The sequence below is a fragment of the uncultured Pseudomonas sp. genome (assembly GCF_913777995.1).
Taxonomy (GTDB): domain Bacteria; phylum Pseudomonadota; class Gammaproteobacteria; order Pseudomonadales; family Pseudomonadaceae; genus Aquipseudomonas.
The window spans coordinates 1-56189 of sequence record NZ_CAJYVE010000039.1; the positions used below are offsets into that span (position 1 = coordinate 1).

General features: G+C 61.7%; 56 protein-coding genes and 3 tRNA genes (1 of these 59 running past the window's edge). 19 read left to right on the top strand and 40 right to left on the bottom strand.

The features are described from left to right. Positions 1–86: 86 nt before the first annotated feature. From QZ497_RS16820 to QZ497_RS16900, 17 genes are all read right to left on the bottom strand, one after another. Positions 87–162: transfer RNA gene (locus tag QZ497_RS16820), tRNA-Lys, on the bottom strand. A 60-nt stretch (positions 163–222) separates the two neighbouring features. Then, positions 223–897, bottom strand: a complete 675-nt coding sequence (gene queC, locus QZ497_RS16825; protein ID WP_295476991.1) for a 7-cyano-7-deazaguanine synthase QueC — start codon at positions 895–897, stop codon at positions 223–225. 13 nt (positions 898–910) lie between these two features. Further along, on the bottom strand, positions 911–1558 hold the full coding sequence (gene queE / locus QZ497_RS16830) for a 7-carboxy-7-deazaguanine synthase QueE (protein WP_295476993.1): 648 nt from the start codon (positions 1556–1558) through the stop codon (positions 911–913). A 177-nt stretch (positions 1559–1735) separates the two neighbouring features. Continuing rightward, positions 1736–2545: a tol-pal system protein YbgF gene (gene ybgF, locus QZ497_RS16835; RefSeq protein WP_295476995.1), complete on the bottom strand. Its 810-nt coding sequence runs from the start codon at positions 2543–2545 to the stop codon at positions 1736–1738. 6 nt (positions 2546–2551) lie between these two features. Beyond that, positions 2552–3052, bottom strand: coding sequence for a peptidoglycan-associated lipoprotein Pal (pal, locus tag QZ497_RS16840; protein ID WP_295476997.1), 501 nt, complete (start codon positions 3050–3052; stop codon positions 2552–2554). Between the two features lie 55 nt (positions 3053–3107). Then, on the bottom strand, positions 3108–4388 hold the full coding sequence (gene tolB, locus QZ497_RS16845) for a Tol-Pal system beta propeller repeat protein TolB (protein WP_295477207.1): 1281 nt from the start codon (positions 4386–4388) through the stop codon (positions 3108–3110). Between the two features lie 17 nt (positions 4389–4405). Then, complete coding sequence (tolA, locus tag QZ497_RS16850; RefSeq protein ID WP_295476998.1) at positions 4406–5482, bottom strand: cell envelope integrity protein TolA; 1077 nt, start codon at positions 5480–5482, stop codon at positions 4406–4408. Next, positions 5482–5937, bottom strand: a complete 456-nt coding sequence (gene tolR, locus QZ497_RS16855) for a protein TolR (protein WP_295477209.1) — start codon at positions 5935–5937, stop codon at positions 5482–5484. The genes tolA and tolR overlap by 1 nt, the downstream gene beginning before the upstream one ends. A gap of 23 nt (positions 5938–5960) precedes the next feature. Then, positions 5961–6626 (bottom strand): protein TolQ, encoded by a 666-nt coding sequence (gene tolQ, locus QZ497_RS16860; RefSeq protein WP_295477211.1) that lies wholly within the window; start codon positions 6624–6626, stop codon positions 5961–5963. 19 nt (positions 6627–6645) lie between these two features. After that, a complete protein-coding gene (gene ybgC / locus QZ497_RS16865; RefSeq protein WP_295477000.1) occupies positions 6646–7125 on the bottom strand; it encodes a tol-pal system-associated acyl-CoA thioesterase in 480 nt (159 codons plus the stop codon). Between the two features lie 136 nt (positions 7126–7261). Beyond that, positions 7262–8320 (bottom strand): Holliday junction branch migration DNA helicase RuvB, encoded by a 1059-nt coding sequence (gene ruvB / locus QZ497_RS16870; protein ID WP_295477002.1) that lies wholly within the window; start codon positions 8318–8320, stop codon positions 7262–7264. Then, complete coding sequence (gene ruvA, locus QZ497_RS16875; protein ID WP_295477004.1) at positions 8321–8929, bottom strand: Holliday junction branch migration protein RuvA; 609 nt, start codon at positions 8927–8929, stop codon at positions 8321–8323. Positions 8930–9020: 91 nt separating this feature from the next. Next, a complete protein-coding gene (gene ruvC / locus QZ497_RS16880) occupies positions 9021–9545 on the bottom strand; it encodes a crossover junction endodeoxyribonuclease RuvC (protein ID WP_295477006.1) in 525 nt (174 codons plus the stop codon). A gap of 117 nt (positions 9546–9662) precedes the next feature. Further along, complete coding sequence (locus QZ497_RS16885; protein ID WP_295477008.1) at positions 9663–10409, bottom strand: YebC/PmpR family DNA-binding transcriptional regulator; 747 nt, start codon at positions 10407–10409, stop codon at positions 9663–9665. Between the two features lie 175 nt (positions 10410–10584). After that, the gene (gene aspS / locus QZ497_RS16890) at positions 10585–12360 is read right to left on the bottom strand and encodes an aspartate--tRNA ligase (protein WP_295477010.1); all 1776 of its coding nucleotides are present in this window, start codon (positions 12358–12360) and stop codon (positions 10585–10587) included. A 277-nt stretch (positions 12361–12637) separates the two neighbouring features. Continuing rightward, the gene (locus QZ497_RS16895; RefSeq protein WP_295477012.1) at positions 12638–12967 is read right to left on the bottom strand and encodes a ribbon-helix-helix domain-containing protein; all 330 of its coding nucleotides are present in this window, start codon (positions 12965–12967) and stop codon (positions 12638–12640) included. 269 nt (positions 12968–13236) lie between these two features. After that, a complete protein-coding gene (locus QZ497_RS16900; protein ID WP_295477014.1) occupies positions 13237–13710 on the bottom strand; it encodes a Dps family protein in 474 nt (157 codons plus the stop codon). A 383-nt stretch (positions 13711–14093) separates the two neighbouring features. Between QZ497_RS16900 and QZ497_RS16905 the strand changes: the two genes are divergently transcribed. Continuing rightward, positions 14094–14699: a cold-shock protein gene (locus QZ497_RS16905; RefSeq protein WP_295477015.1), complete on the top strand. Its 606-nt coding sequence runs from the start codon at positions 14094–14096 to the stop codon at positions 14697–14699. A gap of 55 nt (positions 14700–14754) precedes the next feature. Here the strand turns inward: QZ497_RS16905 and QZ497_RS16910 are convergent, their stop codons facing one another. Together QZ497_RS16910 and QZ497_RS16915 are read right to left on the bottom strand one after the other, a co-directional pair. Then, entirely contained in the window at positions 14755–14961 is a 207-nt protein-coding gene (locus QZ497_RS16910) for a SlyX family protein (protein WP_295477017.1), read from the bottom strand. Continuing rightward, a complete protein-coding gene (locus QZ497_RS16915; protein WP_295477019.1) occupies positions 14958–15386 on the bottom strand; it encodes an HIT domain-containing protein in 429 nt (142 codons plus the stop codon). Before QZ497_RS16915 ends, QZ497_RS16910 begins: the two co-directional genes overlap by 4 nt. A gap of 711 nt (positions 15387–16097) precedes the next feature. Here QZ497_RS16915 and QZ497_RS16920 point away from each other — a divergent pair. The 3 genes from QZ497_RS16920 (at position 16098) to QZ497_RS16930 (ending at position 20339) form a co-directional block, all read left to right on the top strand. After that, positions 16098–17423, top strand: coding sequence for an OprD family porin (locus tag QZ497_RS16920; RefSeq protein ID WP_295477021.1), 1326 nt, complete (start codon positions 16098–16100; stop codon positions 17421–17423). A gap of 172 nt (positions 17424–17595) precedes the next feature. Beyond that, complete coding sequence (locus tag QZ497_RS16925) at positions 17596–19311, top strand: proline--tRNA ligase (RefSeq protein WP_295477023.1); 1716 nt, start codon at positions 17596–17598, stop codon at positions 19309–19311. Between the two features lie 71 nt (positions 19312–19382). Further along, entirely contained in the window at positions 19383–20339 is a 957-nt protein-coding gene (locus QZ497_RS16930; protein ID WP_295477025.1) for a hypothetical protein, read from the top strand. Positions 20340–20341: 2 nt separating this feature from the next. On the opposite strand, the gene dinB is transcribed toward QZ497_RS16930, so the two are convergent. After that, positions 20342–21400, bottom strand: coding sequence for a DNA polymerase IV (gene dinB / locus QZ497_RS16935; protein WP_295477027.1), 1059 nt, complete (start codon positions 21398–21400; stop codon positions 20342–20344). 236 nt (positions 21401–21636) lie between these two features. Here dinB and QZ497_RS16940 point away from each other — a divergent pair. The 4 genes from QZ497_RS16940 to QZ497_RS16955 all read left to right on the top strand — a co-directional run bounded on the left by QZ497_RS16940 (position 21637) and on the right by QZ497_RS16955 (position 26329). Next, positions 21637–21713, top strand: a tRNA-Met gene (locus QZ497_RS16940). Between the two features lie 131 nt (positions 21714–21844). Beyond that, positions 21845–21921, top strand: a tRNA-Met gene (locus QZ497_RS16945). 443 nt (positions 21922–22364) lie between these two features. After that, entirely contained in the window at positions 22365–25007 is a 2643-nt protein-coding gene (mprF, locus tag QZ497_RS16950) for a bifunctional lysylphosphatidylglycerol flippase/synthetase MprF (RefSeq protein WP_295477029.1), read from the top strand. Next, complete coding sequence (locus QZ497_RS16955) at positions 25007–26329, top strand: AcvB/VirJ family lysyl-phosphatidylglycerol hydrolase (protein ID WP_295477031.1); 1323 nt, start codon at positions 25007–25009, stop codon at positions 26327–26329. The genes mprF and QZ497_RS16955 overlap by 1 nt, the downstream gene beginning before the upstream one ends. A 59-nt stretch (positions 26330–26388) precedes the next feature. Here the strand turns inward: QZ497_RS16955 and QZ497_RS16960 are convergent, their stop codons facing one another. Then, a complete protein-coding gene (locus QZ497_RS16960; RefSeq protein WP_295477033.1) occupies positions 26389–28284 on the bottom strand; it encodes a potassium transporter Kup in 1896 nt (631 codons plus the stop codon). A gap of 260 nt (positions 28285–28544) precedes the next feature. Between QZ497_RS16960 and rimO the strand changes: the two genes are divergently transcribed. The 5 genes from rimO (at position 28545) to tsaA (ending at position 32376) form a co-directional block, all read left to right on the top strand. Then, complete coding sequence (gene rimO / locus QZ497_RS16965; RefSeq protein ID WP_295477035.1) at positions 28545–29885, top strand: 30S ribosomal protein S12 methylthiotransferase RimO; 1341 nt, start codon at positions 28545–28547, stop codon at positions 29883–29885. Positions 29886–29959: 74 nt separating this feature from the next. Further along, the gene (locus QZ497_RS16970; RefSeq protein ID WP_295477037.1) at positions 29960–30400 is read left to right on the top strand and encodes a GNAT family N-acetyltransferase; all 441 of its coding nucleotides are present in this window, start codon (positions 29960–29962) and stop codon (positions 30398–30400) included. A gap of 72 nt (positions 30401–30472) precedes the next feature. Further along, on the top strand, positions 30473–31183 hold the full coding sequence (locus QZ497_RS16975) for an rRNA pseudouridine synthase (protein ID WP_295477039.1): 711 nt from the start codon (positions 30473–30475) through the stop codon (positions 31181–31183). Positions 31184–31207: 24 nt separating this feature from the next. Then, complete coding sequence (locus QZ497_RS16980; protein ID WP_295477041.1) at positions 31208–31678, top strand: DUF1456 family protein; 471 nt, start codon at positions 31208–31210, stop codon at positions 31676–31678. Further along, positions 31675–32376 carry a tRNA (N6-threonylcarbamoyladenosine(37)-N6)-methyltransferase TrmO gene (tsaA, locus tag QZ497_RS16985; protein ID WP_295477043.1) on the top strand — a complete coding sequence of 234 codons (702 nt, stop codon included), beginning with the start codon at positions 31675–31677 and terminating at the stop codon, positions 32374–32376. The genes QZ497_RS16980 and tsaA overlap by 4 nt, the downstream gene beginning before the upstream one ends. A 47-nt stretch (positions 32377–32423) precedes the next feature. Here the strand turns inward: tsaA and fpr are convergent, their stop codons facing one another. After that, positions 32424–33203 carry a ferredoxin-NADP reductase gene (fpr, locus tag QZ497_RS16990; RefSeq protein WP_295477045.1) on the bottom strand — a complete coding sequence of 260 codons (780 nt, stop codon included), beginning with the start codon at positions 33201–33203 and terminating at the stop codon, positions 32424–32426. Between the two features lie 124 nt (positions 33204–33327). Here fpr and QZ497_RS16995 point away from each other — a divergent pair, with 124 nt between their 5' ends. Continuing rightward, complete coding sequence (locus QZ497_RS16995; protein WP_295477047.1) at positions 33328–34254, top strand: LysR family transcriptional regulator; 927 nt, start codon at positions 33328–33330, stop codon at positions 34252–34254. A gap of 254 nt (positions 34255–34508) precedes the next feature. Here the strand turns inward: QZ497_RS16995 and QZ497_RS17000 are convergent, their stop codons facing one another. The 3 genes from QZ497_RS17000 to QZ497_RS17010 all read right to left on the bottom strand — a co-directional run bounded on the left by QZ497_RS17000 (position 34509) and on the right by QZ497_RS17010 (position 36514). Then, positions 34509–34877 (bottom strand): diacylglycerol kinase, encoded by a 369-nt coding sequence (locus QZ497_RS17000; RefSeq protein ID WP_295477049.1) that lies wholly within the window; start codon positions 34875–34877, stop codon positions 34509–34511. A 74-nt stretch (positions 34878–34951) separates the two neighbouring features. Beyond that, complete coding sequence (gene erdR, locus QZ497_RS17005) at positions 34952–35599, bottom strand: response regulator transcription factor ErdR (protein WP_295477051.1); 648 nt, start codon at positions 35597–35599, stop codon at positions 34952–34954. Positions 35600–35803: 204 nt separating this feature from the next. After that, positions 35804–36514: a tRNA-uridine aminocarboxypropyltransferase gene (locus QZ497_RS17010; protein ID WP_295477052.1), complete on the bottom strand. Its 711-nt coding sequence runs from the start codon at positions 36512–36514 to the stop codon at positions 35804–35806. A gap of 194 nt (positions 36515–36708) precedes the next feature. Here QZ497_RS17010 and QZ497_RS17015 point away from each other — a divergent pair, with 194 nt between their 5' ends. Together QZ497_RS17015 and QZ497_RS17020 are read left to right on the top strand one after the other, a co-directional pair. Then, positions 36709–37131: a quorum-sensing-regulated virulence factor family protein gene (locus QZ497_RS17015; RefSeq protein WP_295477054.1), complete on the top strand. Its 423-nt coding sequence runs from the start codon at positions 36709–36711 to the stop codon at positions 37129–37131. Positions 37132–37474: 343 nt separating this feature from the next. Further along, positions 37475–38587, top strand: a complete 1113-nt coding sequence (locus QZ497_RS17020; protein WP_295477056.1) for a TIGR00730 family Rossman fold protein — start codon at positions 37475–37477, stop codon at positions 38585–38587. A gap of 7 nt (positions 38588–38594) precedes the next feature. Here QZ497_RS17020 and recX read toward each other — a convergent pair whose 3' ends face one another. The 3 genes from recX to QZ497_RS17035 form a co-directional block, all read right to left on the bottom strand. Next, on the bottom strand, positions 38595–39062 hold the full coding sequence (recX, locus tag QZ497_RS17025) for a recombination regulator RecX (RefSeq protein ID WP_295477058.1): 468 nt from the start codon (positions 39060–39062) through the stop codon (positions 38595–38597). Between the two features lie 8 nt (positions 39063–39070). Beyond that, a complete protein-coding gene (recA, locus tag QZ497_RS17030; RefSeq protein ID WP_295477060.1) occupies positions 39071–40138 on the bottom strand; it encodes a recombinase RecA in 1068 nt (355 codons plus the stop codon). 90 nt (positions 40139–40228) lie between these two features. Then, positions 40229–40729: a CinA family protein gene (locus tag QZ497_RS17035; protein WP_295477062.1), complete on the bottom strand. Its 501-nt coding sequence runs from the start codon at positions 40727–40729 to the stop codon at positions 40229–40231. Between the two features lie 219 nt (positions 40730–40948). Here QZ497_RS17035 and mutS point away from each other — a divergent pair, with 219 nt between their 5' ends. After that, positions 40949–43516, top strand: coding sequence for a DNA mismatch repair protein MutS (gene mutS / locus QZ497_RS17040; protein WP_295477213.1), 2568 nt, complete (start codon positions 40949–40951; stop codon positions 43514–43516). 303 nt (positions 43517–43819) lie between these two features. Next, entirely contained in the window at positions 43820–44143 is a 324-nt protein-coding gene (gene fdxA / locus QZ497_RS17045) for a ferredoxin FdxA (protein ID WP_295477064.1), read from the top strand. A gap of 525 nt (positions 44144–44668) precedes the next feature. Here fdxA and rpoS read toward each other — a convergent pair. From rpoS to QZ497_RS17085, 8 genes are all read right to left on the bottom strand, one after another. Then, positions 44669–45679, bottom strand: a complete 1011-nt coding sequence (gene rpoS / locus QZ497_RS17050) for an RNA polymerase sigma factor RpoS (RefSeq protein WP_295477066.1) — start codon at positions 45677–45679, stop codon at positions 44669–44671. A 105-nt stretch (positions 45680–45784) separates the two neighbouring features. Next, positions 45785–46657 carry a peptidoglycan DD-metalloendopeptidase family protein gene (locus tag QZ497_RS17055; protein WP_295477068.1) on the bottom strand — a complete coding sequence of 291 codons (873 nt, stop codon included), beginning with the start codon at positions 46655–46657 and terminating at the stop codon, positions 45785–45787. Between the two features lie 183 nt (positions 46658–46840). Then, on the bottom strand, positions 46841–47476 hold the full coding sequence (locus QZ497_RS17060) for a protein-L-isoaspartate(D-aspartate) O-methyltransferase (protein ID WP_295477215.1): 636 nt from the start codon (positions 47474–47476) through the stop codon (positions 46841–46843). A 41-nt stretch (positions 47477–47517) separates the two neighbouring features. Further along, positions 47518–48267 (bottom strand): 5'/3'-nucleotidase SurE, encoded by a 750-nt coding sequence (gene surE, locus QZ497_RS17065; RefSeq protein WP_295477070.1) that lies wholly within the window; start codon positions 48265–48267, stop codon positions 47518–47520. Further along, a complete protein-coding gene (gene truD, locus QZ497_RS17070; protein WP_295477072.1) occupies positions 48255–49313 on the bottom strand; it encodes a tRNA pseudouridine(13) synthase TruD in 1059 nt (352 codons plus the stop codon). Before truD ends, surE begins: the two co-directional genes overlap by 13 nt. Beyond that, a complete protein-coding gene (gene ispF / locus QZ497_RS17075) occupies positions 49310–49783 on the bottom strand; it encodes a 2-C-methyl-D-erythritol 2,4-cyclodiphosphate synthase (protein WP_295477074.1) in 474 nt (157 codons plus the stop codon). Before ispF ends, truD begins: the two co-directional genes overlap by 4 nt. A 67-nt stretch (positions 49784–49850) precedes the next feature. Next, positions 49851–50699, bottom strand: a complete 849-nt coding sequence (fghA, locus tag QZ497_RS17080; RefSeq protein WP_295477076.1) for an S-formylglutathione hydrolase — start codon at positions 50697–50699, stop codon at positions 49851–49853. Between the two features lie 105 nt (positions 50700–50804). After that, complete coding sequence (locus QZ497_RS17085; protein ID WP_295477078.1) at positions 50805–51917, bottom strand: S-(hydroxymethyl)glutathione dehydrogenase/class III alcohol dehydrogenase; 1113 nt, start codon at positions 51915–51917, stop codon at positions 50805–50807. Positions 51918–52029: 112 nt separating this feature from the next. Between QZ497_RS17085 and QZ497_RS17090 the strand changes: the two genes are divergently transcribed. Beyond that, positions 52030–52926 carry a LysR substrate-binding domain-containing protein gene (locus QZ497_RS17090; protein ID WP_295477217.1) on the top strand — a complete coding sequence of 299 codons (897 nt, stop codon included), beginning with the start codon at positions 52030–52032 and terminating at the stop codon, positions 52924–52926. Here the strand turns inward: QZ497_RS17090 and ispD are convergent. The 4 genes from ispD to kdsA form a co-directional block, all read right to left on the bottom strand. Continuing rightward, positions 52923–53627: a 2-C-methyl-D-erythritol 4-phosphate cytidylyltransferase gene (ispD, locus tag QZ497_RS17095; RefSeq protein WP_295477080.1), complete on the bottom strand. Its 705-nt coding sequence runs from the start codon at positions 53625–53627 to the stop codon at positions 52923–52925. The genes QZ497_RS17090 and ispD overlap by 4 nt on opposite strands. Before the next feature lie 18 nt (positions 53628–53645). Next, positions 53646–53930: a cell division protein FtsB gene (gene ftsB / locus QZ497_RS17100; protein WP_295477219.1), complete on the bottom strand. Its 285-nt coding sequence runs from the start codon at positions 53928–53930 to the stop codon at positions 53646–53648. A gap of 118 nt (positions 53931–54048) precedes the next feature. Then, positions 54049–55338, bottom strand: coding sequence for a phosphopyruvate hydratase (gene eno, locus QZ497_RS17105; RefSeq protein ID WP_295477082.1), 1290 nt, complete (start codon positions 55336–55338; stop codon positions 54049–54051). Between the two features lie 129 nt (positions 55339–55467). Next, positions 55468–56189 carry the 3' portion of a 3-deoxy-8-phosphooctulonate synthase gene (gene kdsA / locus QZ497_RS17110; protein WP_295477084.1) on the bottom strand. 124 nt of this gene lie beyond the right edge of the window, so 722 of the gene's 846 nt are visible here — the last part of the coding sequence; the start codon falls outside the window, past its right edge; it ends in the stop codon at positions 55468–55470.

The window sequence follows — 56189 nt, forward strand, 5'->3', positions numbered from 1 at the left end:
AGCGCCCTTAAGGTTCGCTCCAGACGGCTGTATGACCTGACCTTCTGCTACGAAAGCCCCGACCATGTCTTTTCCGCCTTAAAAGGTGGTGGGTCGTGTAGGATTCGAACCTACGACCAATTGGTTAAAAGCCAACTGCTCTACCAACTGAGCTAACGACCCGTTGGATGGCCCGTATATTACTGATTTTTCTCAGTAATTCAACACCTTCCTGAAAAAAAATTAAAAATATCGCGTCGGGTCGGCGACACCAGCGGCGGCAAAGCCTTCTGCGCGCAGGCGGCAGCTGTCGCATTTGCCGCAGGCACGGCCTTGATCGTCGGCTTGGTAGCACGATACTGTCAGCGAGTAATCCACGCCCAGCTGTACACCGGCCTTGATGATGTCGGCCTTGCTGAGGTTCTGCAGCGGCGCACGGATCTTGAAGCCCTGCCCTTCCACGCCAGCCTTGGTGGCCAGGTTGGCCAGACGCTCGAAGGCCTCGACGAACTCGGGACGGCAGTCTGGGTAGCCGGAGTAGTCCACGGCGTTGACGCCGATGAAGATGTCCTGGGCCTGCAGGACTTCGGCCCAACCCAGGGCCAGGGACAGGAACACGGTGTTGCGCGCCGGCACGTAGGTCACCGGAATGCCCTCGGTGGGCGCCTCGGGTACGTCGATGGTGCTGTCGGTAAGAGCCGAGCCGCCCATGCCGTCGAGGTTCAAGCCGATGACCTTGTGGTCGGCAGCACCCAGGTTGCGTGCCACCTGTGCGGCAGCGTTGAGCTCCGCGCGGTGACGCTGGCCGTAGTCGAAGCTCATGGTGTAGCAGGTATAGCCTTCGGCCTGGGCCATGGCCACGACCGTGGCGGAATCCAGGCCACCGGACAGCAGGATGACGGCTTTCTTGTCGCTCATGATTTCTCTCCTCTCAGCGCCCTGGTTCGTCGTTCCAGAGCAGCTTGTGCAATTGCATCTGGAACCGCACCGGCAGGTTGTCTGCCACGATCCAGTCGGACAGGTCGCTGGCTTTCAGTTCATGATGGCTCGCCGAAAACAGCACTTCACCGGCGCGCTGATCCAGCTGGTACTGGATCAGCTTGGACACGGCCCAGTCGTAGTCATCACGGGAGCAGATCACGAACTTCACCTGATCGTTGCGGGTCAGCAGCTCAATGTTCTCGTAGCGGTTGCGCGCCACTTCCTTGGAGCCCGGCGTCTTGAGGTCCACGACCCGACTGACCCGCGTGTCGACCGCCGAGATGTCCAGCGCCCCACTGGTTTCCAGCGAAACCTCATAGCCAGCGTCACACAGGCGCTGCAGCAAGGGAATGGCGTTGGGCTGGGCCAGCGGCTCGCCACCGGTGACGCATACATAACGAGGCCGCCAGCTGGCGACTTTCTCGACGATGGCGTCCAGGGTCATGAGCGTGCCGCCACTGAACGCATAGGCGCTGTCGCAGTATTGGCACCTGAGAGGGCAGCCAGTGAGCCGCACGAATACCGTGGGCAGGCCGGCCGTTCGGGTTTCACCCTGCAGCGAGTGAAAGATTTCGGTGATGCGTAATGTGTCTTGCATGGGGGCCACGGGCGTAACAGCTAAACAGGCCGTCCGCCTCCGTCAGGCACTTCAAGGCACCCGCGAGCGCGCGATGCAATGAAGCGAAATCAATGTTGACCGATATTTCGGGTGGGCGATTCTAACGAAAAAAGCCGCGACAGGCGCGGCTTTCTCGAACAGGCAACGGTCGCGACTTCAGAGACGCTGAAGATCGCGCTGGGCCAACTGGGCAGCAGAGGTGTTCGGGTACTGCGACACGACCTGCTGGAGGATACCTTTGACCTTGTCGGTATGACCCAGACGGCGCTCCACATCGGCCAGCTTGTACAGCGAATCCGGCACCTTGGCGTGCTTCGGATACAGCTGGCTGACCTTGGCGAAGGCCTGGCCGGCGCCCTGGAGGTCGCCTTTGGCCAGGTTCACTTCACCCAGCCAGTACTGGGCATTGCCCGCATAACTGCTGTTGGGATACTTGCGCAGGAAAGCGGCAAAGGCCTGACTGGCCTTGTCGAAATCCTTGGCTTTCACCAGGTCGAAGGCTGCTTCGTAATAAAGCTTTTCCTTCGCCGGATCGGCAGGTTCGGTACCGGCTGCTGGAGCCTGGCTGGTCGAAGCCGAGGGTGCACTGCCGGCATCGCTTGGAGCGTTGCCAGCAGGAGCGGAATTGTTGTTCGCAGCGGCTGCACCACTGACGATACGTTGGTCGAGGTCCTGATAACGCTCCAGAGCTTCCTGCTTCATGCGCTGGATATCGTTCTGCTGGACTTCGAGCATGCCACGCAGACGGGAGATTTCTTCCTGCATCTGCTGCAGCTGCATGAACAGCTGACCCTGTGCCGAGGGCTGGGCCGTAGCCCCTCCCCCGGCATAGGCGCCGGACGTGCCATAACCCGATGGCGGATAACTGCTACCAGAGCCGGTATTGTCACCGACCACAGGAACCGCACCCCACGCAGTGAGCGGCAGGGCGAGGGCCAAAACGGTTAGAGCACGGCGGCACGTCATATCGAATTACTTACGCAGTTCGACGCGACGGTTCTGAGCCCAGGACTGCTCGTCGTTGCCGGTAGCAACTGGACGCTCTTCGCCGTAGGAAACGACTTCCAGCTGAGCTGGGGAAACGCCCTGCAGAACCAGGTAACGCTGAACGGCTTTCGCACGACGCTCGCCCAGAGCCAGGTTGTATTCACGAGTACCGCGCTCGTCGGTGTTGCCTTCCAGAACGACGCGAGCGCCGTTGGCTTTCAGGTCCTTGGCGTGAACGTCCAGAGCGCGCATGGCTTCTGGCTTCAGGTCCGAGCTGTCGTATTCGAAGTAGAAGGTGGTGATTGCGCGCAGAGCAGCTTCTTCGCTCAGGCTGCCGTCAACAGCACCAGTGTTGGCGCCGTAGCCAGCGTTAGGGTCGACTGCACCACCAGCACCGGCGTTGTCGCCGCCTTTGGAGGAGCAACCTACTGCTACAGCCATGGCCAGAGCCAGCGCAGCAAACTTACCAAACTTCAGCATTTCCATCTTGAAACTCCTAATGAACCCCAGTGTGTTAAGCAAAAACTTGTGTTGCGCCGCGTCAGTTCAGGTAAGGGGACCAGGACGGTTCTCTGACTTCGCCTTGAGCGGTAGGAAGCGGGAGCCTCACGCGTCCGTTAATGGACACGAGCATCAAGACTCCCCGGCCCTGCTGGCGGGTGGCGTAGATTACCATGGTGCCGTTGGGCGCAACAGTAGGTGACTCATCAAGGTTGCTATCCGTGAGAATTTTTACACTTCCACGGGCCAGATCCTGCGCAGCGACCTTGAAGTTGGTGAAACCATCCTGACGGTGAATCATGACCAGGGTCTTTTCATCGGCCGACAGTTTCGGGTTGGCATTATAGTTACCCACGAAGGTTACGCGCTGTGCGCCGCCGCCACCGATGCTGGTCTTGTAGATCTGTGGCTTGCCGCCACGGTCGGAGGTGAAGTAGATGGTCGAACCATCACGACCGAAGAACGGCTCGGTGTCGATCGACGGATCGTTGGTCACGCGAGTCAACTGACGGCTGGCCATGTCGATCACGTAGATCTCCGGGTTGCCATCCTTGGAGAGCACGAACGCCAGTTTGTTGCCATCGGGCGACCAGGCCGGCGCACCGTTGAGGCCTTCGAAGTTGGTGATCTGCTCACGACGACCGGTATCAATGTGCTGAACGAAGATACGCGGACGTTTCTGCTCGAACGAGACATAGGCGATGCGCTTGCCATCCGGCGCGAAGCGCGGCGACAGGATCGGCTCACGCGACTGCAGCAGGGTCACCGCACGGGCACCGTCGTAGTCCGAACGCTGCAGGGTGTAGCGAGTGTTGTTTTCCGAGAAACGCTCGGCAGTTACATAAAGGATACGGGTAGAGAACGCGCCCTTGATGCCGGTGAGCTTTTCGAACGACTGGTCGGAAATATAGTGCGCCATGTCACGCAGCTGGTCGGTGGTACCCGACACGTTCCCGGTCAGCACCTGCTGCTCGGTGGCTACGTTGAACAATGCGTAGGACACCTGCAGACGACCACCGGACGGCACGATGTTGCCGACCATGACGTACTGTGCACCCAGCGCTTTCCAGTCACGGAAGATGACTTCGCTGGCCTGGGCAGGCTGGCTGATCATGTTCTGCCGTGGAATCGGCGAGTAGTAGCCCGAGTTGCGCAGGTCATTGCCGATGATCTCGGCCATGTCGTCCGGCAGGACGTTACCGCCCTGCCAGCCGAATGGAACCACAGCGATCGGCGTGGCACGGTCACTGCCGCTGGTGACCAGAATGTTCTTTTCTTCCGCTACGGCCAGTCCTGCCGCGCAGCAAAGAACCAAAAGCAGTCCTCGAAGAAGGTTAATCACAAGGCTAGATCCTCTGGTGTGAATGTCATCTTGAATGAACGATAGGGTGCGAACTCAGCCGGCTTCAGACCCTGCATTTCTGTCAAACGCCCAATATTCTTGACCGCTGCGACTGCAGAGCTGTCGAACGGACCGTCTCCGCTGGACTTGGCGACGGTTACCGAAGTCACCGTACCGTCCGGCAGCATGCCGATCTGCAGAACCACAGCCATGCCTTTGCGAGCCGATGGCGGACGCGCCCAGCCTTCCGAAGCACGCATGCGAATCAGGTCGTCGAAGCTGCCCGCCACCTGGTCCCCCACCTCGTCGGCCAGGGTCTGCTGACGCTCGGTCTTGTCCGAAAGCAAGTCGGCCAATGCCTGCGCCTTCTTGTCCTCGGCGGCCTTGCGCGCCGCTTCCTGAGCCTTCTTCGCCGCAGCGTCCGCAGCCGCCTTCTTCTTGGCGTCTTCGGCGGCTTTTTTCTTGGCGTCCTCGGCGGCCTTTTTCTTGGCCTCGTCGGCTGCCTTTTTCTTGGCTTCCTCGGCGGCGGCCTTCTTGGCGTCTTCCTCGGCTTTTTTCTTGGCTTCTTCTTCGGCCTTCTTCTTGGCTATATCAGCCAATTGTTTCTCTTCGGCCTTTTTCGCCTCAGCCGCCTTTTTGGCTTCATCGGCCGCCTTGCGGGCCTCTTCGGCTTTCTGTTCGGCAGCTTTCTGCTCGGCAGCCTTCTTGGCCTCTTCGGCAGCCTTCTGTTCCTGGGCCTTTTGAGCTTCTTCGGCTTTCTTTTGTTCCGCCGCCTTTACAGCTTCCTGCTTCTGCTGCTCGATCTTTTTCTGTTCCAGCTGCTCGGTCTCGGTCTGCCGTGCAGCGTTCTTCTTCGCCTCGCCAGCGATCTTCTGGTTGGTCTGGGTAGTGGCCTGGCTCTTGGACTTGAGCTGGTACAGCGTAGCCTGAACGACAGGCTTCGCCTCCGGCAGCTCAGGTGTCATGGCGAAACTGACAAAGAGCATGCCGAAGATCAGGATGTGCAGGGCAACTGCCCAGACACTGGGCCAGAAGTAGCTTTCCGAGGCGGATGGCTCTCGAATTGGCTGCATCAGGGTGCCTCGGTAATCAGGCCGACGTTGGCGATACCCGCTTTCTGCAGGCCGCCCATGGTGACCATGACCGATCCATAGTCGACAGCCTTGTCACCGCGGATGAACACCTGGGTCTGCTTGCCAGCATCACGCCCGGCCGCGACGATCTTGGTCACGGCACTGGTCAGTTGCGGCAAGGTCATCGCCTTGTCCATCTGCTTGTCGGTATCGACTTCGCTGCCAAGGTTCCAGTAATAGGTCTTGTCGGCCTTGATCGAAATGGTCAGGACCTGGTTGTTGTTGTCCTGCGGCAGGGCCTCACTGGAGACCTTGGGCAGATCGACCTTCACACCCTGGTTGATCATGGGAGCCGTGACCATGAAGATGACCAGCAGTACCAACATCACGTCGATGTAGGGCACCACGTTCATTTCGGCGACCGGCCGGCGTTTGTTGCGACGATCTCGAGCGATCAAAGCCATGGGGAATTACCTGCTCAGTCTTCGCTGGTGTGCACTTTACGGTGCAGGATGGCCTGGAACTCGTCGGCGAAGGTGTAGTAGCGGCCGATCAGAGTCTCGGTGCGCGCAGCGAAACGGTTGTAGGCCATTACGGCCGGGATCGCGGCGAACAGGCCGATGGCCGTGGCGATCAGAGCCTCGGCGATACCCGGTGCAACGGTGGCCAGGGTGGCCTGTTGCGCGGTGGCCAGGCCACGGAAGGAGTTCATGATGCCCCATACGGTACCGAACAGGCCGACGTAGGGACTGGTGGAGCCGACGGTTGCCAGGAATGGCAGGCCGGTTTCCAGCTTCTCTTCCTCGCGGGAGATGGCCACGCGCATGGCACGCGCCACACCTTCCATGACCGCGTCAGGGTCGACCCCGGGCTGCTGGCGCAGGCGGGAGAATTCCTTGAAGCCGGCACGGAAGATCTGCTCCACGCCCGAATCCGGGTCCGGATTGCTGCCGGCCTGGCGGTAGAGCTTGGAGAGATCGATACCCGACCAGAAACGCTCCTCGAAGCTGTCCAGGGCACGACGGCCCGCGCGAATCATGTTGCTACGCTGGAAAATCATGACCCACGAGGCGATCGAGGCCGCCACCAGGCTCAGCATCACCAACTGCACGACGATGCTGGCATTGCTGACCAAACTCCACATGGAGGTATGGTCGACGACGTTAGCAGCTTCCACGTTCTATCTCCTGCTCTGAATCTGAATGTTGGCCCGTGCCACACGACTGCTCGGCGAACGCGGTTCGCAGCGCTTCGGGTATGGCGCGGGGTCTGAAACTGTCGGCGCTGACACACGCCACCAGGAACTGCCCTTCGCAGAGCAGCGTCGCATCGGCGACCCGGGTCACCTGCTGACGAAAGCGCAGGCTGGCACGGTTCAATTCGATGACTTGCGCACTGATCGACAGTTCGTCGTCCAGGCGCGCGGGTTTGTGGTAACGCGCTTCACTGGAATGCACGACGAACAACAGGTTCTCATCGGCCAGCGTGGACTGGTTGAACCCCAGTTGCCGCAGCTGTTCGGTGCGAGCCCGCTCCATGAATTTCAGGTAATTGACGTAATAGACGACGCCGCCGGCATCGGTGTCTTCGTAATAGACGCGACAGCGATGGGCGAACGCCTGAACCCCGTTTTGCGCGCGCATACTCTAGTGCTTACTCCTCGGGTTGCCAATCGGGTGAGGCAACTGTTTTTCAAGGTTTTTCCTGTCGCCCCCGGCCTTTTCGACGCCAGGGCCATTCCGGCCCACCCTTGCAGGGGCGGCGCCGGCCAGGCACTCATTAGTCGGCGCGATCATCAACAGGTTCCTCGACCGCTGGCAAATCGCCCATACGCCCGGGAAGATTCAGCCCGAAATGCAGGTAGGCATGCCGGGTGACCACTCGTCCACGCGGGGTGCGCATGATGTACCCCTGCTGGATCAGGTAGGGTTCGAGCACGTCCTCGATGGTGTGGCGCTCCTCGCTAATTGCGGCAGCCAGGCTGTCGACACCCACGGGCCCGCCATCGAACTTTTCAATCATGGTCAGCAGCAGGCGCCGGTCCTGATGGTCGAAGCCATGCTCGTCGACATCCAGCAGGTTGAGCGCCTTGTCCGCCGCCTGACGCGTGATGTGCCCGTTACCACGCACCTGCGCGAAGTCACGTACCCGACGCAGCAACCGGTTGGCGATCCGCGGCGTACCGCGGGCGCGCCGGGCGATCTCGAAGGCGCCCTCCGGGTCGATGGCCAGGCCCAGGATGCCAGCCGAGCGCGACACGATGGTCGACAGGTCGGCGGTGCTGTAGAACTCCAGGCGCTGCACGATGCCGAAGCGGTCACGCAGCGGATTGGTCAGCATCCCGGCGCGCGTGGTAGCGCCCACCAGGGTAAAGGGAGGCAGGTCGAGCTTGATCGAACGAGCCGCCGGCCCTTCGCCGATCATGATGTCCAACTGGAAATCCTCCATCGCCGGATACAGCACCTCTTCGACGATGGGTGAAAGACGGTGGATTTCGTCGATGAACAGGACGTCGTTGGGCTCCAGGTTGGTGAGGATGGCCGCCAGGTCACCTGGCCGCTCCAGCACCGGGCCGGAGGTACTCTTGATCGAGACGTTCATTTCCTGGGCGATGATGTTCGCCAGGGTGGTCTTGCCCAGCCCGGGCGGGCCGAAGATCAGGGTGTGGTCCAAAGATTCACTGCGCCCACGCGCCGCCTGGATGAACAGCTCCATCTGCTCGCGCACGGCCGGCTGGCCAATATAGTCGGCCAGGCTGAGCGGCCTGATGGCGCGGTCGAACTGCTCTTCTCGATCACGCCCGCTGCCGGCACTGATGAGACGGTCGGCTTCTATCACTTAGGCCATCCCCTTCAGGGCGCGGCGGATCAGCTCTGCACTGCTCAAGTCTTTTTCCTTGATGGCGGAGACGGCCTTGCTCGCCTCCTGAGGTTTGTAGCCCAGCGTGACCAGTGCACTGATCGCGTCGCTTTCGGCGCTGGCGACCGGCTCGATCGGGCTGGGCCCATTGGAAACCAGGGTGAAGACGCCCGGCAAGGCCTCCCAGGCCTTGAAGCGGTCCTTGAGCTCGACCAGCAGACGCTCGGCAGTTTTCTTGCCCACACCGGGAACGCGGGTCAGCGCCGAGGTGTCTTGGGCCTGCACGCAACGCACCAGCTCGTCGACCTCCAGGCCCGACATCAGCGCCAGGGCCAGCTTGGGGCCCACGCCGTTGAGACGGATCAGCTCGCGAAACATTTCCCGATCACGTTTTTCGAAGAACCCATAGAGCAGGTGCGCATCCTCGCGCACCACCAGGTGGGTGTGCAAAGTGACCACCTCACCGACATGTGGCAACCGGTACAGCGTGGTCATGGGCACTTCCAGCTCGTAGCCGACGCCATTGACATCCAGCACCAGGTTAGGCGGCTGCTTCTCAACCAGAGCACCACGTAAACGTCCAATCACCTAATCAGATCCTATATCGTCCCGCGCCCAGGCGAAAAATGGACACATTCCCAACCGCAGGCAAGTGAAAAAATGCGAGCGGATGATGCAATCAGAGCCGCAACCGACCCCGACGACTGCGCGCTGCACCCAGGCCGTGAGGCACCAGACTGGAACGCGTATGCGCATGACAAAGCGCAATGGCCAGGGCGTCCGAGGCGTCGACCTGGGGCTTGGTGGTGAGCTTGAGCAGATGCATGACCATCAGCATCACCTGTTCCTTGTTCGCCCCGCCGGTGCCGGCCACGGCCTGCTTGACCTGCGTAGCCGTATATTCGGCGATCTCCAGACTCTCCTCGGCACCCGCGACGATGGCGGCACCCCGCGCCTGCCCCAGCTTCAGCGCCGAATCAGCATTGCGCGCCATGAACACTTTCTCGATGCCCATGGTCACCGGCCCGTAGGTCTGGATCACCTCGCGTACGCCACGAAAAACGATCTGCAAACGCTCATGCAGCTCGCCGTCACCGGTACGGATACAACCGGAGGCCACGTATACGCAGCCTCGCCCCGTATCGCGAACGACGCCATAGCCGGTAATTCGCGACCCGGGGTCGATGCCTAGAATGAGAGTCATAACGCCTGCCGCCCGGCCCCGCTGTCTATACCACCTGAAAACAGACACCGAAGGCGCGCCGCGAAGTCGAGACTCCTGCGGCGCACCTTCGGTGCCCTGGCCCCGCCCAGACGTGGATCAGCTCAGCTGTTCCATGACGTCTTCGGGAATTTCCGCGTTCGAATAGACGTTCTGCACGTCATCGAGGTCTTCTAGCATGTCGATAAGCTTGAGCACCTTCTGCGCACCGTCGAGGTCCAGCACCGCACTGGTGCTGGGCAATAGCACGATCTCGGCGTCGTGGCCCTGGAACCCAGCCGCCTCCAGCGCGTTGCGCACGGCATAGAAACTGGCGAAGGACGTGAACACGTCGATGGAACCGTCCGGGTTGGTCACCACATCGTCGGCGTCGGCCTCCATGGCCGCTTCCATCAGGGCATCTTCGTCGGTGCCTGCCGCGAAGCTGATCTGCCCCTTGCGATCGAACAGGTAGGCCACCGAACCGTCGGTGCCCAGGTTACCGCCACATTTGCTGAACGCATGGCGCACCGCAGCGGCGGTGCGGTTGCGGTTGTCGGTCATGGCCTCGACCATCACCGCCACGCCGCCCGGGCCGTAGCCTTCGTAGCTCAGCTCAACGACATCGTCACCGTCGGTCGCGCCCACGCCCCGGGCAATCGCGCGGTCAATGGTGTCGCGAGTCATGTTGGCGCCCAGCGCCTTGTCCAGCGCCAGACGCAGGCGCGGGTTGGATCCGGGGTCGCCGCCGCCCTGGCGGGCTGCGACGGTCAGCTCACGAATCCACTTGGTAAAGATCTTGCCCTTCTTGGCATCCTGACGCTCTTTGCGGTGCTTGATGTTCGCCCACTTGGAATGACCTGCCATTTCTTGCTCCAGATTCTTTCGCAAATACATAAGGGGCTGTTGACCTTGCAACGCGACACACGCGCTGCAACGTCAACAGCCCCTGGTTTCTCGCCCGCGAAACGGGCGAGAAGATCGACTGCCTGATACAGGGGCGGCCTGCAGGGCGTGTGCGTGGCACACGCCCCACCGCGCCTTACTCGGCCTTCTGCTGCTCGCGCAAGCGAATGTGCAGCTCGCGCAAGGCCTTGGCATCCACCACACCCGGTGCCTGGGTCATGACGTCCGCAGCACTCTGGGTTTTCGGGAAGGCGATGACCTCACGGATCGACTGGGCGCCGGTCATCAGCATTACCAGGCGATCCAGACCGAAGGCCAGGCCACCGTGTGGTGGTGCGCCGTATTTCAGCGCATCGAGCAGGAAGCCGAACTTCTCCTGCTGCTCGTCTTCGGAGATGCCCAGGATACGGAATACCGCCTGCTGCATTTCCTTGCGGTGGATACGGATCGAACCACCACCCAGCTCGGTACCGTTGAGCACCATGTCGTAGGCACGCGACAGCGCCTGGCCAGGGTTGGCCTCAAGCTCCTCGGGAGAGCACTTAGGCGCGGTGAAGGGGTGGTGCAGGGCCGACAGAGAACCGTCGTCGTTTTCCTCGAACATCGGGAAGTCCACGACCCACATTGGGGCCCACTCACAGGTGTGCAGCTTGAGGTCATTGCCCAGGCGGATACGCAGGGCACCCAGCGCTTCGCTGACGATCTTGAACTTGTCGGCACCGAAGAACACGATGTCGCCATCGACCGCACCCACGCGATCCAGGATCACATTGAGGTTGTCCTCAGGGATGAACTTGACGATCGGCGACTGCAGGCCCTCGACGCCCTTGGCGCGCTCGTTGACCTTGATGTAGGCCAGGCCCTTGGCACCGTAGATGCCAACGAACTTGGTGTAGTCGTCGATCTGGCTGCGTGCCATGCCGGCAGCACCGGGTACACGCAGGGCGGCAACGCGGCCTTTAGGATCGTTGGCCGGGCCACTGAACACCTTGAAGTCCACAGCGGTGAGCTGGTCGGCGACGTCGACCAACTCCAGCGGAATACGCAGGTCTGGCTTGTCCGAACCGTAGCGGCGCATGGCCTCTTCGAACGGCATGTGCGGGAATTCGCCGAACTCGACGTCCAGCACTTCCTTGAACAGCTGACGAACCATCTTTTCGGTCAGACCGATGATGTCTGCCTCTTCCAGGAAGCTGGTTTCGATGTCGATCTGGGTGAATTCCGGCTGGCGGTCGGCACGCAGGTCTTCGTCACGGAAGCACTTGGCGATCTGGTAGTAGCGATCGAAGCCCGCGACCATCAGCAGTTGCTTGAACAGCTGGGGCGACTGCGGCAGTGCGAAGAAGCTGCCGGGGTGGGTACGGCTGGGTACCAGGTAATCGCGGGCGCCCTCAGGCGTGGCGCGAGTCAGGATCGGCGTCTCGACGTCCAGGAAACCGTTCTCGTCGAGGTAGCGGCGAATGCTGCTGGTGATCCGCGAACGCAGGCGCAGTTTCTCGGCCATTTCCGGACGACGCAGGTCGATGAAGCGGTAGCGCAGGCGGGTTTCCTCGCCGACGTCGGAGTATTCGTTGAGCGGGAACGGCGGCGTCTCGGCCTCGTTCAGGACCTGCAGCTCGTAGCCGAGGATCTCGATGGCACCGGAGGCGATGTTGGTGTTTACCGCACCGGCCGGGCGGGCACGCACCTTGCCGACCACCTTGACCACGTATTCGCTGCGCACACGATCGGCTGCAGCGAAGGTCTCGGCGCGATCAGGGTCGAATACCACCTGGGCCATACCTTCACGGTCACGGATATCGAGGAAAATAACCCCTCCGTGGTCACGACGACGATGGACCCATCCGCAAAGGGTAACTTCCTGACCTTCCAGACTCTCGTTCAGTTGGCCGCAATAGTGGCTGCGCATCATGATGGTGTATTCACTTCCCGTAATTCGATTTCAGTGGAGGCTCGATCCTCCCTGGCGTGGGCCCAATAGTGCAAGAGCCGGGACATGCAGTTCAAGCCGGACCGCCCACGCGCAGGCATGCCTGTTGGCAGACGCAGCAGTATATAGGGTTAATTGAGCACGCGCAGCCGCCGAACCCACCCGCGAGGATACGGAGGGTTCGGAGCTGCACTGCTGACCTGTACGCACCAGTGGGGCACAGCAGGAAAACCGCCACTCCAGAACATCTCTCACAGGTTCAAGACGAAGCCTGTGACTTGAGAAGGTGCGCAACGCAGACAACGCGAATGAGCCCGCTGAAGTTCTTGACGCCGCCATAACGCAAATGAACTTCCCGATCGATATTGGATAACACCGCATTGATCGAGCAATTCTTTGAATGCGCAATGGCCGAGAGAATATTCCAGTAGATATTCTCAAGACGCAGACATGTTGCCAGACCATTGAGCCTCACCGATTTGGAATGAGGCTGCGCGAGCCCCATGCTGAAGCCCTCGATGAACGGGTCGCCAGGGAGTGCGCCGGAGCAAGGAACGTCCCTGACCTCAAGCTTCAAACCTTGAACCATGATAATCACCACCTCTGAACAAGCATTTCAGACAACAGAAAGAAACATTCGAAAACAATAAATGCACCTTTATAAAGCCCGAAAGCAACGCACTTATCCAGAAGGCCCGACACTCAAACGACGTAGGACATAACAACAACATGAGAAGGAATAAGACTGTAATACAGCCTTACGCCAAGATAGTCGGAGAAAAGCAATAAATAGATATATAAACTTGTAACAGGCTCGACCCAAGGCAGCATCGCGAGATGCCGCCCCAGGCCGGAAGATCAGCGGGCTTCCAGCATCGAACGCAGCATCCACGCGGTCTTCTCATGAACCTGCATGCGCTGGGTCAGCAAATCGGCCGTTGGCTCGTCACTGACCTTGTCGAGCAGCGGGAAGATACTGCGAGCGGTACGCACGACCGCCTCCTGCCCCTGCACCAGGCTCTTGATCATGTCCTCGGCAGAAGGCACACCCTCTTCTTCCTTGATGGACGACAGACGAGCGTAGGTCGAATAGGTGCCTGGGGCCGGGAAGCCCAGCGCACGAATACGCTCGGCGATGGAGTCCACGGCCAATGCCAGCTCGTTGTACTGCTCTTCGAACATCAGGTGCAGGGTGCGGAACATCGGACCACTGACGTTCCAGTGAAAATTGTGAGTCTTGAGGTACAGCACGTAGGTATCGGCCAACAGATGGGAAAGTCCGTCGACGATGGATTTGCGATCCTCTTCACTGATACCGATATCGATTGCCATGATTCATCTCCTTGTATAAGGCTCAAAAGAACTCGATGGAGCACACTCTACCAGAGCCCGAGGCAGGTGCAGCCCTATCGACACGATAGAAAAACCGGATCCCTGCCCCACCCAGCGCGACCGATAGCCCGATCGCGCCCAACTCCGTCAGCAGCGAACACCACGGCGGATACGACCGCAGCGCCCGGGCATCGTTTGAGTAGACCCGTCCTTTGCTGTTAAATACACCGCGTGTCGTTACAGCCAGCATCTCGCACGTTCACTGCCGGCGTAACCCATAGGCAGGTAAAGCGCGCGTGCATCACGCCTTCCATTCTCTTTTGAAGCGTACCGCGCGCTGCCGGCTATTTCCTTGTGTTCCATTCTGATACGAGCTTTATAAAATGTTGAAAATCGTCCACCTGGTAACAGGGGCAGCCGCCTTGCTGCTGTCCTTGATACCCAGCCTGCGCAGTGAAGCGTTCTCTTCTTACCTGCTGCAACCCGATGCGCTTTACCTGGCATTCTTCGGCCTGCTCAACCTGCTGCTCGCGCCGGTCATTCCGCACTGGAAAAAAGGCCCGCGGCGCAGCCTGCAGAACCTGGTCAGCGTTTTGCTGGTCCTCGCCGTCGTCGCCCAGACCTTGACACTACTGGTTCCACTGCCACCTGTCGGCGAACAGCCCGCCGTACTGTTCGCACTGGGCATCACCCTGCTCGCAATCCTCCTGCACTTGATCACCACCCTCTACAAGCGTTCGCCCGCACCAGTACCGCAAAGCCACGAAGTGGGCCAGCGCGATACAGGCACGGTGAAGTGGTTCAACTCCTCGAAGGGCTTCGGCTTCATCTCCCGTGACTCGGGCGATGACATCTTCGTGCATTTCCGCGCCATTCGCGGCGAAGGCCATCGAGTCTTGGTGGAAGGCCAGCGCGTGGAGTTCTCGGTAATGAACCGCGACAAGGGCCTGCAAGCCGAAGACGTAGTAGCAGCCGCACCGCGCCGCTGAGCACCGCAGAAATGAAAAAGCCCCGCCAGTGCGGGGCTTTTTCATGCCACAACGATCAGTAATGCGGCGGCGGCACATCATCTTCGAAACCATCCATGCGATGGCTCATCTCTTCCTGCCGCTTGGCGACCAGCATGAGCTGCTGCTGCAGGCGATCAATGACACGCTGCTGACCCACCAGTACGTCATTGAGCGCCTGAATGGTGTCATCCTGAAACGCCAGGCGGCTTTCCAGCTCCATAACCCTCGACTCAAGACTCATAAGCCCTCCTCGAAACGAAACTCCGCAGGCATCGCTGCCCGAAGTCGATCGACGATGCCCGCCACCTGAGCGGGCGAGTACGGCTGTGCAGGCAACTTGCCCCATACCGGAGCAGGCCACGCCCCATCGTCGGTCTTGCGCACGATGACATGCATGTGCAACTGACTGACGACGTTACCCAGGGCCGCAACGTTGAGTTTATCAGCGACGAACACCACCTTCAGAAGGCGCGCCAACTCGGTGGTTTCACGCCACAACTGGGCCTGGTCTTCGACATCCAGCTCGAAGACTTCGCTGATACCTGGACGACGCGGCACCAGGATGAACCACGGGTACTGCGCATCATTGCTCAGCAGCACACGGCAAAGAGGAAAGTCACCCAGCGGCAGGGTGTCTTGCTGCAGGCGCGAATCAAGAACGAACACGAGGGGAGCTCCATGAGCGCAGGTAATGAAGGAAAGACAGGCAACAAGGATAACAAACCCGGCAAGACGAGTCAGTGCGCCCTGCCTGGCGACACTCGTCGACGAAGCCCTGCGAGCACTCGCCCCCTCTCCGCCGTCGCAATACGACAGCAAGGACTGATTTGAGGCACACCGACGAACGCACGCACCAAAAAGAACCACGAGTGTGTAGCTGGCATACCCAAATACCGTCCGATGCGTGCCACCGATCATGAACCGGTAACACTTTTTGACGCATGCTCTGTGAGCCCCCGAAAAAATCGAATCGCTGGCAAAACAGCCTTAAAAACACAAATAATCCTTTTAAAACATTAGGTTATGCGGATATCTGAATCCGAAATCTGCGTTTTTCACAATTTTTTTTCATTTTCGGGAACTTTGTGCACGCTTGTTGCTTTATCACCATCGCGCCAACGCATGGACACTGGGAGCAACAGTGACAGGCTGGCAGGAGAATTGCTTCAGCGCTGAAACCCAGAAAAGTCACTTCTTGCACAAAAGCGACATTTTCAGCGACTTAAGTATCATTTTCGACGAAATTGACGTATACAGATCGGTACCCCCGATCGGCGTGGGTCCAGTTTCGCCGATACAAAAAAAGAAAAGAGTCACCCCGGAGCACAACTCGCACGGGGCGGCGAGAAACTTCTAAAAACCAAAGGAGCAATCACGATGAGAGTGATGAAGTGGAGCGCAATCGCATTGGCCGTTGCGGCGGCAGCCAGCACCCAACTGGCTTCGGCTGCGCCGTTCGTCAGCGACCAGGCAGACGCCAAGGGTTTCGTTGAAGGCAGCTCGCTGAACCTGAAAGCGCGTAACTACTACTACAACCGCAACAAGAAAGACGGCGCGGTTGACGACAAGGACTGGACCCAAGGCTTCTGGGGCAACTACAGCTCCGGTTACACCCAGGGCACCATCGGTGTAGGCGTTGACGCCTACGGCTATGTGGGCTTCAACCTGGACGGCCAGGACAAGTACTCCGGCTCCGGCAACCTGCAGACCGACAGCCAGGGCCGCAACTCGGACAGCTACGGCAAAGCCGGCGGCGCTGTTAAATTCCGCGTATCGAAGACCGAATTGAAAGTCGGCGACCTGCAGCCTACCAGCCCGGTCTTCGCTGTAGGCGGCTCCCGCCTGCTGCCACAAACCGCCAACGGTATCAGCCTGCAGAGCAGCGAGATCACCGGCCTGGATCTGGAAGGCGGTCACTTCACTTCGACCACCAGCCAGGACGAAACCAACCGCAGCGGTGAAATCTGGGCGACCTACGCCGGTGTTACCGCCAAGTCCGCCGATTTCGTAGGTGGCAAATACGCCATCACCGACAGCCTGGGCGTTGCCCTGTACGGCGCCAAGCTGGAAGACGTCTGGAACCAGTACTACGCCAACGTGAACTACGCCCTGCCACTGGGCGGCGATCAGTCCCTGGCCTTCGACGCCAACCTGTATCGCACTGTTGACGAAGGTTCGGCCAAGGCCGGTTCGATCAGCAACACCGCGTTCTCCGGCTCCATGGCCTACTCCTTCCTGGCAGCCCACACCGTGACCGTGGCCTTCCAGAAGGTCAACGGTGACACTCCGTTCGACTACATCGGTACCGGTAACAACAACCGCGGTGGCGACTCGATCTTCCTGAACAACTCCATCCAGTACTCCGACTTCAACGGTCCAGGCGAGAAATCCGCCCAGGTTCGCTACGACCTGAACATGGCACCGTACGGCGTACCAGGCCTGAGCTTCATGACCCGTTACGTCAAGGGCTGGGACATCGACGGCACCAACACCCCGTCCAACAGCACCTACACTGGCCTGTATGGCGCCGACGGCAAGCACCACGAAACCAACGTCGAAGCCAAGTACGTGCTGCAGTCGGGCCCTGCCAAGGACCTGTCGTTCCGCATCCGTCAATCCTGGCACCGTGCCAACGCCGACCAGGGCGAAGGCAACATCGACGAATTCCGTCTGATCGTCGACTATCCGATCTCGGTTCTGTAATCCAGACCTCGATCGACGCTGTACCGAAGCCCGGCTCTTGCCGGGCTTCTTCTTTATATACAACCCGCCCTTGTATAGCCGCGCCTTGGCAGAGGCCTCGCCCTGTACTCCCCTGGCACAGCGCCGTACAATGCCGGGTCTTTTCAGTCCCAGGCAACCGACACGGCTTATCATGCGCACCAGTCAATTTTTGCTCGCCACACAGAAAGAAACCCCTTCCGATGCGGTCGTGGTCAGCCATCAGCTGATGCTGCGTGCCGGCATGATTCGCAAGCTGGCTTCGGGCCTCTACACCTGGCTGCCCATGGGCCTGCGCGTGCTGCGCAAGGTCGAAGCCATCGTTCGCGAAGAGATGGACGCCGCTGGCGCACTGGAAATCCTCATGCCAGGCATCCAGCCCGCAGAGCTGTGGCAGGAATCTGGCCGCTGGGAGCAGTACGGTCCTGAGCTGATGCGCCTGGTCGACCGCCACGCGCGGGACTTCTGCCTGGGCCCGACCCACGAGGAAGTCATCACCGACCTGGCACGCAACGAGCTGAACAGCTACAAGCAGCTGCCGATCAACATGTACCAGATCCAGACCAAGTTCCGTGACGAGATTCGCCCTCGTTTCGGCCTGATGCGCGGTCGCGAGTTCGTGATGAAGGACGCCTACTCCTTCCACGCCGACCAGGCTTCGCTGCAGGAAACCTACGACCGCATGCACCAGGCCTACAGCAACGTATTCAGCCGCCTGGGCCTGAAATTCCGTCCCGTCGAGGCCGACAACGGTTCGATCGGCGGTGCCGGCTCCCACGAGTTCCACGTCCTGGCCGAGTCCGGCGAAGACGATATCGTATTCAGCAACGGCTCGGACTACGCCGCCAACATCGAGAAGGCCGAGGCCTTTCCACAGGAAAAGAGCCGCCCGGCCGCGACCGAAGAACTGCGCCTGGTCGACACCCCGAATGCCAAGACCATCGCCCAGCTGGTGGAAGGATTCGGTCTGCCGATCGAGAAAACCGTCAAGACCCTGGTGGTACATGCCGCCGAAGAAGGCAAGCTGATCGCGCTGATCGTGCGCGGCGATCACGAACTCAATGAAATCAAGGCCGCCAAGCTCGAGCAGGTCGCCAGCCCGTTGACCATGGCCAGCGAAGCCGAGCTGCGTGACGCCATCGGTGCCGGTGCAGGCTCGCTGGGCCCGCTGAACCTGCCACTGCCTTGCATCATCGACCGCTCCGTAGAGCTGATGAGCGACTTCGCCGTGGGCGCCAACATCGACGACAAGCACTACTTCGGCGTCAACTGGGAGCGCGACCTGCCGGTTCCACAGGTTGCCGACCTGCGCAATGTAGTCAGTGGCGACCCAAGTCCGGATGGCAAGGGCGTGCTGGAAATCAAGCGCGGCATCGAAGTCGGACACATCTTCCAGCTCGGCACCAAGTACAGCGAGGCGATGAAGTGCCAGGTACTGGGCGAGAACGGCAAGCCGATCGACCTGATCATGGGCTGCTACGGCATCGGTGTTTCCCGCGTAGTGGCAGCCGCCATCGAGCAGAACTACGACGACAACGGCATCATCTGGAACGACACGCTGACCCCCTTCCATATCGCCCTCGTGCCACTGCGCTACGAGACCGACGCCGTGCGCGAAGCGACCGACAAGCTGTATGCCGAACTCACCGCCGCCGGCTTCGAGGTGCTGCTCGACGACCGCGACAAGAAGACCAGCCCAGGCAACAAGTTTGCCGACATGGAACTGATCGGCATTCCGCACCGCATCGTGGTCAGCGACCGTGGCCTGGCCGACGGTAATATCGAGTACAAGAGCCGGACCGAGTCGCAGCCACAGGCCGTCGCCCTCGCCGACTTGCTGTCGTTCATCCAGGGCCGCATCAAGCGCTGAGCCGATGGCGCATCCGCCTCAGGGCGGATGCGCCACAGCAGCCCTGTGCACCCACGATATCCAGAGAGCCCATGTTCAAGCGAAGCCCCCTGAGCCTCGGCAGCGCGGCGCTATGCACCAGCCTGCTGGTCAGCGGTTGCGCCAATCACATGTCGCAACGCAGCGAGCACGAAGAGCGCGTAGAGCGCAAGCTGCTCGAGCACACCCTGCAGATCGATGTCGGCGAGCCCAAGACGCTGGAGCTGCCACAACGTCGCATCCGCATCAACGAACACAAGTCATTCGAAGTCACCGAGTTCGAAGTGACACGTCATTACGACCGTTACACCCCCTACCAGCCCTGGCGGGAGATCTACGAGATCCCGCTTGGTGCGGTCGCCGTGGTGGCCGGAGTCGGCGCCAATGTGGTGAACGTCTTCACCCTCGGCAACCTGCCGGACAGCGTGACCCACGACTGGATCAGCTATGGACTGGCAGGTCTCAACCCGTTCATGAACGCACCGTCCCACGGCCGCGCCGAACAGAATCTGGCCGGTATCGACGAAGTCCAGCAGGACAAGCGCATCGAGAAATCCACCCTGCCATGGAACGAACGCCCGGTCAGCATCAAGGCCGGCGCCTCGACCCACGAGCTGAGTACCGACCGCAATGGCGTGCTGCGCCTGAACCTGCTGGATAGCCCATTCGCCGAACAGGATCTGCGCCATATCACTCGCCTGTACATCAGCGCCGAAGACGAGCAGGACAACGCCCACGCCAGCGAGAGCCTGCCGATCAGCCGCAACCTGCGTGGCAAGCTGCTCGAAGCACACGACCTGATCTACGACGACCTGGAAGATGACGAGGTCAGCCAGTGGGTGCACCGGGTCAAGCGCCTCGCCGAACTGGGGCTGGACGAACAGGCCAGCGACCTGGAACAGAGCCTGCTGGAACTGACCCGCAATGACCCGCAGCTGCAGGACGAACTGATCAAGTCGCTGGCCCGCGACGCGGGTCGCTTGGTCGCGCCAACCGCTGCGGACGATTGAGGCTAGCTGAACAGCTCCAGCTGCTCGTGTGCGCCGCGAAGGTCATGCAGGCGCACCCCCACTCCCAATAGCCTTACCGGCTTGCCGCCGCGGGCGAAGGCCTGGGTCAGCAACTGCTGATAACTGGCAAGGTCCCAGCCTGCCCCCGCCTGTTCCAGAGTGGTCTGGGAAAAATCATGAAACTTGACCTTCACGAAGGGTTTTCCCGGCCGATACTGGCCATCCAGGCGGGCCATACGCTTTTCCAGCGAGTCCAGAAGCTCCGGCAGCCTGGCCAGACAGCTGGCCAGGTCGGGCAGATCGGTGTCGTAAGTGTTTTCCACGCTTACCGACTGTCGACGGCTGTCGCTCTGCACCGGCCGCTCATCGATGCCCCGTGCGAGATTCCATAGTCGCTCGCCGAAACTGCCGAACTCACGAACCAGCGCCAACTTCTGCCAACCCAACAGGTCCTGGCAATTGATGATGCCGAGCCGCCCCAGTTTGTCCGCGGTCACCTTGCCTACACCATGCAGCTTGCTGACCGGCAGGCCCGAGACGAAATCCTCCACCTGGTCCGGGGTAATGACGAACAGGCCATTGGGCTTTTTCCAGTCGCTGGCGATCTTGGCCAGAAACTTGTTGGGCGCGACCCCGGCCGACACCGTGATATGCAGCTGGCTGGAGACGCGCCGGCGTATATCCTGGGCAATACGCGTGGCACTTCCGGAAAAGCGCAGCGACTCGGAAACGTCCAGGTAGGCCTCATCCAGGGAAAGCGGTTCGATCAGGTCGGTGTAATCGCGAAAGATCGCCTGGATTTCCCGCGATGCTTCCTTATAGGCATCCATCCTTGGCTTGACGACAGTCAGGTCCGGACAGAGCTTGAGTGCATGTCGTGATGACATGGCCGAGCGCACCCCGTAGGCGCGTGCTTCGTAATTGCAGGTGGCGATGACCCCGCGCCGCTCTGCCGACCCGCCGACCGCCAGGGGAATACCGGCCAGATGCGGGTGGTCGCGCATTTCTATGGCCGCGTAGAAGCAGTCGCAATCGATATGGATGATTTTGCGTTGGGCCATGCCGCAGGATCACTGAACGAGGCGCGCCAGTATCTCACTGCCCTGCGCGGGCCGAAACCTGCGAGGCGGAGGAAATGACCACCTGACAGACGCCAGATTGCATACGTCTACTGGAAAAGATCCGCCAAATATCCACTACGCCATCGTGCAAAACCGGTAAACAATTGAAGAAAAAGCATTTTTCAAAAAAACCAGTTGACACGCCTCAGCAGCTCTGTAGAATTGCCACCCACAGGCGCGGGATGGAGCAGCCTGGTAGCTCGTCGGGCTCATAACCCGAAGGTCGTCGGTTCAAATCCGGCTCCCGCAACCAGTTTCAAGAAAGGCCACTCGAAAGAGTGGCCTTTTTTTTGGCCTGCATTCTCTGCCCAATGGGGTCGCTCTGTTTTTTTCGCACTCAAGCTTGACAACCAGCCATTAGGCTGTAGAATGCCGCCTCACAGACGCGGGATGGAGCAGCCTGGTAGCTCGTCGGGCTCATAACCCGAAGGTCGTCGGTTCAAATCCGGCTCCCGCAACCAGCTTTACGAAAAGGCCACTTGAAAAAGTGGCCTTTTTGCATGCCTGGAAAAAAGTCGTCACGCCCTCCTCCCCTTGCTTAAAACCGAACGCAAGTCATTGATAAAAAACTGTTTAGCCTGCACACACAGAACCCCCTATGATCGCCTGGCAGGCGAATGCATCGGCCACGATAGATTTTCGTTTCACTGCCGATACGTTTATGACTAGTCTCAACAGATGTAACCGTTGATCCGGTATACCGTGACGCGCCAGCCTCGCGCCGGCTGCCAACAGTCGCCTGGCCAGCATTTTTTCTGAATCATGGCTGAACAGTTGAACCCTGCTCCATTGGCTATTCGCTCGTCAGCCGCTGACGCGCTAACATCTCGACATCTTTTTGCGTAGGGATCGGTAACTTGGCTGTAGACCTCAATCCTGTCGCGCACACTCCAGGACGTGAATGATGCGCGACAATTCGTCTGATACCTCCGAAGCCGTGACGGCTAATCACCCCATACAGTCTGCGCGACTCCGATGGCTGGAGCGGCTCAGTAAATATCGCCAGGCCATCGGGCTGGGGGTGATGCTGGTGCTGTTCGGCATGGCGCTGATCGCCTGCCGTCACATGCTCATCGAAATGGACTTCTATGCCCTGCGCGATGCGCTCTACGCCGTGCCGTTGCCTTCCCTGGGTGGCGCCCTGCTGGCGGCGATTATCGGTTACGTGGTGCTGATGGGCTACGAGTTTTCCGCAGCCCGCTATGCTGGCGTCAAGCTGCCGGCCAAGACGCTGCTGCTGGGCGGTTTCACATCGTTCGCCATCGGTAACGCCGTGGGTCTGTCGATGTTGTCCGGCGGCTCGGTGCGCTACCGTCTCTATTCGCGCAACGGCATCGGTGCGATCGAAATCGCCCGCATGACCGTATTCGCCAGTCTGTCGCTGGGCTGTGCGCTGCCGCCCCTCGCGGCCATCGCCACCCTGAGCAACCTGCCGGGGGCCTCCCTGGCGCTAAAGCTGCCGGTAGACGTACTTGCAAGCGTTGCCATCGCGGTCCTGGCCGTAAGCCTGATCCTCGCCGTGGCAGTGTATCGGCGCCGCCTGCCGGAGCAGGACGTTCCCGATGTGCTGCTGGTCAGTGCCGGACGCCGATCACTGCGCCTGCCCGGCCTGCGCCTGACCCTGGTGCAACTGGTCATCACCGCGCTCGACGTGGTCGCTGCCGCGCTGGTGTTGTACCTGCTGCTGCCCCAGGCACCACCGCTGGGCGCCTTCATTCTGGTCTACCTGCTGGCCCTGGCGGCCGGCGTGCTCAGCCATGTACCGGGCGGTGTCGGGGTGTTCGAGGCCGTGCTGCTGGCGGCGTTCGCCAATGAACTGGGCGCCGCGCCCCTGGCCGCCGCACTGCTGCTGTATCGCCTGATGTACGTGGTGTTGCCGCTGCTGCTGGCCTGTCTGACGCTGCTGTTCACCGAAGCCAAGCGCCTGTTGTTCGCGCGCCAGGCCCTGCGGGTGGCGTCCGGGCTGGGCGCGCCGATCCTTGCCCTATTGGTGTTTCTTTCTGGTGTAGTACTGCTGTTTTCCGGCGCCACCCCAGAAATCGACACCCGCCTGGAAAACGTCGGCTTTCTGATTCCTCACCGTCTGATCGACGCTTCGCACTTCGGTGCCAGCCTGGTTGGCGTGCTGTGCCTGCTATTGGCCCAGGGCCTGCGTCGTCGCCTGTCGGCGGCCTGGGTGCTGACGGTGATCCTGCTGCTGGTCGGTGCCGTGCTGTCGATGCTCAAGGGCTTCGATTGGGAAGAGGCCTGCATGCTGGTGCTCACGGCCATACTGCTGGTCACCTTCCGCCGCTCGTTCTACCGCCCCAGCCGCCTGCTGGAGCTGCCGTTTTCGCCACTCTACGTCATCGCCAGCATGTGCGTGGTCGGTGCGTCGATCTGGCTGCTGTTGTTCGCCTATCAGGACGTGCCCTACAGCCATCAGTTGTGGTGGCAATTCACCCTGGATGCCGATGCCCCGCGCGGCCTGCGCTCGGCCCTGGGCAGCGCGGTACTGCTGTTGGTAGTGTCCTTGACTTGGCTGCTGCGCACCGCCCGGCCAGGCATCAAGCTTCCCGACGCGGCCGATCTGGACAAGGCTGCCGAGATTCTCAAGGCTTCCAACCAGCCGGACGGCGGCCTGGCGCTGACCGGTGACAAGGCCATTCTGTTTCACCCGGACAACAACGCCTTCCTGATGTACTCGCACCGTGGACGCAGCCTGGTGGCGCTGTACGACCCGGTCGGCCCTGCGCAGCAGCGCGCCGAGCTGATCTGGCAGTTCCGCGATCTGTGCGACGTGCACCATGCCCGCCCGGTGTTCTACCAGGTCCGCGCAGAGAACCTGCCCTACTACATGGACATCGGCCTGACCGCGATCAAGCTGGGTGAAGAAGCACGGGTCGACCTGCGGCGCTTCGATATCGACGCCAAGGGCAAGGAGATGAAAGACCTGCGCTACACCTGGAACCGCGGCAGCCGCGACGGCCTGAGCCTGGAGATCCACGAAGCCGGCCAGGCGCCGCTCGAGGAACTGAAAGCCATCTCCGACGCCTGGCTGACCGGCAAGAACGTACGCGAGAAAGGCTTTTCCCTGGGCCGCTTCACTCCGGAATACCTGCGCTACTTCCGCGTGGCGATCATTCGCTTCCAGGACAAGCCGGTGGCCTTCGCCAACCTGCTGGAGACCTCCGGCCTGGAACTGGCTAGTCTCGACCTGATGCGCGCCCACCCGGACGCGCCGAAGTCGACCATGGAATTCATGATGATCGGCCTGATCCAGCACTACAAAGCCCAGGGCTACGCCCGCTTCAGCCTGGGCATGGTGCCGTTGTCGGGCCTGCAACCGCGGCGTGGCGCGCCGCTGACCCAGCGGCTCGGCTCGATGGTCTTCCGTCGCGGCGAGCAGCTCTACAACTTCCAGGGCCTGCGCCGCTTCAAGGACAAGTTCCAGCCTGACTGGGAGCCCCGCTACATGGCCGTGCCCGCCGGACTCGATCCGCTGGTGGCCCTGGCCGATACCGCCGCCCTGATTGCAGGCGGCCTGACTGGATTGGTGAAACGCTGATGATTCGACGTGTGTGGCGCTACGTACTCCTGGTGCTGGCGATTATTCTCATTGCAGCGCTGGGTGCGTGGTTCTGGCACCGCCCACCGACGCCTGCGACCCTGGAACATGCCAACCTGGAAGACGGCACGGCGATTACCCGGGTAACCCCGGCCAGCCGGGTCAAGACTCGCATCGCCCTGGCCGTGAGTACCAAGGACAAGCTTAGCGACAAGCAGCTGCAGGCACTGGGTACCGACGCCGGCGCCAGCGTGATTCAGGTCGAGTTGCCCGCCGATGACTGCGTGTTGCAGGAAAAGGTCTTCCAGGCCGCCCTGCAGAAGCTCGACGGCCCGGCACAGGTGGTGGGCGGCATCGGCCATGGCGCAACCCTGGCGTGGCGCTGGCTGGCCACGCAGGATAACGACAAGGCCCAGGCCATTTCGGTGGGTTTCGCCCTGCAACACGTTTCCAACCCGCCTCCCGAGGTCGAGGAAGGCGAAACCCCGCCACAGATCTGCGACGTCCCCCTGCCCCAGAAAGCCCCGCACGGGCACTGGCTGGCCGCCTTCAACGACGCACCGGACGATCCGAGCGCCGCATTCGTGCGCGACCAACCCAACGCAGAGACCAGCATCAGCGACTATGACATTCCGTTGCCGCAGGTGCTGAACACCGAACTGCGCCATCTGCTGCTCGGCGAGAATGACACCGGCGGTTCTGGCGTACCGACCGTCGAAGTGCCGTCCGCCCAGAGCAGCGACACTGTGACCCTGTTCCTTTCCGGCGACGGCGGCTGGCGTGACCTCGACAAAGTGGTGGCCGGCGACATGGCCAAGGTCGGCTACCCAGTGGTGGGTATCGACGTGCTGCGCTACTACTGGGAGCGCAAGTCGCCCGAGCAGACTGCGGCCGACCTGACCGAGCTGATGAACCACTATCGCCAGAAGTGGGGCTCCAAGCGCTTCATTCTCGCCGGCTACTCCTTCGGTGCCGACGTCCTGCCGGCGATCTACAACCGCATGGCCCCCGAGGACCAGGAGCGTATCGACGGCATCATCCTGCTGGCCTTCGCCCGCAGCGGCAACTTCGAAATCCACGTCGATGGCTGGCTGGGCAACGCCGGCACCGAGGCCAAGACCGGACCGGAAATGGCCAAGCTGCCCGCCAACAAGGTGCTCTGCGTATACGGCGCCGAAGAGAAGAAGGACAGCGGCTGCACCGACACCACTGCCGTGGGCGAGGTGCTGGAGCTGCCCGGCGGCCATCACTTCGACGAAAACTACCCGGCCCTGGCCAAGCGCCTGATGCACAAGATCGACCAGTGGCAGGGCAAGCCCTGATCCATTGAACCGACATGAAAAAGCCCCGCCAGTGCGGGGCTTTTTCATGCCTTTCACAACTAGATTTCTACCTGGGTACCCAGCTCGATCACCCGGTTGTACGGCAGCTTGAAGAAACGCAGGTTGCCGTTGGCGTTCTTGAGCATGAAGGCGAACAGCGCTTCGCGCCAGCGCGCCATGCCAACCATCTTCGACGGGATGACCGTCTCGCGGCTCAGGAAGTAGGTGGTGCGCATCGGGCTGAAATCCAGGTCCTGCAGGTGGCACAGGGTCAGCGCCTGGGGCACGTCCGGCTCGTCGATGAAGCCGAAGTGCAGGATCACCCGATAGAACCCTTCGCCGTAGGCTTCCACTTCGAAGCGCTGGCTGGCCGGCACTCGCGGGCAGTCTTCGTAGACCACCGTCAGCAGTACCACCTGCTCATGCAGCACCTGGTTGTGCAGCATGTTGTGCAGCAATGCATGGGGCACGGCGTCCGAGCGCGCGGTGAGGAACACGGCCGTGCCCTGCACGCGATGCGGCGGCTGCACACGAATGCTGCCGATGAAGATCGGCAGCGGCAGACCCGCCTCGTCGATACGCTCGGAGAGCAACTGTCGGCCCCGCTTCCAGGTGGTCATGAGAATGAACAGCACCGCACCGGCCAATACCGGGAAGGCACCGCCCTGGACGATCTTCGGCACGTTGGCGGCGAAGAACAGGCCATCGACCAGCAACAGGCAGATCAGCAGCGGCACCGCCAGCAGCGGCGGCCACTTCCACAGCAGCAGCATCACCGAGGAGACCAGGAAGGTGGTGCACAGCATGGTACCGGTCACGGCCACGCCGTAGGCCGAGGCCAGGGCACCGGACGACTCGAAGCCGATTACCAGCAGGATCACCCCGACCATCAGCGCCCAGTTCACCGCACCAATGTAGATCTGCCCCTGCGCGTCGCTGGAGGTGTGCTGGATGTACATGCGCGGGATATAACCCAACTGGATGGCCTGCAGGGTCATGGAGAAGGCCCCGGAAATCACCGCCTGGGAAGCGATGATGGTCGCCAGCGTCGACAGTGCGATGAGCGGCAGCAGGGCCCAGCCCGGTGCCAGCAGGTAGAACGGGTTGCGCACCGCATCGGGGTGCTCCAGCACCAGCGCACCCTGCCCGAAGTAGTTGAGCAGCAGGGCCGGCAGCACCAGCAGGAACCAGGCGCGGGAAATCGGCTTGCGGCCGAAGTGGCCCATGTCGGCATACAGCGCTTCGGCACCGGTCAGCGCCAGCACCACTGCCCCGAGGATCGCCACGCCGATGCCGGGATGCAGGATGAAGAAGCGCACACCCCAGACCGGATTGACCGCCTGCAGCACCTCGGGCGTATGCATGATGCCGTAGATGCCCAGCGCGCCCAGCACCAGAAACCAGGTCACCATCACCGGGCCGAACAATACCCCGATACGCGCGGTACCGTGCTTCTGGATCAGGAACAGCCCCACCAGTACCACCAGCGACATGGGCACGATCCAGCGCTCCAGGCCCTCGAAGGCCAGCTCCAGACCTTCCATGGCCGAGAGCACCGACACCGCCGGGGTGATCATGCTGTCACCATAGAACAGCGCGGCGCCGAACAGCCCGAAGGCCACCATGACCATCTGCAGCTTGGGAAACTTCGCCGAGGCGCGCCGTGCCAGTGCAGTGAGCGCCATGATGCCGCCCTCGCCCTGGTTGTCGGCGCGCAGGATGAACACCATGTATTTGAACGATACCACCCAGATCAGCGACCAGAAGATCAGCGACAGCACGCCCAGGATCGCGTCGTGATTGACTTCCACACCATAGCCGCCCTGAAACACTTCCTTGAGGGTATACAGCGGGCTGGTGCCAATGTCGCCGTACACCACCCCCACGGCGGCGACCAGCAGGCTCAAAGGCTTGGTGGCACTCCCTGTTCCAGCCTGACTACTTGCATGACTCATCGAAAACTCCCCAAAGCCGGAACCAGAGGTCCAAACAGGACTAAACAACAGGAAACAATTGAGTTTGCACAGTTTATTGACATCCGCCGTGCTCAACGCGGCGAAGCATAGCGCAGCAGTGCTCTTATTTCTTCTCCTGCCTCTGGTCATCGCGGCGCCTGATCGCTAGAATTGCGCACTTTTTGACCAGAGGCGCGACCAGCGCCCAGTCGGTGCCCGTGCCCTACGCCGAGGCGCCACCCTTTACGCCGAGGTTTGCCATGTCCACCGCCAATACGCCGACGCCCAAGGTCGGGTTCGTTTCCCTGGGTTGCCCGAAGGCACTCGTCGACTCCGAGCGCATCCTCACCCAGCTGCGCATGGAAGGCTACGAAGTCGTGCCCACCTACCAGGACGCCGACGTCGTGGTGGTGAACACCTGCGGCTTCATCGACTCGGCCAAGGCCGAATCCCTGGAAGTGATCGGCGAAGCCATTGCCGAGAACGGCAAGGTGATCGTCACCGGCTGCATGGGCGTCGACGAAAGCGTAATCCGCAACGTGCACCCCAGCGTGCTGTCGGTCACCGGCCCACAGCAGTACGAGCAGGTGGTCACCGCCGTGCACGAGGTGGTCCCGCCGAGCCACGAGCACAACCCGCTGATCGACCTGGTGCCGCCACAAGGTATCAAGCTGACCCCGCGCCACTACGCCTACCTGAAGATTTCCGAAGGCTGCAACCACAGCTGCAGCTTCTGCATCATCCCTTCGATGCGCGGCAAGCTGGTCAGCCGCCCGGTGGGCGACGTGTTGGACGAGGCGCAGCGCCTGGTCAAGGCCGGCGTCAAGGAGCTGCTGGTGATCTCCCAGGACACCAGCGCCTACGGCGTGGACGTCAAATACCGTACCGGCTTCTGGAACGGCCAGCCGGTCAAGACGCGCATGACCGAACTGTGTCAGGCGCTCAGCACCCTGGGCGTCTGGGTACGCCTGCACTACGTGTACCCTTACCCGCACGTCGACGAGCTGATCCCGCTGATGGCCGCCGGCAAGATCCTGCCGTACCTGGACATCCCCTTCCAGCACGCCAGCCCGAAGGTCCTCAAGCTGATGAAGCGTCCGGCCTTCGAAGACAAGACCCTGGCACGCATCAAGAACTGGCGCGAGCAGTGCCCTGAGCTGATCATCCGTTCGACCTTCATCGTCGGCTTCCCGGGCGAAACCGAGGAAGACTTCCAATACCTGCTGGACTGGCTCACCGAAGCCCAGCTGGACCGCGTCGGCTGCTTCCAGTACTCGCCGGTGGAAGGCGCACCAGCCAACGACCTGGACGTTGAGCAAGTACCTGACGACGTCAAGCAGGACCGCTGGGACCGCTTCATGGCCCACCAGCAGGCGATCAGCGCGGCACGCCTGCAGATGAAGATCGGCAAGGAAATCGAAGTGCTGATCGACGAGGTCGACGAGCGCGGCGCGGTCGGTCGCTGCTTCTTCGACGCGCCGGAAATCGACGGTAACGTCTACATTGGTCTGGAAGACGACAGCCCGGTGAAGCCTGGCGACAAGATTCTGTGCCGCGTCACCGACGCCGACGAATACGACCTCTGGGCCGAAGTGCTGTAAGCGCCCGGATCGCTTCGTCAGCCCTGCCCTTGGCAGGGCTTTTTCATTTACATGCTGCACATCGAGGATGCGAGATGGATTTCCATACCCCCGACAAGAGTGAATTCCCCCGCATCGTCGAGGTGTGGGAAAGCTCGGTGCGCGCCACGCATCACTTCCTGCCGGAAGACTACATCGTGCGTCTCAGAAAGCTGCTGCTCGAACAGTACCTGGAAGGCGTGACGCTGTTCTGTACTCGTGAACAGCAGGTGATCACCGGCTTTGCCGGGGTCAGCGACGACAAGCTGCAGATGCTCTTCGTCGCCGCCGATCACCGCGGCCAGGGCCTGGGCCGGCAACTGCTGGAACATGCCATCGAGCACTACGGCATCCGTGAACTGGACGTCAACGAACAGAACCCGCAGGCGCTGGGCTTCTATCAGAAGCAAGGCTTCAGGATCAGCGGGCGCACGCCGCTCGACGGCCTGGGCCAGCCCTACCCCATGCTGCGCATGCTTCTCGACCGCCCCGCCTGAAGTTCAGGCGAGCGGCCTGAGCCGCCCGGCTACACTGCCGGCAAACCCCCTATTACCCAACGGCCATCAGTCATGTCAGAACCCCTACGCCTTTCCAGACGCCTCATCGAGCTGACCGGCTGCTCGCGCCGTGAAGCCGAGCTGTACATCGAGGGCGGCTGGGTCACCGTCGACGGTCAGGTCGTCGAAGAGCCCCAGTTCAAGGTCGGCGACCAGCGCGTCGAGCTCAGCGCCGGCGCCACCGCCAGTGCGCCAGACCCGGTGACGCTGATCGTCCACAAACCGGCCGGTATCAGCCTGGAAGCCGCCTTGCAATCCATCACCCCGGCCACGCTGTGCCGCGACCTGACGCCGGACAAACGCGTGCTGAAGGGCCATTTCCTGCGCCAGAAGCCCATCTCTACGCTGCAAGACAATGCCAGCGGCATGGTGGTGTTCAGCCAGGACTGGAAAACCCTGCGCAAGCTCACCGATGACCGCAGCAAGATCGAGCAGGAATACGTCGTCGAAGTGCGTGGCGACCTGGTCGCCCACGGCCTGAATCGCCTGAACCATGGCGTGACCTGGAAAGGCACCGAATTGCCGGCGGTCAAGGCCAGCTGGCAGAGTGAAAACCGCCTGCGCCTGGCCATGAAAAATCCGCAACCTGGGGTCATCGCACAACTCTGCAGCGCTGTCGGCCTGCAGATCGTTGCCTGCCGGCGTATCCGTATCGGTGCGGTATCGATGGGCAAGTTGCCCGAAGGCCAGTGGCGCTACCTGACCGCCCGAGAAAAGTTCTGAACCCGTTTCAATGGATCATCCATCATGCTCAACAATGACATCCTGCGCAGTGTGCGCTACATCCTGGCGGCCAATGACGCCAAGATCGTCGAGATTCTCAAGCTCGCCGACCAGTCGGTGAGCCGCGCCGACGTGGCCGCCTGGGTCAAGCGCGAAGAAGAAGAAGGCTTCGCCCGTTGCCCGGACACCGTCATGGCGCACTTGCTCGACGGCCTGGTCTACTACAAGCGCGGCAAGGACGAGAGCCGCCTGGCGCCGCCCATCGAACTGCCGGTCACCAACAACCTGGTGCTCAAGAAGCTGCGCGTGGCCTTCGAACTCAAGGAAGACGACCTGCACGAAATCCTCGACGCGGCGGGCTTTCCAGTCTCCAAACCGGAGCTGAGTGCGCTGTTTCGCAAGGTTGGCCACCACAACTACCGAGAATGCGGCGACCAGTTGCTGCGCAACTTCCTCAAGGGCCTGGCCCAACGCCTGCGCCCGGCCAAGCCATGAGTTTTCAGGTCTCGCCCGTCGGTTTCGTGCGCTCCTGCTTCAAGGAGAAGTTCGCCATCCCGCGCCAGCCACGGCTGGCTCCGGCGGCACGTGGCGTGCTTGAGCTGATCCCGCCCTTCGACCAGGGCGAGGCTGTGCAGGGCCTGGAGCAGGTCAGTCATGTCTGGCTGCTGTTCCTGTTCCACCAGGCCCTTGAAGACACCCCACGGCTGAAGGTGCGCCCGCCCCGCCTCGGCGGCAACCAGAGCATGGGCGTGTTCGCCACCCGCGCGACGCATCGCCCCAACGGTATCGGCCAGTCGGTGGTGCGCCTGGAGAACGTCGAACCGGGTCGCCTGTGGCTGTCGGGCATCGACCTGCTGGACGGCACGCCGGTACTGGATATCAAACCGTACGTGCCTTACGCCGACAGCATTGCAGAAGCCACCAACCAGATGGCCAGCGCAGCACCGGTGCTGATCCCGGTGCAATGGCAGGACAGCGCCCTGGCACAGGCCCACCACCACGCGCAGCGCCTGGGCGAGCCGTTGGTGGCACTGATCGAGCAATGCCTGGCCCAGGATCCGCGTCCGGCCTATCAGCTCCCGCCGCCGGAGCGGCGCTATGGCGCTCAGTTCTGGGACCTGGACGTGCGCTGGCACTACCCTGAGCCGGGCGTCATCTGCGTACTGGAAGTGGTACTTTCGCTTGACGCATAAAAAACCCGCCGGCTCCGGGAGGCGGCGGGTTTGTCGTGCAGCGTTGCTTACTTCTCGACGAAGGCACGCTCGATCAGGTAGTCGCCCGGCTCACGCATGCGTGGCGATACCTTCAGACCGAAGCTGTCCAGCACCTGGCTGGTCTCATCCAGCATGCTCGGGCTGCCGCACAGCATGGCGCGGTCATCCTGCGGATTGATCGGCGGCAGGCCGATGTCCTCGAACAGCTTGCCACTGCGCATCAGGTCGGTCAGACGGCCCTGATTGTGATAAGGCTCACGGGTGACGGTCGGGTAGTAGATCAGCTTTTCACGCACCGCATCGCCGAAGAATTCGTTCTGGGGCAGGATCTCGGTGATGAACTCGTGGTAGGCCACTTCGCTGACCCAGCGCACGCCATGAACCAGCACGACCTTGTCGAAACGCTCGTAGGTTTCCGGGTCCTGGATGACGCTCATGAACGGCGCCAGGCCGGTGCCGGTGCTCAGCAGGTAGAGGTGCTTGCCAGGCAGCAGGTCATCCAGCACCAGGGTGCCGGTGGGCTTCTTGCTGATGAGGATCTCGTCGCCTTCCTTGAGGTGCTGCAGCTGCGAGGTCAGCGGGCCGTCCGGGACCTTGATGCTGAAGAACTCCAGGTGCTCTTCCCAGTTCGGGCTGGCCACCGAGTAGGCACGCATCAGCGGACGCCCGTTGGGCTGCTGCAGACCGATCATCACGAACTGACCGTTCTCGAAACGCAGGCCTGGGTCCCGGGTGCACTTGAAGCTGAAGAGGGTGTCGTTCCAATGGTGAACACTCAGGACACGCTCGTGATACATGTTGCTCATGTACGGGAAAACTCCTGGAAAAATTCGTCCGCGCCTGCAGCAGGCACTATTGCGCGCCATTCTAGTGGCAGACACAATATCTGTTAACTGAATTATCAAGATATGGGTTATCGGTTATATAGATATGCGATTCACTCTACGTCAGTTGCAGGTTTTCGTCGCCGTCGCTCAACAGGAAAGCGTCTCCAAGGCCGCCGTGATGCTGTCGCTGTCGCAATCGGCCGCCAGTACCTCGATCACCGAGCTGGAGCGCCAGTCCAGCTGCCAGCTGTTCGACCGCGCGGGCAAGCGCCTGAGCCTCAACGCCACTGGCCGGCAACTGCTGCCGCAGGCCGTCGCCCTGCTCGACCAGGCCAAGGAAATCGAAGACCTGCTCAATGGCAAGTCCGGGTTCGGCTCACTGGCCGTCGGCGCCACCCTGACCATCGGCAATTACCTGGCGACCCTGCTGATCGGCGGCTTCATGCAGCGTCATCCGGAAAGCCAGGTGAAACTGCATGTACAGAACACCGCGCACATCGTGCAACAGGTTGCCCACTACGAGATTGACCTGGGTCTGATCGAGGGTGACTGCAGCCATCCGGACATAGAGGTGCAGTCGTGGGTCGAAGATGAACTGGTGGTGTTTTGTGCCCCCCAACATCCTTTGGCACGCCAGGGCCGGGCGACGCTCAAGGAACTCACCCAGGAAGCCTGGATCCTCCGTGAACAGGGTTCCGGCACCCGGCTGACCTTCGACCAGGCCCTGCGCCACCACCGCAACGGCCTGAACGTACGTCTGGAGCTGGAACACACCGAAGCCATCAAGCGTGCCGTGGAGTCGGGGCTGGGTATCGGATGCATCTCGCGGCTGGCCCTGCGCGATGCGTTTCGCCGCGGTAGCCTGGTGGCCCTGGACACGCCGGAGCTGGACCTTGCAAGGCAGTTCTACTTCATCTGGCACAAGCAGAAGTACCAGACCTCGGCAATGCGCGAGTTTCTCGACATGTGCCGGGACTTCACCGCCGGAGTGCAACGCAGCGATCAGATCGTGCTGCCCAGCCTGTACTGAGCGCTCACTCTGAGGCCGCTCACCCGGCAGGGCTGTCCTTAGCCTCAATACTGTTCGCTTAAGCGGCATGTGGCCCGGTGGGAGCGGCTTTAGCCGCGAAAGCGCGAGGAAATTCACTGCATCTGTTGTGAACAGGCGGTCGCTTCGCGGCTGAAGCCGCTCCTACCCGGCCTAACTGACCAATATTGTCTTTAGCCTGGAGGCTGTGCGCTGCTGACGCAGCGCCTACGGGCAGGCAAGGGTACAGCGCAAGATCAGCCCAGCAACACCACCGCCCACACCACCGCGATGATGCTCAAGGCCACGAACTGCGCGGCACTGCCCATGTCCTTGGCGTTCTTCGACAACGGGTGCAGGTCCAGGGAAATCCGGTCGATGGCCGCCTCCACCGCCGAATTGAGCAATTCGACGATCAGCGCCAGCAGGCACACGGCGATCAACAAGGCGCGCTCGCCCCGGCTCACGTCGAGCAGGAAAGACAGCGGGATCAACAGCACATTGAGCAGCACCAGCTGGCGGAACGCCGCCTCGCCCTTGAAGGCCGCCATCAGCCCGTCGAGAGAATAGCCTGCGGCGTTGAGAACACGTTTGAAGCCGGTCTGGCCCTTGAAAGGCGACAACATATGCAAACTGCCATGCGGAAAGGATGAGGGAAACTAAGGGCACGTCAGTCAAAAAAACGTGAACCCGATGGAGATCAACTGGCGGTCACCGATTCCAGTTGTTGCAGCAGCAAGGCCGCCTGGGTACGCGTGCGCACGCCCAGCTTGCGGAAGATCGCCGTGACATGGGCCTTGATGGTGGCCTCCGAGACATTCAACTCGTAGGCGATCTGCTTGTTCAGCAGCCCCTCGCAGACCATGGTCAGCACCCGGAACTGCTGCGGCGTGAGACTGGCGAGTCCCGCACTGGCCGCCTTCGCCTCAGCCGACACGCTGACCGCCTCATCGGCCTGCGGAGGCCACCATGCGTCGCCGTCGAGTACCGCCCGCACCGCCTGCTGGATGGTTTCCAGTGGGCTGGACTTGGGAATGAAGCCGCTGGCGCCGAACTCCTTGGCCCTGACCACCACCGCCGCCTCCTCCTGCGCCGAGACCATCACCACCGGCACCTGGGGATACTGCCCGCGCAACAGCACCAACCCCGAGAACCCATAAGCGCCTGGCATGTTCAGGTCCAGCAGTACCAGATCCCAATCGGATTTCTCGACCAGGCGCTCTTCGATCTGCGCGATGCTCTCGGCCTCGACCAGCCGCACCTGCGGCCCCAACCCGAGGCTCAGCGCCTGATGCAGGGCGCTGCGGAACAGGGGATGGTCATCGGCGATGAGGATGTCGTAGGTCATGGTGGGGTCCTGTTCTTATAGTGAGTGCGAACACTCAACGGGGCATCCGCAGGATGCCGGCAAATATCCATTGCGCCTGCAAAACACGTCCAGGAAATCTCACGCCTCGGGGCGGCGCCAAGCATGCCCAGCCCCAAGGTGGTGGTCAAGGGAGAGACTGGCCATAAAGCTGGCAGATAGCCTTCTTCCAGCGCCACACACGACTCAGCGATACTTCTTGACCGTCGTATGCGCAGCGTCCTCCGGATCGATGGGCCGCTGGAACTTGGCTCCCAGGTAATGCGCGCTGAACACGTCGAGCCACGCATCCAGCACCTCGCTGGCCTGGGTGTCCTGGGCCAGCTCCAGGCACAGCGCGGCCACTTCGGCGGTGCAGAAGTGGTCCTCGCGCCGTGAACGCCGCAGTCGATAGCGGGAAATCTGTTCCGGCTCCAGGCTCAATACCGGAAAGCGCTCCAGATACGGGCTCTTGCGGAACATCTTGCGCGCCTCGGTCCAGGTGGCGTCCAGCAGAATGAACAACGGCCGCTTGCCCGGCGCCGGCTCGACACGCGTCACCACCCTCTCACGAGCCACGAACTCACCCGGAAATACCAGGTACGGCTGCCACTGCGGGTCATCCAGCAGCGCCAGGAGCCTTTCGTCGACCTCGATGCGCGACCAGCCGAACGCATGGGTATCCTCGATGACGTCGGCGATCAGCCAGCCGGTGTTGGTCGGCTTCAAGGGCTCAGTGTCGTACATCAACAGGCACATCGCCGAGCGGGCCTGAACCTTGGGGCGCCAGGCACACAGACAGTAGCTGAAGATCACCCGGCAATCCGGGCAACGGGGCGCCCGGGAACCCCGCGCGATGAATGGCTTGGTACTGCGAGCCAGGCGCTCGTCACGCAGGCGCGAAACGGCATGGCTCATGACGGCGGGTACTCGCACGCGAAGGACATCGGCACAACGGAAATCCGGCAAGGTGGAAAGGCCGCGCAGTTTAACAGCTCCCACACCACAGCCTAATGAGAATCGGGCCGACAACCCCTATACTGCCGCGCCATGCTGTGAACGCACATCAAAGACGCTGGTCAAAGCGCCAGCCACCGTATCAGGAGACTTCAATGCTGCGCCTCATCGTTCCAACCCTCACGCTGCTGCTCGTTGCACCTTTGGCTGCCCAGGCCGCCTCCAAGCAGGAGTACGAACTCAGCCAGATGCTGGATAAAGTGGCCAAGGAAAGCAGCGTCGGCACCCCGCGCGCCATCAACGAAGACATCCTCGACCAGGGCTACACGGTCAACGGCAACGAGCTGATCAACCACCTGAGCGTGCGTGAAGGCCAGGCCCAGCAGATGCGTGCCAACCCGGGCACCGTGCGCGCGCAGCTGGGCAACAGCGTGTGCCATAACAACGGCTTCCGCCAGTTGATGACCAAAGGCGCGGTGCTCAAGTATCAGTTCAGCGAATACAAGAGCAACCGCCCGATCGTGACCCAGACCTTCACCAACGCCGATTGCACCGCCCAGCCCAAGGCCAAGAAGTAAGCGACCCGCCGACTGCACGCTCTAGCCCGCACTGCGTGCAGTCCGGCCCGCCGCCCATTGCCGGGGGTCATACATCCACGCCTCCTATCACCCCTCCTCGTCGCACCGCACGGCTGCACCGGCCATCGCAGCCCCCCCGGTCATTCATGAAGCGAAACATCATCGAATCGACATTAATGGCCTGCTGACGCTATAACTCTTCATAAAACCTGAAGATTCTTTGCGTTCCGGCGCAATTGAGCACGATCCGCCAGCCGGCCGGATCAGGCCTCGCCAACCAGACACCGCACCTGCCTGCCACCGGTGGACAACGGTGCGAATCCTGCCCGAGGAGAAGACCTTCATGCCTTACTTACCCAACGAGCTGCTATCACGGCACTTTCAGGAAGATGGCCGTGACCTCACGCGCCAGATCGAAGCTCACGTCAGGCAAGTCGCCCCCGACAGCCCCAACGTCCTGCTGTATCGCGACATGATGCTCACCGTATTGCGCATGGCCGAGGACGACCGCAACCGCTGGAATGCCAAGATCGTCCTGAAAACCCTGCAAGAGCTGGATAACGCCTTCCGTGTTCTGGAGCGCTTCAAGGGGCGGCGCAAGGTCACTGTGTTCGGCTCGGCGCGTACGCCGGTCGAACATCCGCTTTACGCCATGGCCCGGGAGCTGGGCAGGCAGTTGGCCGAAGCCGACATGATGGCAATTACCGGAGCAGGCGGCGGAATCATGGCCGCCACCCATGAAGGCGCAGGATTCGATCACAGCCTGGGCCTAAACATCACCCTGCCCTTCGAGCAGCATGCCAACCCAGTGGTGGACGGCAGCGATCACCTGCTGTCATTCCATTTCTTCTTCACCCGCAAACTGTTCTTCGTCAAGGAAGCCGACGCCCTGGTACTCTGCCCTGGCGGCTTCGGCACCCTGGACGAGGCCCTGGAAGTCCTGACCCTGATCCAGACCGGCAAGAGCCCACTGGTTCCGGTGGTCTTGCTCGACACCCCTGAGGGTCGCTTCTGGCAAGGGGCGCTGGACTTCATCAAGGCCCAGCTCGAAGACAATCGCTACATCCTGCCCAGCGACATGAAGCTCATGCGTCTGGTCCACAGCCCTGAGGAAGCTGTAGAGGAAATCAACCGCTTCTACAGCAATTTCCATTCGAGCCGCTGGATGAAAAAGACCTTCATGCTGCGCATGCGACATCCGCTCAGCGACGCGGCGCTAGAGTGCATTGACAGGGATTTCAGGGATCTATGTCTGAGCGAAGGGTTTCAGCAGCATGACTATCAGAGCGACCAGGACGATGCACAGTTCAGCACCCTCACCCGCCTGACATTCAGCTTCACCGGTCGTCAGCAGGGACGGTTGCGGGAGTTGATCGACTTCATCAACCTGCCCGAGAACTGGGTAGAACCACTGGCAGCCCCGGCACGCTCACGCCACGCGCAAGGCGCCCATTGAAGCACTGTCAGTCGTCGTCGCCACGGCCACTGAGCAGGCGACCGATCATCTCCATCGGGTAACCGCGATACCCAAGGAAACGTGTCTGCTGCGCCCTTTCCCGAGCATCGGCGGGGCGCCTGCCGGCGAACTTGCGCTGCCAGGTATCGGTGAGCCGTTCCCGCCAATCGACGTCACATTCGCGCAGAGCCTGCTCGATGTCCCCACGCGCCAGGCCTCGCTGACTCAGCTCTTCGCGAATGCGCAATGGACCATAACCGGCACGGGCGCGGGCCGAGACGAAACTTTCAAGATAGCGACTTTCGGAGAGCAGCCCTTCTTCGGTGAGACGGTCCAGAGCTGATTCGATGAGTTCAGGCGGGGCGCCGCGCTGACGCAGTTTGCGCGTCAGCTCGACACGACCATGCTCGCGCCGAGCGAGCAGGTCCATTGCGGTGCGCCGTACAGCGACAGAGGTATCGAGCACGGTTTTCATGCACAGATTCAGATATCGGCGTCAGCTTCAGCCATGTCATCAGCGGACTCGCTGAATTCCATGCCGCGGTTATCAGCCGCACCTGGTCCGGTGGTCAGCAGCTTGTCGCGAATCTGCTTCTCCAACGCGCCGGCGATTTCCGGGTTCTCCGCCAGGAACTTGGCAGAGTTGGCCTTGCCCTGACCGATCTTGTTGCCCTGGTAGCTGTACCAGGCGCCGGATTTCTCCAGGAAGCCATGAGCAACGGCCAGATCGATGATCTCGCCATTGAGGTAGATGCCCTTGCCGTAGAGAATCTGGAACTCGGCCTGACGGAACGGTGGAGCGACCTTGTTCTTGACGATCTTGACGCGGGTTTCGCTGCCGACCACTTCGTCGCCTTCCTTCACCGCGCCGGTGCGGCGGATATCCAGACGTACCGAAGCGTAGAACTTCAGCGCGTTACCACCAGTGGTGGTTTCCGGGCTACCGAACATCACGCCGATCTTCATACGGATCTGGTTGATGAAGATCACCAGGCAGTTGGCGTTCTTGATGTTACCGGTGATCTTGCGCAGCGCCTGGGACATCAGGCGCGCTTGCAGGCCGACGTGCATGTCGCCCATCTCGCCTTCGATCTCGGCCTTGGGTACCAGCGCAGCCACGGAGTCGACGACGATCACGTCGATGGCGTTGGAACGCACCAGCATGTCGGTGATTTCCAGGGCCTGCTCACCGGTGTCCGGCTGCGAGACCAGCAGGTCGTCGACGTTGACGCCCAGCTTGCCGGCGTACTCGGGGTCGAGTGCGTGCTCGGCGTCGACGAAGGCACAGGTGGCGCCCAGCTTCTGCGCCTGAGCGATCACCGACAGGGTCAGGGTGGTTTTACCAGAAGATTCCGGGCCGTAGATCTCGACGATACGACCCTTTGGCAGGCCGCCGATACCAAGAGCGATATCCAGGCCGAGCGAGCCGGTAGAGATGGAAGGAATAGCCTGGCGCTCGTGGTCACCCATGCGCATTACGGCACCTTTACCGAATTGACGCTCGATCTGACCCAAGGCCGCAGCCAAGGCTTTCTTCTTGTTCTCGTCCATTGAAGTCCTCACGTAATCAAATTCAAAGGGCCTTGCGGCCACGACAACTGTATAAGTAGACAGTATTATTCCACAGCCCCGAGGGATCGCCTACCCCTGTTTCGGCATTTCTGCCTGACAAAGCTCCAGCAGCCCCTCTAGCGCGGCCTTTACCGTCTGTCGGCGGACCGCGTCACGGTCGCCGGCAAAATGTTCGCAGCGGGCAATCGACTGCGCGCCGACCGCCCAGCACAACCAGACGGTGCCCACCGGCTTGAGCGGCGTACCGCCACCCGGGCCCGCCACACCACTGACGGCCACCGCAAAGCGCGCACCGCTGCCGCGCTGGGCACCCTGTGCCATGGCCCGCACCACCTCTTCGCTGACCGCCCCGACGCTGCCGAACAGCTCCTCGGGGACGGCCAGTTGGCGCGTCTTCTGAGCATTGGAGTAGGTCACGTAGCCGGCCTCGAACCAGGCCGAACTGCCAGCGATGCGAGTGATCGCCTCAGCGATACCACCGCCGGTGCAAGACTCGGCCGTGCTGACCTGCGCCCCGAGACGTTGAAGCTGCTCGCCCAGCGTCGCGGCGAGACGGGTAATGTCATCCATGCGGCGTTCCTTGTATCTATCCGGGAAGTTCTGGCCGGCAAGTCTACACACGCAGACCGACCAGCAGCAGCGCAAAAGGTGTGCTCATGATTCGAGCCGATACGCGTGGTAACCTTGCGCGCATCGCATGGCCGGCCCGCCTGTTTGCCGGCCGCTACCTGACGGCAAAGTGCCCTCACCCACCGAACGAACCAGCATGATCCACTGATGAACAAAGCCATTACCGACCTGTCCGCCCACACCCCCATGATGCAGCAATACTGGAAGCTCAAGAACCAGCATCCAGACCAGCTGATGTTCTACCGCATGGGCGACTTCTACGAGATTTTCTACGAAGACGCGAAGAAAGCCGCCAAGTTGCTGGACATCACCCTCACCGCCCGCGGTCAGTCCGCCGGGCAGAGCATCCCGATGTGCGGCATCCCCTTTCACTCGCTGGAAGGCTATCTCGCCCGGCTGGTGAAGCTGGGTGAGTCGGTGGTGATCTGCGAGCAGATCGGCGACCCGGCCACCAGCAAGGGTCCGGTGGAGCGCCAGGTGGTGCGTATCATCACGCCGGGCACGGTGAGTGACGAAGCACTGCTCGACGAGCGCCGCGACAACCTGCTGGCCGCCCTGCTGGGTGACGAGCGCCTGTTCGGCCTGGCAGTGCTCGACATCACCAGTGGTCAGTTCAGCGTTCAGGAAATCGTTGGCTGGGAAAACCTGCTGGCCGAGCTGGAACGTATCAATCCGGTGGAGCTGCTGATCCCCGACGACTGGCCGCAAGGCCTGCCGGCCGAGAAGCGCCGTGGTTCGCGGCGCCGGGCCCCGTGGGACTTCGAGCGCGACTCGGCACACAAGAGCCTGTGCCAGCAGTTCGGCACCCAGGACCTGAAGGGCTTCGGCTGCGAAACCCTGACCCTGGCCATTGGTGCCGCCGGCTGCCTGCTGGCCTACGCCAAGGAGACCCAGCGTACTGCCCTGCCGCACCTGCGCAGCCTGCGTCACGAGCGCATGGACGACACGGTGATCCTCGACGGCGCCAGCCGCCGCAACCTGGAGCTGGACACCAACCTGGCCGGTGGCCGCGACAACACTCTGCTGTCGGTCATGGACCGCTGCCAGACCGCGATGGGCACGCGCTTGCTGATCCGCTGGCTGAATCGTCCACTGCGCGACCTGCCGGTCATTCAGGCTCGGCAGAGCGCCATCAGCTGCTTCCTGGACCGCTACCGCTTCGAAGGCCTGCAACCGCAGCTCAAGGACATTGGCGATATCGAGCGTATCCTGGCGCGTATCGGCCTGCGCAACGCCCGCCCGCGAGACTTGGCACGCCTGCGCGACGCACTGACTGCCCTGCCCCAACTGCAGGACGCCATGGCTGACCTTGAAGCCCCACACCTGCAACAGCTGGCGCGTACCGCCGGGACCTACCCTGAACTGGCCGACCTGCTGCAACGGGCGATCATCGACAATCCTCCCGCCGTGATCCGCGACGGTGGCGTACTCAAGACCGGTTTCGATGCCGAACTGGACGAGCTGCAGTCGCTGAGCGAGAACGCCGGCCAGTTCCTCATCGACCTGGAGGCACGTGAGAAAGCCCGTACTGGCCTGGCCAACCTGAAAGTCGGCTACAACCGCGTACACGGCTACTACATCGAGCTGCCGACCAAACAGGCCGAACAGGCTCCGGCCGATTACATCCGCCGCCAGACCCTCAAGGGTGCCGAGCGTTTCATCACCCCCGAGCTGAAAGAATTCGAAGACAAGGCGCTGTCGGCCAAGAGCCGCGCCCTGGCACGGGAGAAGATGCTCTACGAGGCGCTGCTCGAAGACCTCATCGGTCACCTTGCACCACTGCAGGACACCGCTGCGGCACTGGCCGAACTGGACGTGCTGAGCAACCTCGCCGAGCGGGCACTGAACCTCGACCTGAACTGCCCGAGCTTCGTCGCCGAACCGTGCATGAAGATCGAGCAGGGTCGCCACCCGGTGGTTGAGCAGGTGCTGTCCAGCCCCTTCGTGGCTAACGACCTGGCCCTGGACGACAACACCCGCATGCTGGTCATCACCGGTCCGAACATGGGCGGTAAATCGACCTACATGCGCCAGACGGCGCTGATCGTGCTGCTGGCCCACATCGGTAGTTTCGTCCCCGCGGCCCGCTGCGAGCTGTCGCTGGTCGACCGCATCTTCACCCGCATCGGCTCCAGTGACGACCTGGCCGGCGGCCGCTCGACCTTCATGGTGGAGATGAGCGAAACGGCGAACATCCTGCACAACGCCACCGACCGCAGCCTGGTGCTGATGGACGAAGTAGGCCGCGGTACCAGCACCTTCGACGGCCTGTCGCTGGCCTGGGCTGCGGCAGAATGTCTCGCCCAGCTGCGCGCCTACACCCTGTTCGCCACGCATTACTTCGAGCTGACCGTGCTGCCGGAAAGCGAACCGCTGGTCGCCAACGTGCACCTGAACGCCACCGAGCACAACGAACGAATCGTGTTCCTGCATCGCGTGCTGCCCGGCCCCGCCAGCCAGAGCTACGGCCTCGCCGTGGCCCAACTGGCCGGGGTTCCGGGCCGGGTCATCAACCGTGCCAAAGAGCATCTGCAGCGCCTGGAGACCACCAGCCTGCCTCACGAGCAGCCCAAGGCCAAACCCGGCAAGCCGGCAGCGCCGATGCAGAGCGACCTGTTCGCCAGCCTGCCGCACCCGGTGCTGGAAGAACTGGGGCGGCTGAAACCCGATGACTTGACACCTCGTCAGGCGCTGGATCTGCTGTATTCATTGCAAACACGGCTGTGACGGCAAGCGTAACAAGCTGTTAGAATCCGGCGCGGTTTTCGGGTGCTCTCAGCAATCAGTCTGATCGAGCCATCGCACGAACCACCAGCCGCGTGAAAGCGCAGCAAACCCGGGGTCGAGCGGCAGGCGGGCCTGACCAACCCGCCTGTTGGGCCGTTTACCCGCCGGCTGATGAGCGCATGAATCGCGACGCTGCCCATCCGCCCTTGAACGATGTGTTTTCGCACGGTTTGGTGTAATAGCCGAGCCCGGCATGCCTGTCTGATATGGCGATGCTGTCGCCGCCTGAGGAGAAAATTAGAAATGACCTTCGTCGTCACCGACAACTGCATCAAGTGCAAGTACACCGACTGCGTAGAAGTCTGTCCGGTGGACTGCTTCTACGAAGGCCCGAATTTCCTGGTGATTCACCCGGATGAGTGCATCGATTGCGCACTCTGCGAGCCTGAGTGCCCGGCCCAAGCCATTTTCTCCGAAGACGAGATCCCGGCTGGCATGGAAAACTTCATCGAACTCAATGCCGAACTGGCAGAAATCTGGCCCAACATCACCGAGCGCAAAGACCCACTGCCCGACGCGGCAGATTGGGATGGCAAGACTGGCAAGATCGCCGATCTGCAGCGTTGATCCGAAAGGCCCCATGTGGGCCTTTCGTGTTATAGAGCCCCATTTTCAATGGGCAAAAAAAAGGGGCGGTATAACCGCCCACATTTTTTCCCTAATCCATTCGATCCCTTTCATCGTCCTGATGAAACGCCTCCTGCGTGATCCTTGAAAGCCTGCTTCCTTGTAGGCCCGTGCCACTCCGTCGACACAGTTCCGATAATAATGTTTTTTCCCCTTGGCGCAATGCCCTCGTGTCGAGACAAAAACGCCAAAAAAGCGCATTAAAAGATAAAAATCCTTGAAAATCATAACGATAAGAAAGATTTACAACATATCAAGGCAATGAATTTACAGCCTCAAACAACACTTGCTTACAGTTTAAGTAAGCAATGGCTTACACATTCAGATACCCGAACACGGAAAGTTAAAAATAATTAAACCCGAAATATATGTAATTGTAAGAACACGTTCATCAATGTGTGCTCAGCATGAAAAAAGCCGATATCGACAGACGGCTATCGATATCGGCTTTGGCTCTTGCAACGCTTACTGGAACAAGGACTCGCTGGAGAGACCGTTCTTTTCGAGAATCTCGCGCAGGCGCTTGAGGCCTTCGACCTGGATCTGCCGAACCCGCTCGCGGGTCAGGCCGATTTCCAGCCCTACATCCTCCAGCGTGCTGCTCTCATGACCGCGCAGCCCGAAGCGGCGAATCACCACCTCCCGCTGTTTTTCGGTCAGTTCGGAGAGCCACTGGTCGATGCTCTGGGACAGGTCGTCATCCTGAAGCAGCTCGCAAGGGTCAGTTGGGCGATCGTCGGTCAGGGTATCGAGCAGGGTCTTGTCGGAATCCGGCCCCAGGGACACATCCACTGAAGATACCCGCTCGTTGAGTCCCAGCATGCGCTTGACCTCGCTGACCGGCTTTTCGAGCAGGTTGGCGATCTCCTCCGGAGAGGGCTCATGGTCGAGCTTCTGGGTCAGCTCACGAGCCGCACGCAGATAGACGTTCAGTTCCTTGACCACATGAATCGGCAGCCGGATGGTCCGGGTCTGGTTCATGATGGCGCGCTCGATGGTCTGGCGAATCCACCAGGTCGCGTAGGTCGAGAAACGGAAGCCTCGTTCAGGGTCGAATTTTTCGACCGCACGGATCAACCCCAGGTTGCCCTCTTCGATGAGGTCGAGCAGCGAAAGGCCGCGATTGACGTAACGCCTGGCGATCTTGACCACCAGCCGCAGGTTGCTCTCGATCATCCGCTTGCGACCGGCTGGGTCGCCCTTCTGCGACAAGCGCGCAAAGTGGACTTCTTCTTCCGGGGACAGAAGCGGCGAGAAACCTATTTCGTTGAGGTAAAGCTGGGTAGCGTCTAACGCTCGGGTGTAGTCGATGTACTTGTGCTGTTTGAGCGATGAGGAAGTTTTGGCCTTGGCGCGAGCCGAGACTGCAGTGGACGACTGCTTCTCGTCAGACACCTGCTCCAGGACAATGCCGGCTTCCATGAGGAGCACTTCATCATCGATGTCAAACTCCGGCGCTTCGTTGCTAAGAGCCATTGTTATAGTCCTTTGGTGAGTTCGACCTCAAGCTCCAGTGTCACCTGATTTCCGTGGCAACACTTGAGCCTGTTCCTATCTACGCCAGGAACAGGCTGACAATGTTCAACGCTTTGGCAGGAATTGCAGTGGATCTACAGGCTTACCTTGTCGGCGAATCTCGAAATGCAGTTTCACCCGGTCAGTTCCTGTTGACCCCATCTCGGCAATCGTCTGCCCAGCCTTGACCTGTTGCCCTTCCCGTACCAATAGCCTGCGATTGTGACCGTAGGCGCTGACGTAGGTATCGCTGTGTTTGATGATTATCAGTTCGCCGTAGCCCCGTAATCCACTTCCGGCGTAAACAACCGAACCATCAGACGCGGCTAAAACAGGCTGTCCCAAATCTCCCGCGATATCAATGCCTTTATTCAAACTACCGTTTGAAGAAAATTTACCTATCAAAACGCCACTAGCCGGCCATGCCCAGCCGCTCGGCGAACGCTCTGCAGCGCCGGCCGGTGTGCTGGCAGCCGGCGGGATGACCACCGGTGTAACAGCCACCGGTTTGGAAATGACCGTGGTCTTTACAGAGCCGGAACTGCTGGTCGTGGTCGAACTGGTCGAGGTGCTGGGCACCGGCCGACTCGTAGCAGCAGCCACGACGGGGGCACCTTCGGAGCGGCCATCGAAACGGATCGTCTGCCCCGGACGGATGGTATAGGGCTCGGGAATCTGGTTGCGGGCCGCCAGCGCTTTCCAGTCCCAGCCATAGCGGAAGGCGATGGAAAACAGCGTATCGCCCCGTTTGACCACGTACTGCCCGGTGGTAACCGCCGGGCGCTGCGCGACCTGGTTGCCGTTGCGGTCCACCACGCGCACGCCACCGGAGGGCGAACTGGCGCAGCCGGCCAGCAGGACGCTGAAGGCAATGCCAAGAACGAGATGCTGAAAGCCTGTCATCGATGATCCAAGCTGCCGAATGCCCCTGAGACTCACCCGCCACTCCCTTTACCGGTGACTGAATTGAAAGACGCCAAGTTGTGCAGAAACAATCGAGAACCGCCCTTTAGTCTGAGATGAAACGAGGCCTGAAGCCGCGGGGCCTGCCTGATAATGCCACGCTGCCAGCTTCTGGCTGCTCGATAGACCGGCGCGGCTGTGCAGAATTCACTGCAGCGCTCAAGCCAGCGGGCCATTGAGCAGCGGCACGAAACGCACGGCACCCAGTACGTGACGCGAGAAGCCCTCGTCCTCACGCACGATGAGCATCAGTTGCTGGACCTCACCGGAACCGACCGGGATCACCATACGCCCACCGGGCGCCAGCTGGTCCAGCAGGGCCTGGGGCACATCGGTCGCCACTGCGGTGACGATGATGCCGTTATAGGGCGCCAGCGCCTGCCAGCCCTCCCAGCCATCACCCCAGCGAAACACCACGTTGCGCAGGTTCAGCTCGACCAGGCGCTCCTTGGCGCGGTCCTGCAGGACCTTGATACGCTCGACGGAAAACACGCGCTCGACCAACTGCGCCAGCACGGCAGTCTGGTAGCCCGAGCCGGTACCGATCTCCAGCACTTTGTCGAGCGGGCCGGCCGCCAGCAGCAGCTCGCTCATGCGCGCCACCATATAAGGCTGGGAAATGGTCTGGTTATGGCCGATCGGCAGTGCAGTGTCTTCGTAGGCGCGGTGCGCCAGGGCTTCGTCGACGAACAGGTGCCGGGGCGTACGGCGGATCACCTCCAGCACCTGGGTGTTTGACAGCCCTTCTTCGTAAAGGCGCTGGATCAGTCGCTCGCGGGTACGCTGCGAGGTCATGCCGATTCCGCGGCGCAGCAGGTCATCTTGTTCGCGGGGCATCAGCGCAGTCCCTCCAGCCAAGTGTTGAGGCTGTCGAAACCGTCCCGGTAGGTCCGGTCGAGCTGTAAAGGGGTGATCGACACGTAGCCCTGCATCACGGCGTGGAAGTCGGTGCCCGCACCGCCGTCCTCGGCATCGCCTGCGGCGGCGATCCAGTAGCCGGCACGCCCACGCGGGTCCACCACCTTGACCGGTGCGGCAGCGCGGGCACGATGCCCCAGGCGGGTCAGTTGAATGCCACGCACCCGGTCCAGCGGCAGGTTGGGGATATTGACGTTCACTACGGTACGCGGCGGCAGGTCGAGCTGCTCATGGGCCTCGACCAGCAGGCGCGCATAGTGCGCCGCGGTGGCCAGGTTGTCGGTCTGCCGGGAAAGGAACGAGAAGGCGAAGCTGGGCCGCTCCAGAAAGCGGCCTTCCAGCGCAGCGGCGACCGTCCCCGAGTAAAGCACGTCGTCGCCAAGATTGGCGCCCAGGTTGATGCCCGACACGACCATGTCGGGCTGCTCCGGCAACAGGCCATTGAGCCCCAGGTGCACGCAGTCGGTCGGAGTACCGTTGACACTGATGAACCCGTTGCCCAGCACCTGGGGATGCAGCGGGCGGTCGAGGGTCAGCGAGCTGCTGGCGCCGCTCCTGTCCTGATCAGGGGCGATCACCACGCACTCGGCATGCTCCGCCAGCGCCGCGTACAGCGCCGCCAGACCGGGTGCGGCGACCCCGTCATCGTTAGAAATCAGAATACGCATGGGTTGTCCGTAAGCCCGACCGGCACCAGATCGACGAGTTCACGGACCACGACGGTCGCGAAGCATCCGGGCGGAAGGACGAATTCCAGTTGCAGAATGTCAGGCTCCGGATAATGCCACGTCAGACGCCCAATGGGCAGTCGCAGGATGCGACGCTCGTGTTCCATTCCCGCCCTGACCAGCCAGTCGCGCAATGACGCCTCGCCGTCTGCCACGGCATTCTCCAGCTCGGCACTGGTGCCTGCGGCGGGTGATGGCCCTTCGCCCCATTGCGGTCCGGTGGGATGCAGGTCGAGAATCGCCAGACGCGGGTCATGGCACTCCTCGACACCGGCCGGGAAAAAACTGCGGCTGCCGGTGAAGGCCAGCAGATCGCCGACCTGCGCCTGGTTCCAGGTGCCGTCGGCAACGCGCCGGGCCAGCACCCGGTTGAACAGGTAGCTGCGTGCGCTGGACAGCAGCCGGGAGCGCACTGCGCGCTGCTCGGGCAGGGCCTGGCGTGCGGCGAACTCCTGGGCCTGCGCCACATTGCCGCCTTGGTGACCGAAACGCTGGGTGCCGAAGTAATTGGGCACGCCTTGGGCCGCCAGGGTTTCCAGGCGCAGCTGCAGGGCAGCCTGGTCGGCCTGCAGACGGGTCAGGCGCAGGGTGAAGCCATTGGCGGCATGCGCACCGCGCTGCAGCTTGCGGCGGTGGCGGACGCTGCGCAGGATGCTCAGGGTCGCGTCCTCGGCAGCCGACAAATCAGGGTCGGCCTTGCCAGGCAGCTGAATGCTGAACCATTGGCGAGTCAGTGCCTGGCGGTCCTTGAGCCCGGCATAGCTGACGGTGCGCAACGGCACCCCGGCGGCACGCGCCAGTCGTCGCGCGGCTTCTTCAGTGTTCAGGCCGCGCTTCTCGACCCACAGCCAAAGGTGCTCGCCATCGCCGGACAGCGGAATGTCCAGCACTTCATCAACCTGGAAGTCTTCGGCCACCGCCTTGAGCTGCGCGGTGCCCAGTGCCGCGCCATGAGCCCGGGGGCCCAGTAGTTGCAGTTCGTTCATGCCGACAGCAACAGCGCGACGGCATGCACCGCGATGCCTTCCTCACGACCGACGAAGCCGAGCTTTTCAGTGGTGGTGGCCTTGACGTTGACCTGGTCGAGCTGCACCTGCAGGTCTTCGGCGATCAGTTCGCGCATAGCCTGGATATGCGGGGCCATCTTGGGTGCCTGGGCAACGATGGTGGCGTCGACGTTGCCGACCTTCCAGCCCTTCTCCTGCACCAGTTTGAGCACGTGGCGCAGCAGCACGCGGCTGTCGGCGCCCTTGAACTGCGGGTCGGTATCAGGGAAGTGCCGACCGATGTCGCCCAGCGCCGCCGCGCCCAGCAGTGCATCACTCAGGGCATGCAGCAGGACATCGCCGTCGGAATGGGCCAGCAGACCGAAACCATGCGCGATGCGCACCCCGCCCAAGGTAATGAAATCGCCTTCGGCGAAACGATGCACATCGTAGCCATGACCTATACGCATAGAAAAACGCCCTGAAAAAAGTCAGGGCGGAATTCTACCTGCTTTGGCGCGCCTTGGGGCCGCTGTATCAGTAGGCTTTCAAGGCTGTCGCGTGGTGACGCAGGTGTTCTTCGATGAAGCTGGCGATGAAGTAGTAGCTGTGGTCATAACCAGGCTGCATGCGCAGGTTCAGCGGATGCCCCGCCGCCCTGGCGGCCTGTACCAGCGCCTCTGGCTTGAGCTGATTGACCAGGAAGTCGTCGCGGTCGCCCTGGTCGACCAGAATCGGCAGCTTCTGGGTCGCCTGGGCCAGCAACAGGCTGGCATCCCACTCGCGCCAGCGCGAACGGTCCTCCCCCAGGTAGCGGGAAAAGGCCTTTTGCCCCCACGGGCAGTCCACGGGGTTACAGATCGGCGAAAACGCCGAGACCGACTGGTAGCGCCCCGGGTTGCGCAACGCACAGACCAGCGCCCCATGCCCGCCCATCGAATGGCCGCTGATACCCCGCGCCTGGGACGCCGGGAAGTGCACCTCGATCAGAGCTGGCAGCTCATCGACCACGTAGTCGTACATCCGGTAGTGCCGAGCGTAGGGTTGCTCGGTGGCGTTAAGGTAGAAACCGGCACCCAGGCCGAAGTCCCAGGCACCGTCCGGGTCACCGGCCACGTCCGGGCCACGCGGGCTGGTGTCCGGGGCGACGATGATCAGCCCCAGCTCGGCGGCCATGCGCTGGGCACCGGCCTTCTGCATGAAGTTCTCGTCGGTGCAGGTCAACCCCGACAGCCAGTACAGCACCGGCAGCTTGCCGCCCTGCTCGGCCTGAGGCGGCAGGTACACGGCGAACACCATGTCGCACCCCAGTGCACTGGAATGATGCTTGTAACGCTTGTGCCAGCCGCCGAAGCTTTTCTGGCAGGAAATGTTTTCCAAACTCATCGATTGGCTCCCAGCTGCAGGCCACGGGCGACAGGCGAGTCCGCAACTCCCTGCCGACCGAAACCCGAGCTTTCATCTTGTGACTGGAGGCGTGAGGCTGGCGCCTTAGAAATGCACCACCGAACGGATGCTCTTGCCTTCGTGCATCAGCTCGAAGGCTTCGTTGATCTGCTCCAGGCCCATGGTATGGGTGATGAACTTGTCCAGCGGGATCTCGCCGGTTTCCGACTTCTGCACATAGGACGGCAGTTCGCTACGGCCCTTGACGCCGCCGAATGCCGAGCCGCGCCATACACGGCCTGTGACCAGTTGGAACGGACGGGTGGAGATTTCCTGCCCGGCACCTGCCACACCGATGATCACCGACTCGCCCCAGCCCTTGTGGCAGCATTCCAGCGCAGCACGCATCAGTTGCACGTTGCCGACACACTCAAAGGAGAAGTCCACGCCGCCATCGGTCATCTCGACGATGACTTCCTGAATCGGACGCTGATGGTCCTTGGGATTGACGAAATCGGTGGCACCCAGCTCACGGGCGATGTCGAACTTGGCCGGGTTGATGTCGATGGCGATGATGCGCGAAGCCTTGGCCATCTTCGCGCCGATGATCGCCGCCAGGCCGATGCCGCCCAGACCGAAGATCGCCACGGTGTCGCCTTCCTTGACCTTGGCGGTGTTGAGCACCGCACCGATGCCGGTGGTCACGCCGCAACCGAGCAGGCAGACCTTTTCCAATGGCGCTTCCTTGGGGATCTTGGCCAGGGAGATTTCCGGCAGCACGGTGTACTCGGAGAAGGTCGAGCAGCCCATGTAGTGGTAGACCGGCTCGCCGTTGTAGCTGAAGCGGCTGGTGCCGTCAGGCATCAGGCCCTTGCCCTGGGTGGCGCGTACGGCCTGGCAGAGATTGGTCTTGCCCGAAGTGCAGAACTTACACTTGCCGCATTCGGCGGTATACAGCGGAATGACATGGTCGCCGACCTGCAGCGAGGTGACGCCCTCGCCCACCGCCTCGACGATACCGCCGCCCTCATGGCCCAGCACGCATGGGAAGACGCCTTCGGAGTCCTGACCGGACAGCGTATAGGCGTCGGTGTGGCAGACACCACTGGCCACGATGCGCACCAGCACCTCGCCGGCCCGTGGCGGCTGCACATCCAGCTCGACGATGCGCAGGGGTTCATTGGGCGCGAAGGCGACAGCGGCACGTGACTTGATCATGCGGAAACTCCTTGATGGGTGAAAAGCGATTTCAGGAGTGTATTACAGCCCAGGCTGGTGAATAATCGGGCCAAAGCAAAACATTATTGCCACACAGGGATAATCGATGTTCATCAATGGCTGGGAAGGCATCGACGAGTTCGTCGCGGTCGCCGAATGCGGGCAGTTCACTGCCGCCGCGCAGCGCCTGGGGGTTTCCTCATCACACATCAGCCGGCAGATCGCCCGCCTGGAAGAGCGCCTGCAGAGCCGCCTGCTGTACCGCAGCACTCGGCGTGTCGCACTCACCGAAGCCGGGCAGACCTTCCTGCAGCATTGCCAACGCCTGCAAGACGGCCGCGAAGAAGCGTTGCGTGCCATCGGTGATCTCACTGGCGAGCCCAAGGGCCTGCTGCGCATGACCTGCGCCGTGGCCTACGGTGAGCGCTTCATTGCCCCGCTGGTTACCCGCTTCATGGAAAAGCACCCACAGTTGCGGGTCGATATCGAGCTGTCGAACACCACGCTGGACCTGCTGCAGGAGGGCATGGACCTGGCCATCCGCCTGGGCCGCCTGCAGGACTCGCGCCTGGTCGCCACCCGCCTGGCGCCTCGGCGCATGTACCTGTGCGCCTCCCCGTCCTATCTGGAACGCTACGGTCGCCCGCACAGCCTGTCGGAACTCAACCGGCACAACTGCCTGGTCGGCAGCAGCGATACCTGGCTGCTGCAGCAGAATGGGCGGGAATTCTCGCAACGCGTGCACGGCAACTGGCGCTGCAACAGCGGCCAGGCGGTGCTGGACGCCGCGCTCAATGGCATGGGCCTGTGCCAACTACCGGATTACTACGTGCTCGAACACCTGCAAAGTGGTGCCTTGGTGTCATTGCTGGAGCCGCACCAGCCCCCCAACACCGCCGTGTGGGCGCTGTACCCTCAGCAGCGGCATCTGTCACCGAAAGTGCGCAACCTGGTGGACTATCTCAAGCAAGGGCTGGCACAGCGCAAGGAATACCTCGGCGCCTACTAAGCGAAGGAGCGGCGCTGGCGCAGCCATTCCAGGTCTTCGGGGCGGGTGACCTTGATGTTGTCTGAGCGGCCTTCGACCAGCCGCGGGGCTTGCCCGGCCCATTCGATGGCCGAGGCTTCATCGGTGATCGCCGCGTTGGCCACCAGACTGTCGGCCAGGGCGCGGTGCAGCGTCCCCAGGCGAAACATCTGCGGTGTATAGGCCTGCCAGATCAGGCTGCGATCCACGGTTTCCGATACGCGCCCATGGGCATCGGCACGCTTGAGGGTGTCGCGCGCCGGCACCGCCAGCAGGCCACCGACCGGGTCATGCGCCAGCTCACCCAGCAGGTTGTCCAGGTCACTGCGTGCCAGGTTGGGGCGTGCCGCGTCGTGCACCAGGACCCAGTCGTCGTCGCTGGCACCTTGAGCGTGCAGGTGCAGTAGCGCATTGAGCACCGAGTCGGCGCGTTCCTTGCCACCTTCGACGCGCTGGATGCGTGAATCCAGCGCGCAAGGCAGGGTCGGCCAATAGGGGTCTTCGGCAGCCAGGCTGATCACCAGCCCTTTGAGTCGGGGATGGTCGAGAAAACACAGCAGGCTGTGTTCGAGAATGGTGAGAGCGCCCAGCATCAGGTATTGCTTGGGACGATCCGCCGCCATTCGGGCACCAACGCCCGCAGCGGGAATGACTGCCCAGAAGGCAGGAAGAGAGTCGTGCATCGAGGCCTTCGCGTCAGCTCAGCGTGCCAATTGGTAGAGGGTTTCGCCGTCCTTGACCATGCCCAGCTCGTGGCGGGCGCGCTCTTCGACGGTTTCCAGACCCTTCTTGAGTTCCGTGACCTCGGCGTCGAGAACCCGATTGCGTTCCAGCAGGTTTTCATTTTCAGCGCGCTGTTCGGCAATCTGCTTGGTCAGGCTGGCGACTTGCGCCAGGCTGCCATTGCCCACCCAAAGGCGGTACTGCAGGCCGGCCAGCAACAGAAGCAGAACGAGGAACAACCAATAGGGACTGCGCATCGAGATATCAATTATCCGGTAATGAAACGGCATTGAGCCTGACCAAGGCCAGGCTCAATCAGTACAGCCTCGGCACTGGCCCGCGCACCCCGTGCGAAGGCCCTGCCGTTTTACCACCTATGACTCAGCCGCGAAACTCCGCACGGCCGCGATAAACGGCCTTGGCGCCCAGTTGCTCTTCGATACGCAGCAGCTGGTTGTACTTGGAGACGCGGTCGGAGCGGCACAGCGAACCGGTCTTGATCTGACCGGCGGCGGTGCCAACGGCCAGGTCGGCGATGGTCGAGTCTTCGGTTTCACCGGAGCGGTGCGAGATCACTGCGGTGTAGCCAGCCGCCTTGGCCATCTGGATGGCTTCCAGGGTTTCGGTCAGCGAGCCGATCTGGTTGAACTTGATCAGGATCGAGTTACCGATACCTTTCTCGATGCCTTCCTTGAGGATCTTGGTGTTGGTCACGAACAGGTCGTCACCGACCAGCTGCACCTTGGTGCCGATCTTGTCGGTGAGGATCTTCCAGCCAGCCCAGTCCGACTCGTCCAGACCGTCTTCGATGGAGATGATCGGGAAGCGCTCGGTCAGGCCTTTCAGGTAGTCGGCGAAACCTTCGGCATCGAACGACTTGCCTTCGCCCGACAGGTTGTACTTGCCGTCTTCGTAGAATTCGCTGGCCGCGCAGTCCAGGGCCAGGGTCACGTCGGTGCCCAGCTTGTAGCCGGCTTTCTCGACCGCTTCGGCGATGGCGCCCAGGGCGTCTTCGTTGGAAGCCAGGTTCGGGGCGAAGCCGCCTTCGTCACCCACGGCAGTGTTCAGGCCACGAGCCTTCAGCACAGCCTTGAGGTGGTGGAAAATCTCGGTGCCCATACGCAGGCCGTCGGAGAAGGTCTTGGCGCCAACTGGCTGCACCATGAACTCCTGGATATCGACGTTGTTATCGGCATGCTCGCCGCCGTTGATGATGTTCATCATCGGCACCGGCATGGAGTACTGGCCCGGAGTGCCGTTCAGGTTGGCGATGTGCGCGTACAGCGGCAGGTCCTGGTCCTGGGCGGCGGCCTTGGCAGCGGCCAGGGACACGGCGAGGATGGCGTTGGCGCCCAGCTTGGCCTTGTTCTCGGTACCGTCCAGTTCGATCATGGCGCGGTCCAGGGCTTTCTGGTCGATCGGGTCCTTGCCCAGCAGCAGGTCGCGGATCGGGCCGTTGATGTTGGCAACGGCTTTCAGCACGCCCTTGCCCAGGTAACGGCTCTTGTCTCCATCACGCAGCTCGAGCGCTTCGCGCGAACCGGTTGAGGCACCGGACGGCGCGCAAGCAGTACCGATGATGCCGTTGTCGAGAAGCACATCCGCTTCGACGGTGGGGTTGCCACGGGAGTCGAGAACTTCACGACCTTTGATGTCGACGATTTTTGCCATTGTTGTAAACACTCCGGGATTGACGGAAACGACGCAGCATTGAAAACGATCACGCCGGGCAGGCCGGGCGTGGAACCGGCGGCTGCGCAGAGGCGGCCACCGGGCACGGCACTTTAACGGAAACCGAGGTTACGCGGTTTCAACGGGGTCAAAACTTTTCACCAGCTGGTCCAGCGCCTGCAGCTGAGACAGGAAAGGCTCAAGCTTGTTCAGGCGCAACGCGCACGGGCCGTCGCACTTGGCCTGGTCGGGGTCCGGATGGGCCTCGAGGAACAACCCGGCCAGGCCCTGGGACAGACCGGCCTTGGCCAGCTCCAGAACCTGGGCACGGCGGCCGCCGGCGGAATCCGCACGACCACCTGGCATCTGCAGTGCATGAGTGACGTCGAAGAACACCGGGTATTCGAACTGCTTCATGATGCCGAAGCCGAGCATGTCCACCACCAGGTTGTTGTAGCCGAAGCTCGAACCGCGCTCGCAGAGAATCAGCTGCTCGTTACCCGCTTCCTCGCACTTGGTCAGGATGTGTTTCATTTCCTGGGGGGCAAGGAACTGGGCCTTCTTGATGTTGATCACTGCACCGGTCTTGGCCATCGCCACCACCAGGTCGGTCTGCCGCGACAGGAAGGCCGGCAGCTGGATGATGTCGCAGACTTCGGCCACTGGAGCGGCCTGGTGCGGCTCGTGCACGTCGGTGATCACCGGCACGTTGAAGGTGCGCTTGATCTCTTCGAAGATGCGCATGCCCTCTTCCAGGCCGGGGCCACGGTACGAGTTGATCGACGACCGATTGGCCTTGTCGAAGCTGGCCTTGAACACGTAAGGGATACCGAGCTTCTCGGTAACCCTCA

What these genes read in the sequence shown, in the direction of transcription:
- queC (WP_295476991.1), bottom strand. Translation starts at nt 897, where the DNA reads ATGAGCGACAAGAAAGCCGTCATCCTGCTGTCCGGTGGCCTGGATTCC.
- queE (WP_295476993.1), bottom strand. Translation starts at nt 1,558, where the DNA reads ATGCAAGACACATTACGCATCACCGAAATCTTTCACTCGCTGCAGGGT.
- ybgF (WP_295476995.1), bottom strand. Translation starts at nt 2,545, where the DNA reads ATGACGTGCCGCCGTGCTCTAACCGTTTTGGCCCTCGCCCTGCCGCTC.
- pal (WP_295476997.1), bottom strand. Translation starts at nt 3,052, where the DNA reads ATGGAAATGCTGAAGTTTGGTAAGTTTGCTGCGCTGGCTCTGGCCATG.
- tolA (WP_295476998.1), bottom strand. Translation starts at nt 5,482, where the DNA reads ATGCAGCCAATTCGAGAGCCATCCGCCTCGGAAAGCTACTTCTGGCCC.
- tolQ (WP_295477211.1), bottom strand. Translation starts at nt 6,626, where the DNA reads ATGTGGAGTTTGGTCAGCAATGCCAGCATCGTCGTGCAGTTGGTGATG.
- ybgC (WP_295477000.1), bottom strand. Translation starts at nt 7,125, where the DNA reads ATGCGCGCGCAAAACGGGGTTCAGGCGTTCGCCCATCGCTGTCGCGTC.
- ruvC (WP_295477006.1), bottom strand. Translation starts at nt 9,545, where the DNA reads ATGACTCTCATTCTAGGCATCGACCCCGGGTCGCGAATTACCGGCTAT.
- QZ497_RS16885 (WP_295477008.1), bottom strand. Translation starts at nt 10,409, where the DNA reads ATGGCAGGTCATTCCAAGTGGGCGAACATCAAGCACCGCAAAGAGCGT.
- aspS (WP_295477010.1), bottom strand. Translation starts at nt 12,360, where the DNA reads ATGATGCGCAGCCACTATTGCGGCCAACTGAACGAGAGTCTGGAAGGT.
- QZ497_RS16895 (WP_295477012.1), bottom strand. Translation starts at nt 12,967, where the DNA reads ATGGTTCAAGGTTTGAAGCTTGAGGTCAGGGACGTTCCTTGCTCCGGC.
- QZ497_RS16900 (WP_295477014.1), bottom strand. Translation starts at nt 13,710, where the DNA reads ATGGCAATCGATATCGGTATCAGTGAAGAGGATCGCAAATCCATCGTC.
- QZ497_RS16905 (WP_295477015.1), top strand. Translation starts at nt 14,094, where the DNA reads ATGTTGAAAATCGTCCACCTGGTAACAGGGGCAGCCGCCTTGCTGCTG.
- QZ497_RS16910 (WP_295477017.1), bottom strand. Translation starts at nt 14,961, where the DNA reads ATGAGTCTTGAGTCGAGGGTTATGGAGCTGGAAAGCCGCCTGGCGTTT.
- QZ497_RS16920 (WP_295477021.1), top strand. Translation starts at nt 16,098, where the DNA reads ATGAGAGTGATGAAGTGGAGCGCAATCGCATTGGCCGTTGCGGCGGCA.
- QZ497_RS16925 (WP_295477023.1), top strand. Translation starts at nt 17,596, where the DNA reads ATGCGCACCAGTCAATTTTTGCTCGCCACACAGAAAGAAACCCCTTCC.
- QZ497_RS16930 (WP_295477025.1), top strand. Translation starts at nt 19,383, where the DNA reads ATGTTCAAGCGAAGCCCCCTGAGCCTCGGCAGCGCGGCGCTATGCACC.
- dinB (WP_295477027.1), bottom strand. Translation starts at nt 21,400, where the DNA reads ATGGCCCAACGCAAAATCATCCATATCGATTGCGACTGCTTCTACGCG.
- mprF (WP_295477029.1), top strand. Translation starts at nt 22,365, where the DNA reads ATGCGCGACAATTCGTCTGATACCTCCGAAGCCGTGACGGCTAATCAC.
- QZ497_RS16955 (WP_295477031.1), top strand. Translation starts at nt 25,007, where the DNA reads ATGATTCGACGTGTGTGGCGCTACGTACTCCTGGTGCTGGCGATTATT.
- QZ497_RS16960 (WP_295477033.1), bottom strand. Translation starts at nt 28,284, where the DNA reads ATGAGTCATGCAAGTAGTCAGGCTGGAACAGGGAGTGCCACCAAGCCT.
- rimO (WP_295477035.1), top strand. Translation starts at nt 28,545, where the DNA reads ATGTCCACCGCCAATACGCCGACGCCCAAGGTCGGGTTCGTTTCCCTG.
- QZ497_RS16970 (WP_295477037.1), top strand. Translation starts at nt 29,960, where the DNA reads ATGGATTTCCATACCCCCGACAAGAGTGAATTCCCCCGCATCGTCGAG.
- QZ497_RS16975 (WP_295477039.1), top strand. Translation starts at nt 30,473, where the DNA reads ATGTCAGAACCCCTACGCCTTTCCAGACGCCTCATCGAGCTGACCGGC.
- QZ497_RS16980 (WP_295477041.1), top strand. Translation starts at nt 31,208, where the DNA reads ATGCTCAACAATGACATCCTGCGCAGTGTGCGCTACATCCTGGCGGCC.
- tsaA (WP_295477043.1), top strand. Translation starts at nt 31,675, where the DNA reads ATGAGTTTTCAGGTCTCGCCCGTCGGTTTCGTGCGCTCCTGCTTCAAG.
- fpr (WP_295477045.1), bottom strand. Translation starts at nt 33,203, where the DNA reads ATGAGCAACATGTATCACGAGCGTGTCCTGAGTGTTCACCATTGGAAC.
- QZ497_RS16995 (WP_295477047.1), top strand. Translation starts at nt 33,328, where the DNA reads ATGCGATTCACTCTACGTCAGTTGCAGGTTTTCGTCGCCGTCGCTCAA.
- QZ497_RS17000 (WP_295477049.1), bottom strand. Translation starts at nt 34,877, where the DNA reads ATGTTGTCGCCTTTCAAGGGCCAGACCGGCTTCAAACGTGTTCTCAAC.
- erdR (WP_295477051.1), bottom strand. Translation starts at nt 35,599, where the DNA reads ATGACCTACGACATCCTCATCGCCGATGACCATCCCCTGTTCCGCAGC.
- QZ497_RS17010 (WP_295477052.1), bottom strand. Translation starts at nt 36,514, where the DNA reads ATGAGCCATGCCGTTTCGCGCCTGCGTGACGAGCGCCTGGCTCGCAGT.
- QZ497_RS17015 (WP_295477054.1), top strand. Translation starts at nt 36,709, where the DNA reads ATGCTGCGCCTCATCGTTCCAACCCTCACGCTGCTGCTCGTTGCACCT.
- QZ497_RS17020 (WP_295477056.1), top strand. Translation starts at nt 37,475, where the DNA reads ATGCCTTACTTACCCAACGAGCTGCTATCACGGCACTTTCAGGAAGAT.
- recX (WP_295477058.1), bottom strand. Translation starts at nt 39,062, where the DNA reads ATGAAAACCGTGCTCGATACCTCTGTCGCTGTACGGCGCACCGCAATG.
- recA (WP_295477060.1), bottom strand. Translation starts at nt 40,138, where the DNA reads ATGGACGAGAACAAGAAGAAAGCCTTGGCTGCGGCCTTGGGTCAGATC.
- QZ497_RS17035 (WP_295477062.1), bottom strand. Translation starts at nt 40,729, where the DNA reads ATGGATGACATTACCCGTCTCGCCGCGACGCTGGGCGAGCAGCTTCAA.
- fdxA (WP_295477064.1), top strand. Translation starts at nt 43,820, where the DNA reads ATGACCTTCGTCGTCACCGACAACTGCATCAAGTGCAAGTACACCGAC.
- rpoS (WP_295477066.1), bottom strand. Translation starts at nt 45,679, where the DNA reads ATGGCTCTTAGCAACGAAGCGCCGGAGTTTGACATCGATGATGAAGTG.
- QZ497_RS17060 (WP_295477215.1), bottom strand. Translation starts at nt 47,476, where the DNA reads ATGACCTCGCAGCGTACCCGCGAGCGACTGATCCAGCGCCTTTACGAA.
- surE (WP_295477070.1), bottom strand. Translation starts at nt 48,267, where the DNA reads ATGCGTATTCTGATTTCTAACGATGACGGGGTCGCCGCACCCGGTCTG.
- truD (WP_295477072.1), bottom strand. Translation starts at nt 49,313, where the DNA reads ATGAACGAACTGCAACTACTGGGCCCCCGGGCTCATGGCGCGGCACTG.
- ispF (WP_295477074.1), bottom strand. Translation starts at nt 49,783, where the DNA reads ATGCGTATAGGTCATGGCTACGATGTGCATCGTTTCGCCGAAGGCGAT.
- fghA (WP_295477076.1), bottom strand. Translation starts at nt 50,699, where the DNA reads ATGAGTTTGGAAAACATTTCCTGCCAGAAAAGCTTCGGCGGCTGGCAC.
- QZ497_RS17085 (WP_295477078.1), bottom strand. Translation starts at nt 51,917, where the DNA reads ATGATCAAGTCACGTGCCGCTGTCGCCTTCGCGCCCAATGAACCCCTG.
- ispD (WP_295477080.1), bottom strand. Translation starts at nt 53,627, where the DNA reads ATGCACGACTCTCTTCCTGCCTTCTGGGCAGTCATTCCCGCTGCGGGC.
- eno (WP_295477082.1), bottom strand. Translation starts at nt 55,338, where the DNA reads ATGGCAAAAATCGTCGACATCAAAGGTCGTGAAGTTCTCGACTCCCGT.